Source organism: Sediminibacillus halophilus, assembly GCF_900103695.1.
In the GTDB taxonomy this organism is placed as follows: Bacteria; Bacillota; Bacilli; order Bacillales; family Amphibacillaceae; genus Sediminibacillus; species Sediminibacillus halophilus.
Window position 1 is genome coordinate 1 of the sequence record NZ_FNHF01000006.1, and the last position, 56409, is coordinate 56409.

Genomic DNA, 56409 nt, shown 5'->3' on the forward strand with positions numbered 1-56409 from the left:
GGCCCATCTGTAAGTGACAGCCAAAAGGCCGCCTTTCAACCTTCCTCCATGCGGAGGAAGGTATTACCCGGTATTAGCCCCGGTTTCCCGGAGTTATCCCGATCTTACAGGCAGGTTGCCCACGTGTTACTCACCCGTCCGCCGCTCGTTCCACAGGCTTCACCCCGAAGGGATCCGCCTGCTTCCCGCGCTCGACTTGCATGTATTAGGCACGCCGCCAGCGTTCGTCCTGAGCCAAGATCAAACTCTCCATAAAAGTTGAGCTTGCTTGCTCGTTCAAAAAACTAGCTTGTATATCTTGCTTGACATACTGGTTGTTTTGTTCAGTTTTCAAAGATCAAAATGGTGGGCCTGAGTGGACTTGAACCACCGACCTCACGCTTATCAGGCGTGCGCTCTAACCAACTGAGCTACAGGCCCCTTAATGGAGCGGGTGAAGGGAATCGAACCCTCATCATCAGCTTGGAAGGCTGAGGTTTTACCACTAAACTACACCCGCAAGGTGAGTGAATATATAAAATGGCGAAGCATGGTCGGGAAGACAGGATTTGAACCTGCGACCCCTTGGTCCCAAACCAAGTGCTCTACCAAGCTGAGCTACTTCCCGATAATGGCGCGCCCGAGAGGAGTCGAACCCCTAACCTCTTGATCCGTAGTCAAACGCTCTATCCAATTGAGCTACGGGCGCTCGTTGAAGCGACATCTTTTAATATACCATATCGATCAATCGATGTCAATAGTTTAATTGGTGCGGTCGAGAGGACTTGAACCTCCACGGGGTCGCCCCCACTAGGCCCTCAACCTAGCGCGTCTGCCATTCCGCCACGACCGCTCAAGCAAAAATAAAATGCCGTGCAGACCCCACAGCAGTAGACAAAACACAATGCGGGTGGAGGGACTTGAACCCCCACGTCGAAGACACTAGATCCTAAATCTAGCGCGTCTGCCAATTCCGCCACACCCGCGCAATATAATAATTAGAAAGGAATTGGCGCTGGGTTCAACTTACAGAATAAATCCAGAAACGCAACTTCCTTGGTTTTTGATGAGCCATGGAGGATTCCGACGCCGAAGGCTAGTCCTTGCATCCCATTGTTGAGAATAAAAGCAAGGGAACCGCGGGTGAGAATCCGACCCATAACTTCCTTGATGAGCCATGGAGGATTCGAACCTCCGACCCTCTGATTAAAAGTCAGATGCTCTACCAACTGAGCTAATGGCTCATGATTAATGATAATAATACTACCTAATCATGTTACTTATAAAAGAAAATGGCTGGGCTAGCTGGATTCGAACCAGCGAATCACGGGATCAAAACCCGATGCCTTACCGCTTGGCTATAGCCCAACAAGTGGCGGTCCGGACGGGACTCGAACCCGCGACCTCCTGCGTGACAGGCAGGCATTCTAACCAACTGAACTACCGGACCTTACCGATTATATTATAGCGAAAATGAAAGTGACCCGTACGGGATTCGAACCCGTGTTACCGCCGTGAAAGGGCGGTGTCTTAACCACTTGACCAACGGGCCAATATACAATGGCGGAGAAGGAGGGATTTGAACCCTCGCGCCGCTTACGCGACCTACACCCTTAGCAGGGGCGCCTCTTCAGCCACTTGAGTACTTCTCCACTGGCTCCACCGGTAGGATTCGAACCTACGACCGATCGGTTAACAGCCGATTGCTCTACCACTGAGCTACGGTGGAATAAAAAGTATTTATATCGCTTCGAACAACAGCGACGTTAAGTATAATACATTAATTTACCCGGTTTGTCAAATGATTTTTAAAACTTTCTTCGAGTAAGTAATCGACAAAATAAAAAAGAAAAAACGGTGAAAAGCTTTGTTTTTTCAAGGGCCTATTTAATTTAACACGGAAGACATGATTCGTCAATGGTTTATTGCGTTTTTTCGAATGCCAAATTATTTGACGCCATCAACACGATACTTTGACAAGCTTCCCCCTGCATCTCCCGCATCGATACTTTTTGGTATCCACTCTCCTTGCCCTTTCATATACATGCCCACAATCCTTACATTGATACCGATGTCTGGTTTGCTTTCTAGCAGAAGGAAGAGCCTGACAAAAACGAGGAGATCCAGTCTTGCGCAACAACTCTTTAAAGTCGCTGTCCCGATGCTTATACCCTTTCCCTTCAATATGCAAATGATAATGACAGAGCTCATGTTTGATGATACCGATAAATTCCTCTTGCCCCAGCTCTGTTAGGAACTTCGGATTCAGTTCTATTGTTCTCCTGGAAGGAATGTACCTTCCCCCTGTTGTGCGCAAACGATTATTGAAAGTTACTTCGTCGATAAAAGGCTTATCAAAGTACTTTTTCGACAGTTCGTCTACCAATTCTTCTAACTTCTCCTGACTTATTGTTTCCTCCAATGCCGTCACACCTTTTACATGTTTTGCATACCCTACAATAACTTGATTTCTGCCTGATTTCCATAACTATTTGTCCAGGAGGATGGTTCAGATGCCCAATTGGTTTAAAAAGCAAATGACAAAAGCCTTCCTTTCCAAAGATTTATATCAAATCAAAGTATTGAATCAATGTTGGTTTTTTTACCGGGATAAAAACTCCTATTGAATAAACCGACGATGGGAAATGCTTCTACTTAACCACAAACAAAAGGGCTGCAGGAACAGCCCTCTTGTTTTTATTACTCCTGTACCATTGTCAAAGCAATCCGCTGCTTGTCTACGTCGACACTGTCTATCCAGACGGTGACTACATCTCCGACGGCAGCAACATTTGTCGGGTGTTTCACGAATTGCTTGGACATTTTTGAAATATGAACCAAACCATCTTGCTTAACACCGATATCCACGAATACTCCGAAGTCCACGACATTTCTAACCGTTCCTTGTAGTTCCATTCCTGGCTGTAAATCTTCCATAGCCAACACATTCTTTTTCAAAAGCGGTTGCGGAAAGTCGTCTCGCGGATCACGCTCAGGGCTCGCCAATGCTTTCATGATGTCCTCTAAAGTCGGTACACCAATATCAAGCTTTTCAGCAGTTTCCCCTAGCTCTACTTCGGATAGCGCTTGTTTCAATGCGTCAGAACCTAAATCATCAGTGGTAAAACCAAGCGTGGTCAGCAACTGATTGGCCGCCGAATAACTTTCAGGGTGGATTGCCGTCCGGTCTAATGGTTCATCACCGTCGGGCACCCGGAGAAAGCCAATGCACTGTTCGTATGTTTTATTGCCTAAACGCGGGATTTTTTTTAACTGCCTTCTGCTGGTGAATTTGCCATTTTCGTTTCGTTGTTTAATCACATTTCCGGCAACTGTTTTACTTAATCCCGATACATACTGCAGCAGGGAAGCTGACGCCGTGTTGACATTAACACCGACCTGATTCACGGCCGTTTCTACCACGAAAGTCAAGGACCCGTTCAAGCTTTTTTGGCTCACATCATGCTGATATTGACCGACTCCGATAGACTTCGGATCGATTTTCACCAACTCCGCCAGCGGATCTTGTACCCTTCTTGCAATCGAAACAGCGCTTCGTTCTTCTACCTGCAGTTCCGGGAATTCCTCGCGGGCCAGTTTTGAAGCAGAATAAACACTGGCGCCCGCTTCATTTACTATGATATAGGCGATTTCCAGCTTATGATCATTAATGAAATCTGCAATAAATTGCTCGGTCTCTCTCGAAGCAGTACCGTTTCCTATTGCGATAAGCTCGATTGGGTATTGCTTTAACAGCGACAAAAGGACTTTTTCCGCTCCCTTTTTATCCTTTTTAGGTGCAGTTGGATAGATGACTTGAATCGCATGGACCTTGCCTGTCTCATCGATAACCGCCAGCTTACAGCCTGTACGGAATGCCGGATCAACCCCTAGCACTACTCTCCCTTTGAGCGGCGGCTGGAGCAGAAGGTTTTTTAAATTTGTCGAAAAGATATCGATCGCTTGTTGCTCCGCTTTTTCCGAAAGGCCGTTCCGGATTTCCCGTTCAATCGAAGGCTGGATCAAGCGTTTGTAACTATCCTCGATAACCTCTTTCCAGAATTGCTTTATGCCAGCTGTATCGTTTCGTTTTACAAGCTTTTTATTCAGGTATTCAGTTATTTGTTCTACCGGGGGACGCACAGATACTTTGATAACCTCTTCCTTTTCCCCACGGTTAAGTGCGAGCACACGATGGGCGACAATCGATCTGATCGGCTCCTCATAATCATAGTACATTTCAAAAACGCTTTTTTCATCTTTCTCTTGGTTCTTGGCATCACCACGAATCGTTCCTGCCTTGAATGTTTTATCCCTTATGTACTCTCTGTATTGGGCATCATCGGCAATCCACTCAGCAATTATATCGTTGACTCCAGCTATTACTTCTTCCGTAGAGGTCAATTCATGCTCATCCGATAAATAAGCCGATGCTGCTTTTTCCATGTCCTCCACCTGGTGGCTCCATACTTGTTCCGCCAATGGTTCCAATCCTTTTTCTTTGGCAATGGTTGCCTTCGTTCTTCTTTTTTGTTTATAAGGACGGTAAAGGTCTTCCACCCGCTGCAGTTGCGTTGCATTCCGTATACTTGTTTCCAGATCGGGAGTCAATTTTCCCTGCTCATCGATTAAGCGAATAACTTCCTGCTTACGTTCTGCCAGATTTTGCGCATACGTCCATTTATCTTCGATCGATTTGATTTGCACTTCATCTAATCCACCCGTTTGCTCTTTGCGGTACCTGGCGATAAACGGAACCGTATTCCCTTCTTCCAATAAGGAAATCACTTGCTTGATAGGTGCTGCTGAAACCTTTGTTTCTCCTGCCACCCATTTTATTAACTGGTCACGCTCGTTTGCTTCAATCAATATCAACTTCCTCCTTACACTTCTTGTCTCCATTGTACCAAATCAGTCTCCCTGTTACACAGAGATAATAAACGTAGAGGAAAGACCATGCTTCTCCGTAGAAAGAATTTGCCGCGATAACATAGCCGTCATTGCCCAATCCGTCACTCCTGCAAATTAACCACGTCGACCTAACTTCCCGGAAAATTTTCTTTTCGCACCAAGTCATGACTATCAAAAAAGACCAGCCCGCTTCTCTCCTAGAGCGGACCGGTCAAGTGCTGTCTAAAAAAACGAATACTCCCATCAGCCAAGATAAGAGTATGCTTTCGACAAACTATTCACTTTTGGCAAACTTCATGGCAATCAAAGTAGTGTCATCATCTTTGTTTTGCCCAACCATCGCGGCATACGTTTCAGTAATTCTTTCGACATCTTTGCCTAAAAAATACTTGGAAGATAAATCCATGGAGTTGACCCCATCTGAAAACATAATAAAAATCATACCTGGTATCATTGTCCCGTCAAATACCTTAAAAGGGCGTTTGTAGCCGCCCAAGTAACCGGCGTTTGGAATGCTGCGTTTTTTCTCTTGCTTGTCGGTTATCGTCATAATACCGATATTTCCAATGGAGCTAAACGAATAAGCATTCGAAATGAAGTTGACTTTCAATACGCCTAATACAACGCCGCGCTTCCCAACCAGTCTTTCATTGCAAACTTTTATTATTTCATCGACGCTCGAGAAAATATTTTCCTCAATAACGTCCATAACAGCCTGTGAAGACTCTTTAGCGTATTCCCCACTGCCCAAACCATCAGCTAAAGCACAGATAAACTCGTCTTCTGTTTCTTTATAGTAATAGCTGTCACCACAATAATAGTTGCCTTTTTTCGCTGTCTGATAGACGGAAACCTGCATTCGCTGCTTGTCTAATTCACTCACTAGAAAACCTCCGAGCTTTCTGACTGCAATGCTTCTCTTAGTTTTCTTAAAGCGCGCCTTTGTAAACGGGATACATGCATCTGCGAAATGCCTAGCATCTCGCCGGTATCTTTTTGGCTCATGTTTTCAAAGTAGGTGTACTTCAGAATCTCTTGTTCTCTTTCTGTTAGAATCGGCAGAATTTTTTCAAGCAGCATACGCTGATCCACATTCTCATAGCCTGTATCCTGGTTCCCGATTAAGTCTAATATAGAAACCGTGCTGCCATCGGAATCTGCCTCGATTTTCCGGTCAACGGATAGAGCTTTATAACTTTTACCCATTTCCATCGTTTCCAGGACATCTTCTTCACTGACCTCCAGGTAAGCAGCTATTTCGGTTACAGAAGGAGATTGCTGATTATCCGATGTTAATTCTTCAATTGCCTTCTTGATTTTCGGGCCTAATTCCTTGATCCGACGCGGAACATGGACGCTCCATGTTTTATCCCGGATAAATCGTTTGATTTCACCAATGATGGTCGGTATTGCAAATGATTCAAAGGATTTACCAAATTCAGGGTCATACCTGCGAATCGCCGCCAATAACCCCAGCATCCCGACTTGCACTAAATCCTCATGTATCGAACTGTTTTTGGAATATTTGCGGGCTATTGACTCCACAAGATCCTGATAGGCCAATACAATTTTTTCTTGAACCGTTTCGTCTGTGGGATTTTCCTGCAGATGCTTTATCCATTGGTAAACCTCATCCTCACGTCTATTGTGTGGTTGAGATTTGGTCGTCATCTAATCCCACCTTATTTTCCTGGATATATTTTGTCATCAATACGATAACCCCATGGTCGCTGGTTATCTCTACCTTATCCATCAAAGCATCGATCAAGAATAGGCCGAAGCCGCCTTCCCGCAGGTTCTCAATCGGTTCCGATTGTTCATAAGGGCCGATTTCAGCCTTTACTTTACCCAGGTCAAAGCTGCCGCCATGATCTGCTACCATTACCTCCAATCGATCATCGTAAACTCCGAAACCAACGGTGACTTCTCCCTCTTCTGCCTCCTGGTATGCGTGTGTGACCGCATTGGTCATAGCCTCCGATATCGCCACTTTCAGGTCTTCAATATCCTCATAATTGAATCCCATTCGATTTGCAACACCGGACGTGCTTAATCTCAAGACCCCTACATATTCTGATTTAGCCGGAACTTTAATTTCAATGAAGTCAAAAGGTTCCATATTAAGATCCACCCCGTACTGTAGAATCAATATTTATAATATCGGTTAAACCGGTTATTTCAAATAATCGCATTACTCGGCTCTGCAACTGAACAAGTTTCAATTCGCTGTTGTTTTCTTTTGTCGATTTTAATGCGCTGACAAAAACACCGAGTCCTGTACTATCCATGTAATTGACATTTTCCAAATTCACTTCCACTACTTTACCCGACTCTTTAGTCAAGGGCAGCAGCTGTTCCTTCAACTGGGGAGCAGTATATGCATCAATCTCTCCAGCAAGTGTCACAACAGCTGTTGAGTCTTTATCTGAGACATTAATATCTAAGTTCATGGTTATCCTCCTACTTCCGTAATATTCACTCAATATAGGATATTACCCCGACAAGATTCCCATCAAACTTCCTTACGTAAAATAATCAAAGTAAAATCATCCCGCAAATGAAAATCCTGGAGGCGTTCAAAGTGCTTATACACTTGCTCAACCAATTTCTGGGCAGGAAGGTGCATATTGGCCTTGATTACATCAAGCACTTCCTCCGGTTCGATAAAGCGGTCTCCCTGCCGGCACTCCGTCACTCCGTCGGTTAGCATGATAATCATGTCTCCCGGGTTTACCTTCCGTTCATACTGACGATACTTCGTATCCCGAGTCACGCCTAGCACGACTCCCCTTGCTTCTATTTCCTCGAATTTATCTTCTGCCGCATTATAATAAAAGCCAGGTTCATGCCCTGCCGAAGAATAGTAAAACTTTTCATCGCCTGGGTCGTACAGGCCATAAAACATGGTGATGAACATGCTCGGATCCACGTTGCGCTCGACCACCCTGTTCAGGCTTTCCAATATGTTACTGGGATCCATCCGATTCTCCGGAATACTATCCATGGAGTACTTGATCATCGACATGGCTAGCGCCGCAGGGATCCCTTTTCCGATAACATCTGCAATCGCAATCCCTAATTTGTTGTCATCGTTTTGCACGAAGTGGTGATAATCTCCGTTCATTTGGTTGGCAGGGATACTGATCGCTCCGATTTCCAGCCCTTCCACCTCAGGCTTTACCGTTGTGAGAAGTGTTTGCTGCATACTGGCTGCGACGGAAATTTCCGATTTTAGTGCCAGCTGCTGTTCCCGAAGCGACTGGAATTCCTGGTAGGCCAGTCCGTAAGATATCATTGCCTCCAGCAGGAAATTCATCGAGGATTCGATCCCTTCAGGCAGTTCAGGATACAAATCCTGCAACGCCTGGATATGAACGTTGATTATTTCTTCCGGGGAAATGTTTTGTTGCATCGACAGTTTACTGAATTGTTCAGCCTGGTACAGGGCGGTCTCGTCTTGTGTTCGGATATACTGTTTTAGTAAGTCTCGATAATTGCTTAAATCCAAGTTCAACGTATTCATCGCTTACCCCCCCCCTCAACGAACCCATTTTACTGCTTTTATCTTTGTCCCCTTTTCTTGCTCGGAAATAATATCAAATTCATCCATTAATCTTTTCACACCCGGCAATCCCGCGCCAAGGCCTCCTGAAGTAGAATAGCCATCTTCCATCACTTTGCTGATTTCAGCTATTCCGGGGCCATCATCCATTGCTAAAATGACTAACCCTTTACGGTCAATTTCTTCAATGGTTTCAAAGCAGATTTTTCCTGTTCCAGCGTATAAATATATATTTCTGGCGAGCTCGGATATAGCAGTGGCAATCCGTGCCTGATCCACTGTTCCAAACCCGATTTTTCTGGCGAAGTCCCGTCCGATTTGGCGGGCGCCAACTATATCCCACTCTTTATTGATATTAACGCAGGATTGGAAATCCATGTTCACTCCTCCAATTCCTGACGCAATTTAATCAAGCCTTGCTCTAAGTCTAAGGCTGTAGGAACATCTTGCAGATGGATGCCCAAGTCAATCAGCGTCATAGCTACCGCTGGCTGAATGCCAGTCAACACGACTTTTGCCCCCATTAAATCCGACATCGTCACTACGTCTCCTAGTACCTTAGCAATAAAGGAGTCGATTATATCAACAGATGTTAAATCGATTACTACGCCGGTCGCTCCGCTTTGATGTATTTTACTCAAAAGATCTTCCTGAAACTGAATGGCGCTCTGGTCATCCAGGTCAATTTGGATAGATATCAATAAATAATTATGAAGCTTTAAAATCGGTATTCTCATGACCCTGTTCACTCCCCATCCAGAGAATCTACTAATTGTTCAATATCATTTTCATGACTTTCTGACGTATTTACGATCTTTCTATTGGTCAATTCCAGTGCCGACTGGAATCCTTTCCTCAACGAACTCTTCGTCGGGAACTTACTCAAATCAATTCCTAAGTTGACAATCGTTTGTGCAATTTCCGGCCGGATTCCAACCAGAATGCAGGTTGAACCAATCAGGCGCACCGCCTCAGCCGCCTGAATGATATGATGAGCTACCATCGTATCGACAACCGGGACACCAGTAATATCAATCAACACAACTTCCGCATTGTGTTTGATAACACCGTCAAGCAGATTCTCCATTATCAGCTTTGCTCTTTCGGTATCAATCGTGCCAATCAGCGGCATAACGGTAATATTTTCCATCACCGGAATCAATGGTGCCGACAACTCCTGTAAGGCTACCCGTTGGAGAGATACTATGTGCTCCCAGCTGCCAGAATACTCATTGACCAATTTGTTGATAATCGGATCGACCCAATTATCAACCGCCTGCAGAACCTCAGAAAAATATTCTGTCCCTACTTGATTTTGTTCGCTCAAAATATAATTAATGGTTACCCTGCGGAATGATTGCAACCCGTCGGTCAAATAACTGAGCGGCCATCCCAGGTTGACAAGCCTTTCCGAGAAGTCTTCTAAAGCCGTGGTGATACCCTGCTTTTCCACACTTGCAAAAATCACATTGACAAATTCCCTATTAGTACTTTCGAACAATTCCTCGGATATTGTCGATGTATAATCGTTTTGCCTGCCTTTCGATATCTCCTCCAGCCACATTTGCACGATTGTATCACTATTTTCTATTACAAGATCTTTCAGCTTTCTATCCATTAAACTACCCCCTGCCAAATCTCCCTAAAATAGATATACTTATTGTCACATGTTTATGGCTGACGCGCAAATTTTTTGATGTGACATGACACCATTCCTACTTGGCTGCAACACGGTAATACGGCTATTTATTCTGCTCATCAAACCATTATTTACCTTCCCAACCGGAATCCTGTAAGAAGCATGCATTATCTGCCGTCCCGGCTTGTTTAAACGTGTACCTTCCCCATATCAGAACAGACATAAAAAACATCCATGCACCGGCCTCCCGGGACATGGATGTTTGGATGTTCAGTTTATACGTTAATAACTTTTAAAAGTCGGTTAAACCCAGGCTTATTTCCAAGGCTTTATTAATGTTTTCCATCATGTGTTTGTCTAAATGGGTGATTTTATCAGTTAGACGCTGTTTGTCTATTGTTCGAATTTGCTCGAGCAAAATGACAGAGTCGCGCTCAAATCCATACTTCTTCGCATCGATTTCAACATGCGTCGGCAGCTTTGCCTTTTGTATCTGCGCGGTAATGGCTGCAACGATAACCGTAGGGCTAAAACGGTTGCCGATATCGTTTTGCAAAACCAATACTGGACGAACGCCCCCCTGCTCGGAACCCACTACAGGGGAAAGATCGGCGAAATAAACTTCGCCTCTTTTTACAATCAACCCCTTACACCCCACTCACTAAACGTTCTAGGGTGTTTTCGGCCTCCTCTTCAGCTTGAAAAGCCTCTGAAGCAATGTTGAGATTGATTTTGGCCATTTCCATATAACCTCTTTGCATAGATTCACGAATATGACGTTTTTTCTTTTCACGCAAATACGATTTTGTTGCCTGACAAATAAAGTCGCTCAGATCACTGTTTTCGGTTTCCATTAACCCATCCACCTCGCTAAGCAGGTTTTTTGGCAGTCTCACAATTATCTCTTGTAAGCTCTCTGACACAACCATACACCTCCACCATATCTACAAGCCCAGTCTTTTTTAATCCAACCTAATCATATCATTGTATAAACTGCATTGCAAAGGCATTCTGGAACTTTTCATTAAAAAATAAATTCCCTCTGCCAATTGCTGGATGAAGCAAGCAAAAGTCAAGTTCCCAGTCCTCGTAAACGACCATGCCTAAAGCGGGTTCAAGTCAGCAGCGGGTTGCTGATTTTCGTCACTTTCCCCTGTTCCAGATAGACGCGTGGCACTCTGGGATTGATTGTACACGGAATTTCATAATTGATCGTTTCCAAATACTCAGCTACCTCGTCCATGGTCACTTCTTCTGCTCCCTGGCGGCCTATCACGGTCACTTTTGTCCCCACTTGGTATGGCCCATCCAGGCGAATCATGAACTGATCCATGCAGATACGGCCGACTATCGGAAACCTTTCTCCATTAACAAGCACTTCCTTGCCCTGCAGTTTCCGGAGGATTCCGTCTGCATAACCGAGCGGAACCGTGCCGATCCACTCCTCCTTCTCGGTTGTATAAGTGGCTCCATAACTGATTGATTCTCCTGCTGGCAATTTTTTCACCTGTGTCAATCTGCTATGAAGAGAAAACGCGGGTTTTAGTTCAACAGGCTTTTCCTGTTTCACTTGGGAAGATGGATACAATCCATACATGCTGATCCCATATCTGACAAAGTGAGCCATTCGTTCCGGAAACCTCATGCTTGCGGCACTATTTCCGGTGTGCAGGAGTACAGGCTTGTCCCAGCTGGTTTCGAAGGCAGTAAGCAATTCGTCAAAACGAGTCTGCTGGCGTTCAAAATACTCAGTGTCAGCTTCATCGGCCGTAGCGAAATGAGTGAAAATCCCTTCTAGTTCCAGCCTGTCGTCCGTCAACTCTTCCAAAATGGCATTCAGCTCTTTCACGCGCCTGATGCCGATCCGCCCCATTCCTGTATCCCATTTCAAATGCAGCTTGAGTGTTCCGGACAGATCCAACTGCTTGACCTGCTTTACCCACTCCACTTGATAAAACGTAATGGCAATGTCATGCTTGATTGCCACCGGAACATCTTCCGGTCGAATTCTGTTCATTACCAGAATTGGAGCAGTTATTCCATTACTTCTAAGCTTAACCGCTTCATCCAGTAATGATACAGCTAATCTGTCTGCACCAGACTTTAAGGCCCTTTCAGCGACTTCTACATCGCCATGGCCGTAGGCATTCGCTTTAACAACAGCGAAAATTTTTGTTTTTGACGAGAGGCGTCGGCGTATTTGCTGGATGTTGAATGCGATGCTGTCTAAATCGACTTCCACCCAGGAGTCCCGGTAAAAGTTTTGCAAGGTGACCTCTCCTATCATTTTTCTTTTATCGTATCAGAAATTGATTAAACAAGCATAGCGAAAACAGTGAGTGGTGCGAGGATAATTAATTTATACCATAAATCTCTTTCGCCATATTTATTGCCCTCTGAAGGAATACAAAAGGCGATACAACTACAGGAGTCCCCTTCTATCCTCTATAAGATCATCGATGAAGATTACACGGAGAGTTACATCGCGGTTGACATCGTTTGTTTCTCCATCAAACTTTCGGATCAAAACCCATTCACAAAAAAATAAAGCAGACCCTGGTAATGGAGCCTGCTAGCGAATTTTATTTTATTTCCTGTCCTGTAACAGAGCTTGCGACTTCGATCATTTCCTGTTTGGTAAGGTCCTCACTGGCTAAATAATACGTATTGCCATTGGCCTGCCATTGCAAGGACGCCTCACTCAAAGCTCCCATCGTGAAACCTAAGTTGACGATTTCTCCGTTGACCTGCTCCGGAGCCATCGCACTGGCTGGATATGCCTCCGCTCTTTCCTGAACGAGTGTAAAGTTTTTCTCTCCGGCAAAGGATAGAATCACCCGCTTACCGTTGTCCGTCTCTACCTCTTTCTTTTCCACCAATTCAGCGCCAGCACGTTCTAATGGATAAAAGACTTCCAGTTCGCTATTTTCATTTTCTTCAGCAGATACTGGAATACCCAATGTTCCGCTGGTCATATTTTTCTCGATTTCAAAAGCATCGCCGGCAAATTCCGGATCAAGTTCGAAGGATGAGAACTGAACTTCCACTACCGGGTTTTTATCCTTATCCAACACTTTCACCATTACCGGTGTGTATGCCTTTTTGTCAAAATAGATTTCTTGATAAGGAAGGTTGTTGTTATTTTGATAATTCGTCTTTGTTTCAAACACATAATAATTCTCCGTCGTTTTGAAAGAAGCCTCTGAATCCTCTAAAATATCTTTCACCAACGACTGATATAAATAAGGCTGGCTGCTGTTGTTCGGCCATTCACTCTTGAACTTGAAGCTTTTATTCAGAGCGGGGGTCAGCACAAACACTCCATCTTCATTCTTCAGAATGATTTGGCTGCCCTTTTCATCCTTCTCATTTTTCAACAGCACCCGGTAGAAATCTTTCTTTTTGTGGGAAATTTCAATGTCGAATGCCTGGCTTTCTTCGCCTGTCTGGAGGCTCATGGTTGCCTTCGCCTTGTAGCCGCTCATTTTCTCTAAATTCCCCGACAACTTATCCGCAACGTCTTCTTTCGACTTTTCTCCACAGGCAGCCAAGACCAGGATCAATAATAACAGCATGACCCCTAATCCGAGTTTTTTTCTCATGGTCACAACTCCTTTGTCTCATTTCAAAGGACAAAGGGAACGCATAAGTGTCCGATTCAAGAAAGTGTACGAAACACAGTGGCGAGTCCATCAATAACGTCACTGGCTGTTAAATCATGCATGGAATGATTGCTGGTGACCTGCTGGTCTGCGGACATGCCATGGATGTAACATCCAAGGGACAGTGCCTCCTGGATGTTTTGCTGCTGCATGACTTGAGCCAGCAATATACCAGATAAAGCATCGCCGCTCCCTCCCTTGGCGAGTCCGGCATTACCTGAGGTGTTGACCCATTGATTCCCCTCCGGATCAGTAACAATGGTAAATGAACCCTTCAGTACTAGATAAACACCGTACTCGATGGCAAAGTGCCGGGATATCGCAAACGGACGCCGGATGATGTCCTTCACCTCAAAATCCGTCAGCATTGCCATCTCACCAGGATGTGGTGTAAGAATCAAAGGATGACGACGCTGTGTCAGAATGCGCATATCCTGTTTCAAGTGGTGCAGACCGTCAGCATCTACGAGCACCGGGATATTCGCCTCGGAAACTAATTTTCTAGTAAAATCTGCGGTTGCTTGTTCCCGACCCATCCCCATACCGATCGCCAATGCATCGTAACCGGAAACATCGACATCCTGAAGGACAATTCGCCCTCGATCGTCTGCGTTTAAAGAAAGATAGGTCGCTTCTGCACAATGGGCAGCGATGGACGGAATAGCTTGGGGGACTGTCCCCGTTGTTACAAGACCGGACCCGCCTCGTAATGCTGCCTTTGTTGTTAGCGTTATCGAACCGGGCATTTCCTGGGAACCGCCGATCAACAACGCTTTGCCATGGCTGCCTTTATGCGAAAAACGGCCTCGTTCCCCCAGATGGGCCCGCGTTTCTTCCATCCCCCACACGTACCTGCTGGAATTAGCACATGCCTGGGAAGGCAAGCCGATATCGACTACCTCCCAGCTGCCATAGTAAGAAGCGGTCTGCTGGGCGAATAAGCTTTGTTTGGGCTCAGCCACAATCAGGGTGCGATCGGCTTTTATACCGACAAATCCATCGTGCCCCTCATCTGCGGGTACACCGCTTGGAATATCCACCGATATAACCGGCAAGCCAGCTTGATTGACCGTCTCTACCGCCTGATCATACGGCGGACGAAGCTTGCCTGTTACGCCGATTCCAAGCATTGCATCGATGACCACATCGCTTTCCTGCAAGGCAGCAGCCAGACTTGCGGCGCTTTCCCACTGTTCGATTTTTCCGCCGATGTTCTGATAAAGCTGCTTATGATAAGCAGCATCACCGGAAATTTTATCATCAGGGGCAAGCTGAAATACTCGGACCGTATACCCCCAGCCCAATAGCGTCCTGGCGATTACAAAGCCATCTCCGCCGTTGCTGCCACTTCCGCACATCACCAAAATGTGCATGGCTTTGTTCACTCGTTCTGCCGCTTTATCAGCTACCGCCCTGCCGGCGTTCTCCATCAGCAGTTTCCCTTCGATCCCTATCGTTTCCATTGCATAACGATCAGCTTCGTACATTTCTTTTGCGGTGACAATATGCACAATGTTCCCTCCTACCCGCACTAAAATATTATGAGACAACCTATGGGAATATGCAGACTAGCCTGACAACCTGTAGAAAAAGTCCATAATTGCTGTTGATTTCCACCTTATCGTTCCAGTTTCCAAGCCAAGGAACATCCCGAAAAAGCCTATGCTTCGATGATCACTTGCGCTACCGCATACTCTCGGCTATGGGAAATCGATAAGAACAGATTTCGATTATGCTCACTTTTCACTTTCAGCTGCGGTGCCCCTTGTTCATCAGGCATGATCTCGATTGCCTGAAAACTTAATTTTCCGAGGCCTGTTCCGAGTGCCTTGGCGTAAGCTTCTTTTGCAGCGAATCTTCCTGCTAAATACTCGACCTGCCTGCCCGGAGCTTCCAGTTTCCGCAGAACAGCGAGCTCATTTTCTGTTAGCACCCGCTCGGCCAACCGCGAATTTCTTAAAAAGCTGTCCCGGATTCTATCCAACTCAACTATATCGATTCCAATCCCGACAATCATTAAACCCCAACCTTTTCATTCATCTACCATCAGTATAACTTTTGCTTGTTGGTTTCTCTAGAGGAAATCCTGTCCCAGCATCATTACGCCTGAGCCTGGCTGAAGGCAAGCATTTGCTGCAAGATTGTTCCCTTTGTTCGAACGATATACATAAACTGCTATCAGAACTTCTAACTTTACAACCATCATTAGTGGGGGATTCAATCCTGCATTGCGGAAATACACTAAATAACCAGCTTCCTTTTCAAACGAGCATAACTGGATTTACTGCTATGGTCATTTCCCTGCATTTACTTGTGCTTGCAAAGACTTTTACAAGCAGACTGCCTAAAAGAGAGTGTGACGGTAAAAGTCCAAAGGAAAAATTCGGGGAGGACAGCAGGAGAAATCCGTGTTGTTTGTGAATAACTATAATAGTAAAGTATTATACATATGTAGAATCATTAACCAATCAAAGGGGCAGACAAATGTTCATCAGAAATGAAAGCTTTCGAGACTTTATCCGTTTCTATCCAGTGGTCACAGCACTCGTTGCCATACAGCTTGTCGTCTGGCTTCTTGTTATCTTGGGGCCGGGAAGACCGTTGTTCCAAATGGGTGCCGGAGTCAACTTATTCATTGAAAATGGCGAATACTGGCGGTTGATCACGCCAATATTCCTTCATGATCCAAACGGCGTCATGCACGTACTATTCAATTCCTTTTCACTCGTGCTTTTCGGCCCCGCTCTTGAGCAAATGACCGGAAAACTGCGTTTTTTATTGATTTATTTATTGACTGGGTTTGCCGGCAATTTATTCACCTTTATCGTTGACCCTTCTGCCTACTATGTTCACGTTGGAGCTTCGGGAGCAATCTATGGATTGTTCGGAATGTATATGTATATGGTATTTTTCCGTAAACATTTAATCGACCGGGCCAACGCACAAATCGTCACAACCATTTTGATTATCGGGCTGATTATGACATTCCTGCGCCCGGGAATTAACATTCTCGGTCATCTGTTTGGTTTCATCGGAGGACTGGCGCTTGCGCCGATTTTCTTGAACAATGTCAAGCCGTTCGCTATGTGGCGGAATAATCGCAGCCGCAGCCAGGAGGGAAATATACACTTCGATCCGAACCGCTGGAACAAAAGAAGGATTCCATGGAAAAAGTATCTTGTTCCTGCATTGTGGGTTTTTATCGGCTTGTTGGTTGTTTTGGGTGTGTTAGGTAGGTTCTTTTAGCAGTAGTCCAAGGATCGATCGGTTCGTTGATTCGGTATCCCGAACTTCTTATCCCTTCTCATCCTGTCGATTACCAAGAAAAGCAAATAAAGCAGCTGAGACAAAAAGCATGGTAACCAAAGCAAAACGGAACGACATCGAGGCAAAGCATTCGAATGTCGTTCCGTTTTTTTAAATGATCAAGTAAGGTTAGTTCCCTGGATAAACTTCCTTTTTTGCTTTTTTCCGATTGCTAGTTGGAATGAAAGGAATACCAGTTCCGAATAGCTTCCGCATCCTTATTCTCCATATCCTTCACAAGAAAGCTCTTGCCTACACCACTATGAGAGGCAATTGAAAAATATACTGTCTGCAATGATTTTCTCCGCTGAAACCAGTGATCGGATGCTGACAAAGATTGTATCCGTTTCCTGTCTACCACAATTGTTTCTCGATTCAACATCCTGGAACGGAACGACAGCTGCTTTTCATTGATGATAAAACCGGCATCCCTGAATCTCAAGTAGCCTAAAACGGCCGCCGCTGCTATGATTATCAAAGCCATCCAGCTGTAAAACGGGAAAAAGTACAGTATTGGAGCAGCAATCACTACAACCGGGATGATACTGCGCAGGATAAACCGGCGGGCTGAACGCGTCGGAAGGTGCCCCCACTTATCCTCAATCTGGAAACCCGGTAAATACTCTTGTACAAATGATTTGATCTCTGTTCTTTTTAGCAACGGGAACAGCGCAATCGAAAAATCGTCATTTTTGTCCAGTGCACCTCCAGCAACCTCTGCATAAACCGCTGCATAGCCGAGCGGCTGCCGGAATATGTTTTCCTGGATTCGAATTCCCTGAATCCGGTTCAGTGGTACGGTCACCTGTTTTTTCTCCAGTAGGCCGCGCGTGATGAACAATTCCTCTTTGTACTTGCGGATGGTGAAGAAGCTGTAGCGCAGCAGCGTTCCAGCTATCGCCATCAGCCATACCCCCACACAAACCAGCAAAACAAAAAAGAGCAGGATCACAATGCTTAAGTGAATAGCCCAGTTATAAACATTCATAAAAAATCCATCAGGGATGATTTGATTGATTTGGGATCCGACTACAGCAAACAAGGATAAGAAAACACCTATCCCTCCGGATGTCGTGGCCGCAAGCAGCAGACGCTTCAATCCAATTGTCCGTTGTGCAATAGCCTTTGGCTCCTCAATCCCTGATGATTCCCCGGTTTCATCAGCTACCTCTGCTTTGTCTCTTTTCAAAGCTTCTCTCAGCACTTCCCCTTCTTTCCGGGACACTGCCTTCAAGCCAGCTTCCGCTGAATTATCACTTCCGGCCGTTTGGACTTCCACTTTTACGAGCCCGAATATCCGGTGGATGACACCGGCGGTAAGATCAATCGATTGAATCCGATTTTTGGAGATGTACCGCTTTTTCCGGATAAAAATGCCGGATTCGATCCGCAGTTCTTCTCCTTCGATTCGATACGTGAATCGGTACCAGGATAAGAAACTCGATCCAATCATCACGAGCAACAGCCCCAGAATAACCAGCACCCACACCCAAGAGGCTGCATCAATATTGCGAATCAGGGCAAATGAACCAATCACGGCCGGGATAAGGACATCTTTGATCATGGCAATAAAGTTAAATATCGTGGCAGCAGGGTGCATCCGTCTTGCTTCAGACATCATCTTCATCCACCCTGGCCAACTGGGAGATTTTGTCCCTTAAATCAGAGGCTTCTTCTTCGAGCAGCGCGGGTATTTCATGGGTAGTGGCTGCTGTTGATATGGTCACCGTCGCCAATTTGAACCGTTTCAGCAGCGGACCCTGCTTGGTATCGACATGTTGTACCCGGATCATCGGAACAAGCGTCCGTTTTATGATAAAGATGCCATGTTGGATATCAATTTCCTGCTCAAAAACTTGATACCTCCATCTGCGCCATTTTATGGCAGGAATTAAGAAGCCCGTAACATATGTATCCACAGCCATTACTGCCCAAGCAATCAGAACAACCCAGACCGGAATAGAAAACTTCCCCGCTAAAAAAGTAAGCACAATTAAAACGATCCATAAAATGACGGTAGGGATAAGTGCCGTGATTCTCCAAACCTTCACCGCTTCTTTTGCAATAAAATTCTCAGGTGGTTGCCGCACCATTTTCACCAGCCTTCCCGGCCCCAACTCTCGGGGTGCCGTATTTTCTTCCTATTAGCATCGTACCATACAATGCCTCCTATTAAATACGGTACAGAAAGCGTTTAAGTTTCATCTTACACTTAATAAAGACTTCCTTGTGGGGTGAAGGAGATGTTCAACACGCATCGAATTACACGAACCCAATAGAGGTAAGGTACAAAGACATTAGCGGGAACAGTGTGAGCTTGGATGATCCACAAAGCGGTATTCTTTACCAAGTTAGCTAAATCAGCCCCCGCGGAAACCGAAGTGCCTGGCCGGAGTGGAATATGGCACTATCTTGAAGAGAAGGTTATACCAGTTAGTTGCGAAGTAAAGTTAATTCGCAACTTACAGCCAAAAAGAAAAACCGAACGAGTTCGAATACTTAAGGTTCGAATCGTCGTTCGGTTTTTGCTTTAGTCACTATGCTTTTGTCCAAGCCACTTTCAACTTAATTATAGTTTTGACCGCGGTTACTGTTTGAACTACGCTTGTTCTGGAACTTACGGTTTCGAGAAGGCTTGCCGGATGGTTTGCCTTTACGGGAATAGTTCCGTTTATCGTTACCGCGATATTTTTTCTTGTTTTTATCTTTGTGAGCCTGTTTTACACTGACAGGTGCAATCGAAGTCAGTTTGACCGGTGCATTGCGTCGTTCCTTCGTCAACAGCTTCAAGGCAGCCGAAACGATTGTTACCGAATCATACTGATTCAACAATTCATTGGCCGTTTCCCGATAAGACTGCAAATCCTGTTTTTCAATCGTAGACTGCATCTTTTCGACCGTGATTTGCTGCTGGCCGCGTAGTGCTTCGTCCATGGACGGAGCCTGCAGCCGTTTGATTTTGCCTTTGGTGACTTTTTCGATCAGGTGCAAATGCGGTATTTCTCTCGGTGTGATGAAAGAAACAGCTTCCCCGCCTTTACCGGCTCTTCCGGTACGCCCAATGCGGTGCACATAGCTTTCCGGATCCTGTGGTACATCAAAGTTATACACATGGGTAACACCTGATATATCCAATCCTCTTGCAGCCACATCAGTAGCCACAAGAATCTCGATGCGCCCGTTTTTAAATTTGTTGAGAACGGACATCCGCTTGCCCTGTGTCAGGTCCCCATGAATGCCTTCCGCACGAAAACCTCGTGCTTGCAGACCTTCCGTTACTTCGTCGACTCGTTTTTTCGTTCTTCCGAAGATGATTGCCAGATCTGGTACATGTACATCCAACAAATTGGTCAATGTATCAAACTTCTGTTTTTCATGGACTTCCACGAAAAACTGATCGATATTTTCGACCGTCATCTCTTTGGCTTTCACTCGCACTTCTTCCGGTTTCTTCATCAAAGTGGTAGCGATATCCCGGATTTCTTTTGGCATCGTGGCCGAGAACAACAATGTTTGACGCTGTTCCGGAATAGCCTTCAGAATATCACGAATATCATCAATAAAGCCCATGTTAAGCATTTCGTCTGCTTCATCAAGCACAGCCGTATGGACGTTGGTGATATTGATGGTCTTTCTGCGGATATGGTCCAGCAAACGTCCTGGTGTTGCCACTACAATATGCGGACCATCCTTTAATGCTCTGATTTGACGTTCCATATGCTGTCCACCGTAGACAGGCAATGTTCTTACTCCTTTGAAACGTCCCAGTCTGTTGATTTCTTCCCCGACTTGGATAGCAAGTTCCCTTGTCGGCGCTACTACTAATCCTTGGATTCGCTTCATATCCTGATCGATTTTCTCAATCATCGGAATCCCGAAAGCAGCTGTTTTTCCAGTACCTGTCTGAGCCTGCCCAATAACGTCATTTCCTTGCTTTGCCAATGGAATGGTTTCTGCTTGAATCGGTGTTGCCTCTTCAAACCCCATTTTTTCCAAAGCCTTCATAATTGGGTTGGATATGTCTAATGATTTAAAAGTTGTCACTATTTTTTCTACTCCTTTTAACAAAATTCTCATATGCACGTATTCAGCATGATTTGAGAACTTGTCCTTCAAGCCGATCCTCTTGGCTTCTAAACCGCTCTTAGAAACAAAAATACATCTATTTAAACAATTCGTTTGTGTCGAATCGACTTCTGTCTTCAAGTTCCACATTCCTGCCGTGTGATGAAAAACCGGGCGATACAATCCCTGTTTTCGTTCTTTCTTGAAAATACGCTCTGCTGCAAATGAAAAAGCCTTCCTTCACCTTCTCGAAAGAGGCTTTTATGGCAAGCATTCAATGGATTAATAAATCTTATCACACTCTATGTCTTAATTCTACCTGTATTAAAAATGATTTTCAAATAAATGAGTGTTAGAATGTTAAAAAACATTGAGGATAAGGAGAAACGCCATGACCAAACCATCGGTACATCCATCGATCGCCATCAGTATTGGAGTGATTGCTGTTTCGACTGCAGCCGTGCTTGTTAAGCTGGCCGAAACCGCCCCCGCCTCCATCATTGCAAACTATCGGCTGTTGCTGGCTGTCTTCATCATGTCTCCTTATGTACTTCTCAGGCATCGCAGGGACTTGGCGACTATTTCCAGAAAAGATTGGCTGCTGGCAGCACTTGCAGGGATATTTCTCGCCTTTCATTTTATTTTTTGGTTTGAGTCGTTAAATTATACATCGGTCGCCAGCTCGGTCGTTTTGGTCACGTTACAGCCCATTTTTGCATTTCTCGGTACTTTCCTGTTTTTTCAGGAAAGGTTTTCGCCGGGAGCGCTGATAAGTATGGCTATTGCTGTGACAGGAAGCGTCATCATCAGTTGGGGTGACTTTCAAGTAAGCGGGATGGCTTTGTTCGGTGACTTTCTCGCTCTGGTTGGCGCTGTCATGGTGACTGGGTACTTACTGTTGGGACAGAATACCCGCAAAAGGATTGCCTTGATGCCTTACACCTTTGTCGTGTACGGAATAAGCGCCATCACCTTGATCATCTATAATTTGATTTTACAACACCCATTTACCGGATACCCCGCCAACGATTGGCTTGTCTTTATAGCCTTGGCCATCATCCCGACTTTTTTTGGCCATACCCTGTTTAATTGGGCTATCAAATGGGTAAGTACAGCAGTAATTTCGATGAGCATTATTTTCGAACCCGTCGGTGCTTCGGTGTTAGCCTACCTCATCCTGGACGAGCAAATTACCTGGTCGCAGTGGCTCGGAGGAACGATTATCCTCTTCGGTTTGTTTCTGTTTATCGTCAGTACCTCTGGCAGGAAATCCAGACTTACATTGTCCCGCACAAGCAAACGGGGATAAACATCGTCCTTATGGCTCGAGCCGAATGAACATAGGTATATCTATACAGAATGCACACATTCAGCGTGAGAAATACACGGAGACACTTTGAAAAAACAGTCGATACCCTTATAGGACGGGATGCTGCCGAAAACATTCCTTGGGACTGCAGTCGTCCAACCGAAAACATCTGTGCAGCGGGAGTGATGGCCGCGGCAATAAACCTCCAATTGATTTACTCATACGGCTTAATAAGCCATCCGTGAAAAGCACATTGTATTCCCACAATGGAGATATAGCACTGATTCGATAGGAATAATACCAATCACCCGATATGGAAATGTGGCTATCGTAATAGGTATTATACACCTATATTGCATGCTATAATAAAAACAACTAATTCTGACTAATGTATTTAAAGGAGATGCCATGAGAATTCAATTAATGACAGACGGAAGTGCAGACCTATCTAAGCAAATGGAAGAGGAATTGCAAGTGAAGGTGGTTCCGCTTTACCTGAATTTTGGAGAAAAGCAATATCGGACCGGGATAGACCTCGACATACCTGCCTTCAATGAAATGATGAGGACAGCAGAGGAGCTTCCGCGTTCTGCTGCACCGAATCCAAATGATTTTTACAATGCTTACAAAGAAGTCGATCCGGATACACCGATTATTATGCTTTCCCTGACGAAAGGCGTAAGTAGCACGTACGAGAATGCCGAAGTGGGGAAGGAAATGCTTCTCCAGGAAGAGCCTGAGCGAAAAATTGAAGTAATCAATACAAAAACTGCATCGTCCGGCCTTATTTTGTTGCTGCATGAAGCAGCCAAGAAGATGGATGAAGGTTATTCCTACGAACAGCTCGTGCAACACTTGCATATCAAAGTGGAGCAGACTACTACCCTTTTCGTTCTGAAAACAATCGATAACCTCATAAAGGGCGGAAGATTGGACCGTGTGAAAGGAACGATTGCCAAAACACTGAACATTAAATTGCTGATGAAAGCAAGCGAGGAAGAAGGAATCATCGAAGTCAGTGAAAAAGTGCGCGGTGATAAAAAATCGGTCCGCCGGTTTATCGAACAAATCGGGGAGTACACCCGAAACTTCGAAGACAAGCTTATAGCCATGACCCATTGCAATGCGGAAGAGCGAGCCAAGAAAGTATTGGAGGATGTGAAGAAAAAGTATCCATTCAAAGATACCATTCTAACGGAAATGGGACCGCTCATCTCGACTTATGCCGGAGAAGGCGGGCTGGTCATTGCCTTTTTCAAAGATTGAAGTTTTAAATAAACGTTTGATCAACCAATTGTCCTCTCCCATGACATCGCACATAATAAGAAAAATGCCTGGAACACAATCTCTGTTCCAGGCATTTTTTACAGTTTGCAATAGAAACATATAAGATCCTAACCGTTTGTCAATTTTTTTGATAAACCGGCTGAGGAGCAAACAGACTCAATGTTCCTGCAGTAATTGGAAGCAGCAGCATGACCAGCAAAATTTCCTGATAGCCGCCAAACAAGTCATAAAACAAGCCAAACGGCAGTGGACCGAAGGCAGATGAAATAACCATACATGTTTGGGCCAGTCCTTTTATGCTGCCAAGATGTTCTCGGCCGAAGTAATTTGGCCAGACAATGTTGAGGGTGATTCGTTCAAACCCATTGACTACTCCCCACACCACTCCAAAAGCTATCGCCATGGCGGCAGATTCAGTAAACAACAATACAATCAGCGATATAATATGGCCGAGAAACGTGACTGCCAAGATATAGTGGACGGAAATCCGGTCAACCAGGTATCCGACGATAAAGCTGACCGGGAAACCGAATATCGCCATTAACGATAACACTAGCGCGGCTGTTTCCGCGGACAACCCTTTGCCGTCCGCAATGGAAACAATATGAAAAGTTATACCGGTATTTACCAACGCTGGCACACTGACAGCAAACAGGATAAACCAGAAAGCCCGGGTCCTCATCGCTTCTTTCAGCGTCCAGCTGACCTCATTTTCATCGACATTCGGATTGATCGGTTGTTTTCCATTAAATCCTTGTTTGGCTCGAAATCGTTTAAATAAATAGGCAGACGGACCGGCAACAATTAGGAGTACACCCAAAAAAATCACCGCGATCTGCCAGCTATAGCTGACACCTATCCAGATGCTGACAATCAGAGAAAGGGCTGCGAGGATAACCCAGAACAACTTCGTCCTCGCAGCATCTTTCAAGCTCCATCTGTTTTGCCCATTTCCCTGCTTCACCTGTCCATCTGGTTGTTCACCAATGTCCTTTGGCTGATTTCGCACGAAAAGGATCGCTAATGGAACAAAAACAATAAGCAGCATGATACCCCAAAACGTCCATGTCCACCTCCAGCCAATCTCGTCGACCAACCAGGTGTTGATTGGGGGAAACAAAGCAGGACCTGCGAAACCGCCGATGGTCATCAGGCTCAGCGCCCTTCCCCTTTTTGCCCGGAACCACTGCGGAACAAGAGTGTTAGGGAGAAGAGTCATCGAACCTTGTCCGAATAAACGGAGCATGAAAATACCGAGAAACATCATAACCGCCCCAGTCAGAAGAGCATTCCAAAAGCAGGCAATGGCCAGCATGCTCGCCACCACAGCCATAATCACCCGTTGCCCGAAACGGTCGACCAGCCTCCCGACCAAGAACAGTGAAAACCCGGCAGCCAACGTGGCCGTTGAATAAATTCCTGATACAAAAGAACGTGAATAATCGAAATCTGCAATATAGTAATCAATGAAAATAGAAATAGAATACGTTTGGCCAGGCCCGGAAAAAAACACACTTAACCCGGCGATAAACACAATGATCCACCCATAAAAGAAGGGTGGATGAACCAACACGTGATTATTGGATAATGACTTCACCTTTATCTAAAACCCCTTTTTTGCTAGTTAAAAATGAATACACATTCCGGATCAATTCTTCTTTTTCTTCCCCCAGGCATATATGATGTTTCGATTGATCATACAAGATGAGTTCTGTTTCCGCTGCTATCTCTTTGTCCAAATAATGTAAGGTCTTATATGGAACCATGCTATCCTGACGTCCTTGGGCAATCAGCACCGGGCATTCGATCCTCCGGAGATACGGACGGGTGAACCGGACGCATTTTTGAAATTCCCGCATGGAAGTGAAGGGTACGGACCCAAATTTCTCTTTATAGTTGCTGTAAAGTGGATCTTGTTTAAGCTGGCCCTTGACCCCTTTTAACATAAAGCGTACCATTTCAATGCCCATTTGTTTAAAATTTAAGTATTTTCCTGCGGGTGACAGCAATGCCAGTTTGGTCGCCTGGTATTTGGCTGCCAGATAACTTGCAATCATCCCGCCCATTGAAAAGCCAATGACATAGACACTGTCACATTTATTAACTAACTCTTCCATTTCTTCCTCTGCAGCCGATACCCATTGCTCGAAAGGAACGCCTTTCAATGCCAGCGTATTTCCATGGCCGGGGAGACAGGGCACTACCACCTGCCAGTCGGTATTTTCCTTTAGACGCTCTGCCAATGGTTCTACTTCATAAGGACCGCCCGTATATCCGTGAATACATAAACAGCCGATCATGTTGCATCTCCTTTGCTATATCAATTTTATGCGAACTGCCCCCTATAAATCAAAACATTGCACCAGGGACTACTTATTTATACCCCTCTTCCTGCCTGCTAATCCAAAAAGGAAATCCGATGAGGCGAAAAGCGAGCTGCTGTACTCATCTTTTATTGCTGAAAAACCTTTCCCCCTCCGAATCTGTCTTCAGGATAAAAAACCCCTTGCCGGAACAATGGCAAAGGGACTTCACTTTATTCCTTTTATAAAAGAACCGAAACCTTTAAACAACGGTGCAACCTGCTGGAATGTAGTTGCCATCTGCCCAACCGTATTCAGCATTTTGTCGATGTCCATCTGACCATTTTTGTCTTGGAAATAGTGGATGAACCCGCCTCCAGGCGCTTGGCCGAACGGTCCTCCGGGTGAAGAAGGATTTTGCTGAGGCCATGGAGAAGGGTGCGGTGGTTTCATAAATTGATTGTAAGGCGGACCGGCTGGAGGAATCCCGGCATTTTGGGTTGGCTTCATAAACGGATGCAGCTGGCTTGGTTGACCAGGCTGCTGATAGGCTCCGTATGGCTGGTAACCATAGTCTGGATATGGCGCTCTCCACTGATTCATATGAACACCCCTTCTTGCCTTTTACAATACCCTATGCTTCTATCATGAAAAAGGTTAAGCAAAAGAGCGAACCCTCCGTTAAAATCGGGTTACCCCCTGTCCACTTTAAAGGGTTAAGCCGCACAAAAACAGCAGGAACATCACGTTCCTACTGTTTTTTAAAAAAGGGCTGTTTTTCTTGGAATACACTTCGGCCACCTTTCACCATCAAAGCATCCCGCAGTCTCTGCTTCTGAAACCCTAAAATCTTATAGTCATTTATAAATACGGCTGGTGTTCCGTAAATGTCATGACTCTGCATCTCCTGAGTATAAGCTTTGTGCCTGGAAATATTTTTCTCTGTATATTCGATTCCCCAGCGGTCAAGCTGTGCTGTCAGTTCGTGGCATTGTGAACAATTGTCACTGACATAAACGACGACATTCTGCTCTGTCATGGATGTACCTCCTGGGCTATTATTTCTAGTCACTTGGCCTTTTACCGTTACCTACTAAAACTTATCTATACCCATATACCCGCCGATACTGTGCTAAAACCTAAATATTTAATTTTCGTGACAAATATTACGAATCAATGACAGGGCCATGCATGGCTTCAACCACTTATCATGCTAAAAGAGGAAAAAATTCTGCGATACGCCTAACTATTCCATGCCCCGCTAAGCCAACATTCATGAGTGCTGCCAATATCTTCCCCTGTAAAAAAAGCAGTCAAACATCATTTTAGCTAAGAACTTTATGCCCATTCTCATTTAAATATATAATTCATTCCAACCATGCTGCATAGCAGGCTTCTATTTTTTCTTCGATCTGTTGTTTCTCCTTTTTAAATTGACCATCCGATAGGTCCGCACGCTGGGTTAGCGCCGCAAGCTTTTCCTCCAGCTCCAAAATCAATCCTTCATAATCAACCGTCTTCCTGCTGATAGGCGTATTTTGATTAGATGGTGTGGTTTCCTTCCTGGCTGTTGATTCTTTCCATTGCTTCCATTTATAGTTTGTCTCTTGATAAGTCCCCGGCATCCGGTCCAGTTTGCCATCAACTAAATAGGCCGTTTCCGGGAAACATTTATTCAAAAAGTAGCGGTCGTGAGATATACAAAGCACTGTCCCCTTGAACTTAGCCAGAGCTTCCTCCAGCACTTCCTGCGATTCCATATCCAAATGATTGGTTGGTTCATCTAAAAACAAAACATTAACCCCTCTGTGCATAAAAACAGCAAGCTTCAGCCGCATTCTTTCCCCGCCGCTCAGCTGTCCCAGCCTCTTGAAGACAGAAAATCCATAGAACATGAAGTTAGCCAGCAAGCCGCGGGCTTGACCCTCGGAAACCGAAACTTCTTCCCGGAACTTGTCAATCAGGCGTTTTTCCTCCTCTGCTTCTTCGATTGGCTGCTGGGAAAGATAGCCGATTTGCAGCTGTGTTCCAGCTGCGATCCTACCTCTGTCAGGAGTTAACTCCCCAAGAAGAATTTTCATTAAAGTAGACTTCCCGCTTCCATTGTCGCCGACGATTGCCAAGCGATCCTGGTACCGTAAATGCAAATCCAGATCCCTCAAAATAGTTCTCCCTGAAAACTGTTTGAATATCGCTTCCGCTTTGATGACGTCTTTTCCGGATCGATGGTCAGCTTGCAACGTCAATTTCATTTTATCCGGGTCGATTTCGGGCCGTTCGATTATTTCCATTCGCTCCAAAGCTCTTTCCATGTTCCTTGCCCGTTTATGCAATCCTTCATTTGGCGGATTTGCCTGGTTGGCCCACTGCTTCAGGCGCTTAATCGTTTCCTTCATCTTTTTGATTTTTCGCTGTTGTTCCTGGAAGGCGGCAAACTCACTAAGCAATTTCGCCTCCTTTTGTCGGACGTATTGCGAATAATTCCCTTTGTAATAATCGGCTTCTCCATTTTCCAGCTCAATGATTTTCTCTATACTATGATCTAAAAAATTCCGATCATGCGAAACTACACATACCGCTCCCTGATAATTGGCAATGTACTGCTCCAGCCACTCGATTGCAGCCAAATCCAAATGATTGGTTGGCTCATCCAACAAAAGCAAATCGGGGTTTTGCAACAGTATTCTTGCCAGCCCTGCTTTGGTTTTTTCTCCGCCACTCAGCGAGGAGAAGGGCAGATTGATCAAGTGGCCGATACCTAAACCATTGGCGACCTTTTCCAGTTGGGCATCCATCTCATAACCGCCGGCTGCGGTAAATGCTTCCTGGACTTTTCCGTATTCCGTCAGTACCTGTTCTAGATTCCCGCCCTCCTGCATTTTTGTTTCTAGGTTCTCCATCTTTTGCTTGATTGCAAGAAGCTCCTCCAGCCCGGACAAGAGAAAGCTCTTCACCGTCCCGGACAAATACTGCGGTACTTGTTTCAGATAGCCGATTTTTGTTCCTTTTTTAATGAACAAGTCTCCTTCTTCAAACGATTCTTGTTTGACAATCAGTTTGAATATCGTTGTTTTACCAGAACCGTTTCTTCCCACCAATCCTACTTTTTCTCCTGGCTTTATTTCCACGTTTAGTTTTTCAAAGAGGATACTGCCTCCGATTATTTTCTTTATATCCTTTAATGTGACTAACATATTCATGCTCCTCTATTAAGTGATCATAAAAAAGACCGGGGGTATCTTTCACCCCCGGCCAATACGTTCCGAAAATTCTATATCCTGCTCCGCTCCGCATCGAAAACAGTCTCCAGCTGTTAACAGCCACCAGATGTACATTCCAGTCTAAGGCCCCGCCGATTGTAAAAACCGACGGACCTTTCTGAAAAGCAGCTAAGCCCTGTTTCTCTTATCCTATTGCAGAGGGTGGAAATCCTCCGCTATACTCTTTTTACAGGATAAAAAAATCCACACGTAATGTGTGGATCTCGCTGCGGCAAGCTTGTTTAGTTGGGTGTAAGATCCTACACAGATTCATTATTCAGTTGCTAAAAAAGGACATACGTATCCCGTTAGCAGCTAAATCATGAATAATCGCACGGTACATATACAGGTTGCTTTTATACGACGCGTGCGTTTCTGTGTATGGCATCTTTTCCCCTCCTTTTCCGGCAAATTTTCCTTGCTCTTTCTATTGTACTAAATTTTCTAACTCTTATCCAGCTTTAATTGTTCGGCATACAGCCCTAATTTTTTCAAGAGCTCGATGGCTTCCTGCTTTTCCTGCTTGGATAATCCGCCAGTAATCTTTTCAATTTGCGCCCAATGATCAGGGAAGATATGGTGCAAAAGCTCTCTTCCTCTGTCCGTGATGGCAGCATAAGTTATCCGCCTGTCTTCTATGGATGGCTTCCTTTCCAGGTAGCCCTTCTTTTCCAGTTTGTCGACAACATACGTAATGCTGCCGCTGGCCAACAGGATTTTATCTCCGATTTTTTGAAGGGTGTGGTCCCCCTGATGATAGAGAAGTTCCAATACACCAAATTCTGTCGGATTTAATCCTTTCTTTCGTATATCGACCTCGACCTGGTCGGCAATGGAACGGTATGCTTTCGACAGTACAACGAATAGTTTTAAAGACGGGTCTTGCTTTTTTTCTGTATATGATTGATTTACATCCATTCCGCTCATCCTTTTATCTCAAATTAAAAATAGTATAGTAGAAGCTCGAATTTCATGTCAACTTGGTCCTCCGTATTAAACAAGGCCTTCCATTTATGTCATAATAAAAGAAGAATGAAAAGAAAGCGGTGGACACATTGGTCTTAGATATAGGAGAACGAGTAATACCTGAATATATGAAGCCTACAAACAAGCTGTTGCTGGAGCATATCGCAAGGTATCAATTTGCTCTGCCTTATATAAGCGGAAGAGTGCTTGATCTTTCCTGCGGAGCCGGATATGGAACCCATATGATCGCCAAAGAAAAGAAAAATCTGATTGAAGAAGTAGTCGGGATCGATATTGATCCGGAAATTATCGAATATGCCAAAGGCGCCTACTATCACCCGCAGTCTTCCTTTCAACTGGCAGATGCTACAGATGAAACGCTTGTAAATAAACTAGGGCATTTTGATACGATTGTCAGCTTCGAAACATTGGAACACATTGCTGAAGAAGAAAAATTGTTGAATAACTACTATCGATTACTGAAGCCGGGTGGCACGCTGTTGGTCTCCACACCCTTCGGCAAAGGACGCGGGGTACCATGCGGATCTCCCTTTCACGTCCACCAGCTAAAGCCGGAGGAATTTCAGGCATTGTTTAACCAATATCAGAAAACAACCTTTTTTTATCAAAAGGGGGTGCTGATCGTTCCGGCGGAAGAGACGAAGGACTATCCGCTCGGGATTGCTGTCTGTAAAAAGGCGGACTGATCTCAGCCGGATTTGCAAGGAAATGGATGGAAAGTGACGACTTATCCATCCATCGGCCTTCCAAAGCCCACTCAATTGAATTTTTCTTTATAGATTTCCCTTAGCTCCTCTGAATTGTCTTTCCATTCCACTGTCTCCCCATGGACTAATTGACTAAGTACATCTAAACACCGATGCCACCCTGCTGCGATATACATCGCCATTTCCGCCTCGTCAAAAGTATGAACAAAGACCATCTTACTCCCACTGCGTGCTGTCTCTTCTTGAAATGATAGTTCGATCACATCTTCCATTTCACGAAAAGCAAAAGAACGAGGGTAATCCAGTTCTGTTATTAACGCCTCATATTCCGCCCCTTCTCCATCGTCAAAATGAATTTTCCCACCCAGGCGAAGATCCATCCTCCCAGTTGCAAAAGGGTACCATTGAACAAAATTAGCTGGTTCTGTCACAGCATCGAAAACGTTTTTAGGTTTGTTTGCAAAATGGCGCTTAAACGTCAGCGTATATCTTCCATTCCTTTCATCCAGTTTTCCATATGAATCCATTTCTTTCACCTCGCTTTTTACCTGGATATTTTACAGACGATTCTCGCTCAAGGACCAAGCTAGCAATAGATAAACCCAGACCGACGTGGAAGCTGTGAAAAAGAAAAGGAGCCTGACAATGAAAGAGGAGATGCCAAAGAATTCCGCTATTCCTCCGCAGACACCATATAGGACTTTATCATTCGCAGCTTTTGCCAACTTTTTCGTCATCTACGCCTCCCCATATCTTACTTTTCCATCTCAAATTCTTCTTCACATGCACCTTTTCAGGTGTTCAGCCAATTATTCCCCGTTTCCTTCCAATTCAAGTTTATACTACCACAATATGAAAAAGGATGGGGTTCCCCTTCTTTAATCTTTCGCCCTCTTCGCAGAAAAGTACAGTCTGGAATGATTCTCTCGTCGTAGCGGTCCACCACATAGAGGATAAGATATAACCTCGAAAGGGCCGTTGCTGGAAGTATCAGCAATGCATCAAATTTTTAGATAGTAAAAAAAGAAAAAACGTACGAGTTCGAATGCGTTAAGATTCGAATCATCGTACGTTTTTTTGCTTAGGCCGGGTTATTTTTTCCCAGCCGCGTTTTGGTTTATTATTTAACCACTAAGGTAGATTTCATACTGGAATGTCCTTCACCGCATGGAACACTGCAATAAATTTCGTACTCTCCCGGTTCCTCCGGAGTGAAGCTGGCAGTGCCGTCCCCTTCAATATTCACATCGAATTTATCGATGGCCAGTCCGTGGGTTCCTTCCTCACTGGTCAGGTTGATGGTTACCTCTTCACCACTTTGTACAGTGTATTCTTCCTGGTCGAACTTAAAGTTTGTTGCAGATACGTTAAGCGTATTATCGGAGGAGCCTTCTTCCGCCATTCCTCCATCACCTGTGGTTGTTTCTTCTGTTGTATTTTCATCGCTCTCCTGCTTTGTTTCACCCGACTCATCGTCACTACTGCTTCCACAAGCGGCAAGCAAGAGTACAAGCATTCCCAATATTGCAACCATTAATAATTTTTTCCTCATGATGTATCCTCCTTCAAAGTATGTTCTAATGGTCTATTTCTCATAAAAGAGGATGTTAAACATAATCCTTCAAAGATTAAATATCATATTAACGTGTGCGGGCAACACTCGAATAGATGCCGGGACGTTGTCGACAATTTCACCATCCATATCGATTTGTCGTTCTTCCTGTCCCTTTACTTCGATTTCCGCCTGGCTTACTTGCAGATGGGAAAGCTCTGTCAACGCTTCTGTGTCCACATCCTCCTGGTTCATCATCATCAGCTCCCGAAACATGGCAAGACTCGAGTTTTTGACAATAAGGACATCGAGTTTTCCGTCCTGCGGAGTGATTGTCCAGACTGGAATTTCCTGTGTTCCGATATACTTCCCGTTTAAAACGACAATCAACACTGCCTCGCCTTCTATCTCCTCTCCATCCGCCTTGATCCGATAACCAAAAGAATCTGCCTGATTAATGGTCCGCAATGCGCTTAAAAAGTAACTCAATACGCCTAAACGACGTTTTTGTTCCTTGTCAATGTTTATGGAGGTTTCGGTGACAAGCCCGATTCCCCAAAAATTGAGAAAATAGCGGGAATCAGATTGACCGATATCAACAGCTCTGGTTTGTCCATTCACAATTGCTTCTGCAGCTTGTCGCATGTTTTGCGGCATCCCGAGCATTCTGCTGAAATCATTGCAGGTACCGCCAGGTAAAACCGCCACTGCAGGCCGCTTTTCTAAACCGGCGATGGCATTGATGCATTCATGGATCGTCCCATCTCCTCCTAAAATAATGATGACATCTACTTCAGATGCATACTCTTTACACGTTTCATGAAGCTCTTCCAAGCTTGTCGTTTGAATGACATGCAGGCTGCTGATTGCTTTTGCCAGAACCGGCAGAACCTGCTGCAGATTCTGTCCGGCTTCTTCTTTTTTGTTTCCATTGTATAAAAATAACCCTGATTCAAAACGGTTCACGTTTGACACTCGCTTTCTTTACTCTTTTCTCGAGCACTTTATAAATAGCGACTAGAATTGCCCTTAAAAATACCCTTCCATATTGATTATTGCTTTTTACTCCACACAGTTGGTGTAAAATCATCTTAACTGGGTTCTTCTTTGAAAAAATGTGTATTTCCGAAGCGAGGACTTCCACTCTTCCTTAGGATCAAAGTTCGTTGTTCGTTCGTTTTGTCTAAAACAACAACCTTTTCAATGACAGTCTTTTATATAGTAATAGATTCCTTATTATGCATAAATCAAAACAAACGTATGCGACCATCGACTGTTTATCAGGACTTTCGACGTATTTTGTGATTCTGTTAGAATTTTTTGGAAAGGTAAGATAAAATAAAAGAATAATAGTCGAAACAATAGAGACATAGGGGATGACTTCATGATTTATCGTAGCAATTTGATCAGGCTGCTTTTACATACCGAGGACCATCTCTTTCGCATAAGAGAGGCAGAAAAAATCACCAACGCAATAAAATTAATATTCTTGTTGACCGGTTTGTCTATCGTCATTTTTGGATGGAGCGCATGGCTGGGAATCGGATCTGATCCGTTGTCTTCCCAGGCACTTACCAGTCCGCCAACAGATTATGAACTGGAAAAAGTGTGGTTTTTCTTTGGTCGGCTGCTGTACGGCTTGCTGTTTGCTCTCTTTATTTTGTTCATCCCGTCGCTGATCTTTCATGCAGCATATCAAATCAGTTACACCAAACTGCTGATTGTCCAACTCGTGGTTTTGCTAGCTATGCTTTTCGAAAGAGTGATTTGGATTCCGTTATTTGTTTACGCTGGATTGGAATGGCAGGTCTCACCGCTTTCGTTCGGAATTCTTGCTTCTTACATAACCGATGCTCCGTTTTTCATCTATTTTTTCGGTGCTGCGTCCCTTTTCCAGCTATGGATCATCTTTTTTCAAGTCCGATGCATAGCTAGTCTTGGATCTGTCCGACTTCGCTGGGTGTGGACAGGTGTACTGCTGCTTCACTTGGCTTATTGGGTTTGCGCGGCGATATTCTCCATGGATGGGATGTACTTGGTCGATTTGATTACGGAAAGGGGGAACTAGGATGTGGCGGAAAAAGATGACAAAAAGGATCGTGGTTCCTGCCGTTCTTTTGTTTATCGGCCTCAATATTTTACTGGTCATTTTCGACGCCGATCAGACAATCGAGAAAAAATCCTATGTGAAACAGTGGACACAGGTTTTCACGCATGATTTGTATAATACTTCCTCTACTGAAGGGATTCTGACACCTGCAGAAGAGACCCCGGTTTACTTCGATGATGACCAAGGACAATTCCTGCAATTTCTCGTCGATAAAGGGGAACATGTACAAACAGGAGACGGATTATTCGAGTACAAGGTAAAAGACTATCAGGAAACGGAAGCACGATTACAGCAGCAAACGGAACAACTTGATGAGGAGATCGCTGCAATCGAAAATGCGATTGTCCAAATCAATGCCTATCAATTTTCCGAATCAGAAACCATCCCTTCCTCTTTACCAAGCTCGCTTTCCCCGTATGGAGCAGACGCCGCCAATAATACGGATTCGGTAGCGGAACCGGAGACAAGCACAGAATCTGACTCCTCTTCCATAGAGGAAGCCAAGTATCTAAAAGAACAATACTTAGCAGAAAAGCAAATCGAGCTGGCCGAAAAACAAGCGGCGCTGAACAACACTCAAGCACAGCTTGCAGAACTGGCCGCCGGAGGGGACACGGTGACGGTCGAGAGCCCTGTGGCAGGCATTGTGACGGAGTTAAATCAGTCTTTGGCAAATCCATTGACTGTCGTTTCGAGTGAAGAGCTGATAATTGAAGGAACATTGCCGGAAGGAAAGCGAAAAATGATCGAACAAGGCATGGAAGTAAAGATTTCCATTCCGGATGCTGCTATCCAGTTGAATGGAACCATCCAGGCCCTTGCTGATGTTCCCGAACAAAAAAAGGAAAAAGGAAAAAGCGACTACCGTTTTCAAATACAGTTCAACGAAGAGTCCCACCAAAACAATGAGGGTGGCAGTGGCATAACAGAAGAGCCAACGGATGAAACAATTGGGCAAACAACCGAAGAAGCAGCTACCGTTTCCGAACCGGAAGAACCCCTGTTAGCGGGCTACCATGCCGATTTAGAAATTATAACCGAACAAGAGCTTGACTCAGCTGCTGTGTTCACCCGTCAGCTGGCAAAGGACAAATTAATCCCTTCCCTTTGGGTGTTGAACGAGAACGGAAGATTGGAACTGCGTCCGATTGAACTTGGCCTCAACATGGATGTTTACCAGGGCATAGCCTCAGGAGCTTCGGCAGGAGATTGGATCGTGGATAGCGAAAAAGGATACCAACAGGCCGGAACGCAATTTGTAACACCAATTAAAGAAAATCTCGTTCCCTGGCGGCAAATTTTCTATGGAAACAAAGGCACATTCAAGCCGGCATCTTTTTTGACCGGAATTGTTTCACGCTAAAAGGAGAACAGGAGGTAATCTCAAATGCTTGCATTAGACCATCTAATTGTCGGCTGTGCCAATGCAAAACAAAAAAGCGAGGAATCTTCGCTTATCGTCGTGCAAGGGGGAACGCACGAGCAATGGGGAACCTATAATTATCTCGGCTACCTGAAAAATGCGTGTTATGTCGAATGGCTCTCCCCCTTCGATTACAACAAAGCAAGAGAGGCAGAAAATCCGCTGATCCATGATTTGCTTGAACATCTATCGGTCCCTTCTGCTGGTAACGCGATGCAGTTTGCTTTGCGAACAGAAAACATGGATTCCTATATCGAGCATTTTCGTCGGCAGTCTATTCCTTTCACCGGCCCGTATCCAGGCAGTAGAGTCAGAAAGGACGGGACGAAATTGGAATGGCGAATGCTGTTTCCGATAGGTGAAACGGAGTTTAAGCTTCCATTCTTAATCGAATGGGACGGTACAGGGAATACAGCTCCAAATGCAGAAACCGTCAACCCTCTGTCCATTCAGACAGTCCAATTCGGAGTCAAAGACGTGGAGCATGCCCGGCAGAAAATGGAGTGGATTTACGGTTTGGATAAAACAGATGACGGATCTTGGGGACTGACTAACGCCAAACTGGAACTGACAACGGGAAATGGACTCTCCTTCTCGATAGGGTGAGTCCACTTCTCGCTTTTTCACAGTATTTTATCATAATAACGTAAGGAATCGTTTTTTTCTTCCACGTACTTCTCTTGGAGATAGTGATATCCATTTGCTTCGAATAGATGCCGGGCGGAAGCATTTTTAGAAAACGTGTCAGTCTTTATGTAATCAAGGCCCTTTTGTTTCGCGACCTTTTCGGCGTGCTGGTATAAGCCAGTGGCAATCCCCAACCCACGGTACTGAGGATCGACTGCCACCCGTTTCACGGTGAGCGCCTTTGCCGGGCTTCGCCAGTCGACGGATGGGTACTCGTCATGTTCCTTTTCGCTGAGACAAGCTGCCCCGACAATTCGTCCATCCTGTTCAGCTACGTACAAATCACCGGCCACGATGTCACCTTGATAATGGCTTGGTAAAGGATAGGTGTGATCCCATTGATAATTTCCCTGTCGATTCATTACCTCAACGGAAGCCTTAACGATTTCCATAATCCGCTCTAAATCCTTCTTTTCTGCTTTTCTGATCATTCATTTCCCTCCTGCTGTCTAGTAAAAAAACCCTACCGTAAGACGGTAAGGTTTCTCTTGGATTAACCCAGTTGCTGACCGAGAAACTCCTGTACTTCTTCAGGCGTTTTCGTATAAGCGCTGTGTTGATGGGCAAGCTTTTCCCCATTCTGAAAGATCAACAGGCTTGGAATTCCCATTACCTCATGCTCTTCCGCCAATCCCTTCACTTCATCACTATTTACTTGATACCATTTATATTGATTATACTCATCAAGAATATCGCCAATAAACATATCCATCCGCTTACAGTCCGGGCACCAATCCGCATAAAATTTAACGATGACAGGTTCCGCAGAATTGATTACCTCTTGGAACTGTTCGTGCGTTTTAATTTCTTCCATTGTTCTACACCCCTTTCTTTGCAATAAAACTACCACCGGTACCGCTGATATTCAAGTTTTACGCTTGATAGAAACCACCCATCGAGTAAACTTCTATCAGACTACGAGCTGATTAAAAATGCTCGTCTACTCATATTCCACCTTGCCAAGCAATACCGCTGCAGCCAGACCGGCAGCAAATGTGACGATACTGAGGATTACTATCGGCAGTTCCTGCGGCCACCCGGGAAAAATAACCACCACAGAACCAATGACAAGCCCTATTACCAGTGCATAGGTTGCTGATGGATACCTTGCCAGAAAGTAATGAATAATTTTACTCATCACGATGATTCCGATAAGGATACCGGCACCTACCACAAAAATAATATCCAGCTTAAAATTAGATATAGCGTTGATGATGGTCGTATAGGCTCCGATAATCAGCAAAATCAAAGACCCGCTGATCCCCGGCAGAATCATTGCACTGCTGGCAATAAAACCGGCAAAAAACAAGTACACGTATGTACCGATGTCAAGGTTAACGATCTTGTCCGGTTCGTCGGCAGGGAAAAAAGCAATGGAAGCTACCAGAATGGTGCCAAGCAGCAGTAGGATGACATGATTCACTTTAAAATTTTGCTTCGCCTCTGCTTTATGAAATAGAAAAGGCAAGACACCGATAATCAGCCCGAGAAAGAAAAACTGTGTCGGGCCCGGATAATGGTCGAACAGCCATTCAATCAGGTTGGCCAGCGCAAAGACTGCTCCGACGATTCCCACACCCAAAGGGACCAGGAAGCCGAGATGCTGTTTCCATTCCTTGCTGAAAAAACCGTTCACCGAAGCGATCAGTCGATCATAGATCCCCAGGATTACTGCTATCGTTCCGCCGCTGACGCCGGGTACTACATCACTGGCCCCCATCAGCAAGCCTCGATAAATATTTTTCCATTCCATACAATAATGGTCTCCTTTAAATTAACGACTTGGTACAGAGAATATCATACCAAAAAAGTGTCCACATTTATATGAATTTTCCGCCCGTATCTCCTAGTTAACACTTCTCCTTCACTCCATAAGAATATAATGGTTTATTCGAGGGAAACAGAAAGAGAGGATAGGAGGTGGTTTTGCTATGCCGACTGTTCATTTGATGGCAGGCATCCCAGGCAGCGGAAAAAGTTTTTTTGCAAAAAAACTGGCCGCGTCGGAACAAGCTGTTTACATATCCAGTGATGAGATACGAGAGAATTGGTACGGAGATGCCAGTGTCCAAGGGGACAACAGCAGACTATTTGAAGATATCCGCAGGAGGATTCGCAATTATCTGGCCGGTGGAATGGATGTCGTCTTCGATGCCACCAATCTATCCAGAAGGAAACGGATCCATTTTACCCGTAACGACGTACGCGGCTTCCCAGTAGTCGCCCACGTCCTCTGCACTCCTTTTTCTGCTTGTCTGGCCAGAAACCAACAGCGGGAGCGCAAGGTGGACGAACAGATTTTGGAGCGGATGTATAAACAATTCGAACTGCCTTTTTCCGAAGAAGGTTTCTGCCGGGTGGCATACTATGCTCCCGATTTATCGTTTGATCCTGTTCTTAAACAAGACATCAAGCGTATTATGGGTGAAGCTTTTTCCTATCAGGATTTTTTTCAAGTTCTCAATCACTTGCCCGGCTTTCCGGAAATTTATGAACTCTCTCACGATTCCAAATTGCATCATTTATCGGTCAGCAGGCATAGTTACTTCATCCATCAAGAAGTAGTGGAACAATATCACGGACCGGACAAGGAAAAATTGCTCTGGCTTAGTATGTTGCATGACATTGGCAAAGGATTCTGCAAATCGTTCCTCAATTTCAAGGGAGCGAAACAGAAATACGCCCGCTTTGACGGGCACGAAAACGTCAGCGCCTATTTGGCCGTTCAGCTATTGAAAAACCTGGAATATTCTCATGAGTTTATTCACTCAACAGCAAAGCTGATCAGCCTGCATATGCTGGAAGCCGAAACATCGAAAAAAAGACGTAAAAACGCCAATAAACTTTTGCATCCAGAAGAAAAACAAGTCCTGGACCACTTCGCCATTCTCACCCGTCAATTACGATAGTGCATCGAGGGACAGTCCCCCACCGATTTAGCGCGACGCAGTGTTACTTCGATGGGGGACTGTCCCTCGATTTTCTTGCTTGGAAAAACAGTGATAATCCTCCTATTGTGTAAATACACTTAATTGATACTTCTTTATAGGGGGATGATTGTTATGGGTGATTTTATTGATAGTGCCATGTTTGAACATCGGTTCTGGCTACAAGTTTTGGGAGATCACGCCCGCTTTATCCGTGATTCTCTGTATCCATCGGAGAAAAAGGATGTCGAGTTGGCCAAACAATTCGTCAACCGATTTGACACGCTGCTAGAGGAAACGGATACGATTACTCATTCAAATGTGATTGCCTTTACCAAACGGGCAGAGTCCACTGTGGATGAGATGAAAGCATTCAAGCTGTCAATCATTGAACGTCATTTAACCGGAAAAATTGGCATCCATTTGACTCCTACGTTTATCAATCATATGGTCAACGAGTTGGAGGAATACCAGCTCGTCATCCGTTATTTAAAACAGGGTGAATCACCACCGATTTTCCATGAATTGCATCACCATTTAGTCTGGATCCTGGATGCATCTGGCCATGCCGGCGCCATTAACGACGAACTTGATGGAGTAGAAAAGCGGCTCAAGAAAAAGAGCAAGGATTTCAGCAAGCATTTCGATCAGTTCTATATAAAAGCCGTCGAGCTTACTGGCTATCTTCGAACCAACCTGGAATCATTCCCTGCCTTGAATCGGTTTAACAGCGACGTACAAATCGAAATCAACCTGTTCAAGACGTTTTTGCACGAACTGGAGGAAATGGAGTTGTCGGAAACGGTACTCGGAACATTCTCCGGTTTAATGGCAGATCATATGTACCGGGAAGAATGTTACTACCTGATGAAACTGGCAGAATCCACCCAGTCGGCCCCTCCCGAATGTGATCCGACCTCGCCGAGACTACAGGATCCCCATTGATTATGAAATAACCATCGCGACCCTCTTTCTCCTGCAAACAGTTTTCCAACCGGTTTGGCCTTACACGGATAGTGGAACAAGTTTGCTGAAGGAGTGATACGATGACTAGGGATAGGATTTCTACTTTTTTGTTTTCGGATGACGGAAAGATCCCGAATAACTCGATCCTTCCGTTAGTGGTGTATCCGGAAGTGTTATTGGACCGGGTAGTCGATTGTGAAATGATCTTTAACGGGAATAACTGGCTTAACAGTTGGACTGGCGGAGTGTTCGATTACCATCATTTCCACAGCAATACCCACGAAGTACTTGGCATCATCAGCGGCAAGGCATTGATTGCGTTTGGCGGGGAACAGGGGAAGGAAATTCCTGTTGCAGCCGGCGATGTAGTCGTAATCCCTGCAGGGGTCGGACACAAAAAAGTCGAATCAAGCTCCGATTTCAGCGTGGTAGGTGCATACCCTGATGGGGCTCGGCATGATTTACTGACCGGCAAACCAGAGGAAAGGGAACAAGCACTTGAGAATATTGCAGAAGTTCCTGTCCCCGAACTGGATCCCGTGTTTGGGGAAGACGGACCTCTATTGGAATTATGGACGAAAGTTTAGCAGAAAAAGGCTGTCCGCAATTCCACAGGACAGCCTTTTTGTTCTACATTTCTTCCGGAGCCGTTATCCCAAGCAAACGCAAGCCTTCTTCTAAGACAACGGACACCGCAAAGGTAAGTCCCAAACGTTGCCCTTTCCACTTCCCTTCCTCCAGGATACGTGTGCCAGCGTAGTATTTGTTGAAAGCCTGGGCAAGGTCGATGACGTATTTTGCTATTTGTGATGGATCATCCTGTTCTGCCGCACGGTGGACCACCGTTGGAAAAACGTCCAATAGTTTCACAACTGGCCATGCCTCCAGATCACACCCGATCACCTCGTCTGCAGCCGGTTGATACTCTCCTTTACGCAATAGAGAGCAAGCTCGCGCAAAGGTGTACTGCACGTAAGGACCAGTTTCTCCTTCCACTCGAAGCATATCTTCCAAAGAGAACTCAATGTCATTATGACGATGGTTTTTTAAATCATGAAAAATAACTGCTCCGACTCCGACCGTCTCAGCAACCGATTGTTTATCAGCAAGCCCGGGGTTTTTTTCCTCTATATTGTTTTTCGCCAATTCAATCGCTTCCTGTAAGATATCCTCTAAAAGGACAACTTTGCCTTTTCGTGTCGACATCTTCTTTCCTTCTTTGAGGATCATTCCAAACGAAACATGGCGGATATCCTCCCACCAAGAATAATCCATTTTACGCAAGACAGCTTTGAGTTGCTGAAAATGCAAACTTTGCTCGTTTCCGACCACATAGACAGACTTGGAAAATTGATAGGTTTCCCTGCGATAAACAGCCGCTGCTAAATCTCTTGTGGCATAAAGGGTTGCCCCATCCGATTTTTTAATCAGGCATGGAGGCAGGTTATCTTCACTTAACTCCACCACCATCGCTCCTTCTGATTCCGTCAGCAGCTGCTTCTCTGTCAATACATCGATAATATGCTGCATTTTGTCATTGTAAAACGCCTCCCCCTCATCAGAGTCGAAGGATATGCCGAGCAGCTTGTAAATCTTGTCGAATTCTCGCAACGACTCTTCCCGGAACCATTTCCACAATGCTTCTGCATCTTCATCGCCTTCTTCCAGTTGTTTAAACCAAAAGCGTCCCTCTTCCTCCAGTTCTGGAGATTGTTCTGCCTCTTCGTGAAAACGGATGTAAAGAGCCAACAGCTCCTTTATGGTGTTTTTCTTTACCTTTTCTTCGCTCCCCCATTTCTTATAGGCGGCAATCAGCTTGCCAAACTGTGTTCCCCAATCCCCCAGATGATTAATTCGCACTGTCTTATAGCCGCATTTTTCCGCGATAAGGGCCAACGAGTTGCCGATGACAGTAGAGCGCAGATGGCCAAGTGAAAACGGTTTGGCGATATTCGGTGACGACATATCGATCGCAACCACCTCTCCCTGGCCACCTTGGCTGTTTCCATAATTTTGCTCCTCTTGAATGATCTTTTGCAAAATGGCATTGGCTGTTTGTTGCTTATTAAGAAATACATTCAAGTAGGCCCCTACCGCTTCCACTTTTTCATAGTCATTTGTTTCTAATTCATTTGCTGCTTTTTGGGCAATCAATGCCGGATTTCTGCGCATCTTTCCGGCCAGTGGATAACAAGGAAACGCCAAATCACCATGCTCTGGTTGTTTCGGTACTTCTATCAAGTGAAAGATACTGTTCCGATCAAGGTACTCCCCGAATTGTTTTTCCAAATCCGCTGCAAATTGTTCCTTAGTCTTCATTTTTTCTCCTTTCCCAATCAGTCTCCCGCTAAAATAAAAAACTCCCGCCTCCTGTAAAAAAGAGACGAGAGTCTGTTCCCGCGGTGCCACCCTAATTGTTCAAATTGAACCTGCTTTGATGAGATATCGGCCACTAACCGGCGGTTCCTACTGTCCGTTCAAAACCGCTGTCCAGAAAGTCCGGTTCCACACTTCTTCCGCATCGGGCTTCCACCATCCCCAATTCGCTAAAGCTTCCAAAGGAGTACTCTCTTCCTGATCGACAATTTGAATATTATCTCCATTATAGAGAATCAGCAAAATTATGCAAGTTCTTTTTTCCTTTTATGTTTTACCTCCCAAGCATCCGGGGTACAGGAATAAGGAAATCCCAAATCCAATGAAAGGATGAAACAAAATGGCGAAAAAAACGCAATATCAGCCTATTAGAGGAGAAGGGGTACAATTATCGGATGCACAGGAAGTGCGTTATGCAAAAGAATTCAAGCAGGCTGACATAGCCGGTGGCTATCGACGGGAAAGAGTAAAAGAAGCTAAAAGTGAAAATCCTGACTTGTTGAAATAATCCATCGTTTTGTATAGAGGGCTGTCCCAAAGGTCGCATGCGGCACTTGGACAGCCCTTTCTTTGTAGAAGGCTGCCACAAACTGCTGGATTTCTGGAGGAGCGGAACACCCTCTCGGAAAAAGGATACAATTTCAGGCGACAGATGGACTTGTTCAAAGCGTCCATGCCTTCTATCGTAGTAAACATCGCTTCTTTTCCTGCTGCGAAAACCGAGAAATATTTTTGACCATTTTTCTTGTTTTTTTATCAAAAGGAAAACAAAATGTGGTATCATAATAAGAGATAACATGCATGAAATTGGCCGCAGCTGCAACTGCGGCCCTGGATAGCCGTTCCTTCAGGGGATCGGCCTGGCGAATAGACCTCTCCCTTTTACCGGCAGGGAGGTCTATTTTTTATTGGTCAATTTAATTACCAATGTGAACAACGCAATGAGAAAGGTTCCAAACGAAAACATGACCATGAACACCTCAAACGTTTCCACTGGCATCACCCCCGATCTTCCCTGACATGGGAGCTAGCCGACCCACCCTCCTAGAACAGCCTATCCTATCGCTTAGTATAACACAAAAACGAACATATGTTCCCTGCCAATAAAAAAACCCTACTTTTTTCTTAAATTATTTGTAGACCTTTCCCTTTTTTGCCCGTCTACATAGTGAATAGCATTCAGGGGGGAAAAACGTGATAACTGTAAAAAACTTATATCATCACTTTGAACTAGGCAAAAAAGGGAACAAAACAACCCTTTCCGTATTACAAGATATTTCTTTTCAAGTGAAGGAAAAAGAAATTGTAGCCATCAAAGGTCGGAGCGGTTCCGGAAAATCAACCCTTCTTCATTTAATCAGTGGCTTCATTCACCCTGTGAAAGGGGAAATTTGGATTGATGGCACCAAAGTAACCGATTTGAATGAGACTGATTTTGCCGCTTTCCGGTTGCAGCATCTAGGGTTCATCTTTCAAAACTTTCAGCTTATTCCTAGTATGACTGCTTATCAAAATGTAGAGCTTCCATTGATTCTGTCCGGAGCGACTCAGGAAAAGCGAAAAGCAGTCGTCCAGGAAACTTTACGAAAAGTAGGATTAGAAAACCACGGTGAACATTATCCCAGCGAACTATCCGGAGGACAGCAGCAACGCGTGAGCATAGCCAGGGCGCTTGTGTTGAACCCGCCGCTTATCTTGGCCGATGAACCAACCGGGAGCCTGGACAGTGAAACAGAAGAAAATCTGTTGGAATTAATTCAACAGCTAAACGAAGAGATGGGAATCACCTTTCTGATTATCACCCATGATGATCAAGTTGCCCGGATTGGTAATCGAACAATCGAAATTGCCGACGGGGCATTGGTGGAAGGAGGCGTTATCCATGAAATTTAAGGATCAATTTCAATTTGTCCGGCAAAACATGAAGAAAAACAAAGTCCGGGTGTTCATGACAATGCTGGCTACGGCAATTGGGTGTGCATTTCTTATCGTCCTTGCTTCTGTGGGCTTTGGCCTTCATGATTCCTTGATACAGGACACCATGCAAAATCGTGCTGTGACAGAAATCCAGGTACATGGTAAAGAAACTGATGGTTCTTATCAAGCTTTGAAAGACGAAGATATTGATTATTTTGAATCGATCAGTGGTGTCAGAGCTGTAACAAGAAAGAAACAACTACAACAGTCACCCGTTTTCTCGATTAATGACTACCAAGTCCAGACGATGGCGATGACCACTGATTTCCCATCGGAAATGAAAGCCGGACTTGAGTTGTCAAAGGGAAAACTTCCTGAAAAAGACAACGAAATCGTCGTCGGCCATGATTTCGCTTCCAGACTGGCAAAAAGCAATATAAGTGATGAAGAGCTTTATAATGATCAAGATCAGGTAAAAGAAAAATACCAGTACGATGGGGACCTTATTGGCAAAGAAATCGAGATGAAAGTGGTTCAAATAGAGGACAATGAGGAAAAGTCACATACGATTCCTTTGACGATTTCAGGAATTACCGAAGCCCCTAACAGAGAATGGTTTCAAGATCAGAATGTATATATATCTGAATCGGTATTGAAAGAGGTAGAACAATTTACCGGGACGAATCGGGGAATGATTACCACACCTGGTCAAGAAGATATGTCCTCCGGTCAGCAACAAGAGGATTCCTATGATCAAGTGACCATTTATGCTGAAAATATGGAAGTGGTACAAGAAATTTCCGATGAATTGAAAAACAAGAACTATGCTTCCTATTCCGTCGTTAGTGAAATCCAACAAATCAACATGATATTTACCATCATCAAAACGGGACTCATCATCGTCGGCACTATCGCTGTGCTGATTGCGTCCATCGGTATCTACAACACCATGACAATGGCTGTAACCGAACGGGCTCCCGACATCGGAATCATGAAAGCAATCGGAGCAAAACCGAAAACGATTAAACGGATATTCTTATTGGAAAGTGGCATGATCGGATTGGCCGGAGCTATTATCGGGACAGCTATCGCTTTTATTGTTAGTATGGCAGTGAACATTGCGCTTCCTTTGATTCTCGAAAGTGTATTTAAGGAGGAACTGCCACCAGAACTGCGCTTTTCCATGATTCCATGGTCGCTTGTCCTAATTGCTGCAGGTATCTGCTTGTTGGTCACGGTTTTATCCGGTTTACGTCCAGCCAGACGCGCGACTCAAATCGATGTATTAAAAGCAATGCGTCGCGAAGTATAAGCAACAGCAAAGTGAATACATGGCGAAAAGGAGACAGACCTATTTACCAACAGGTTCGTCTCCTTTTTTTTAGGATATCAGAAAATATAAGTTCTTGAGGTGCTGTCCAGCTCCTATCCCCTCGAGGCCCTTAGCCCAATCTCTATGCGGCAAAGGGAGCTACGCCGCGGCTCAAGCTTGTCGGCGGCCCATGCTGGTGTTGCCGCAGGATGTGGCGGATTTAGCCTGTACTCCTACATACAGGCATTTCTGCTTTTCTACTTATCCAAGCGCTACGTCTAATATCATCATAACTGCGAAACCGACCATCAAACTCATCGTAGCCAGCTGCACATGCCCTTTCTCCTGCGATCCAGGTATGACTTCTTTTGCGACTACAAATATCATCGCCCCAGCGGCAAAGCTTAACGCATAAGGCAGAAGCGGCTGGATAATCACGACGGCCAAAGCTCCTACAACAGCCGCCATCGGTTCCACCATTCCGGAAAATTGCCCGTAGTAAAAACTTTTCCATTTCGACATCCCATCTCTTCGAAGCGGTAGGGAAACAGCTGTGCCCTCCGGAATATTTTGAATTCCGATACCAATTGCCAACGCAATCGCTCCCGATAAAGACGCGGTGGTGAATTCTGACGACAAGGCACCGAATGCCACCCCGATTGCCAAACCCTCAGGGATATTGTGCAACGTAATGGAGAAGACGAGCATTGCGGTTCGCCGCTTTGCCTTTTTATCCTTAATATCCTTGAAATATAAACGTTCGTCGATATGCGGCATCACGCGATCTACCAGCATCAGAAATAATCCTCCAAGTAAAAAACCCGTCACAGCCGGAACCACTGGTGGAAATCCCTGCTCTTCTGCCATTGAAATGGCCGGAGCCAGCAAGGACCAAAAACTTGCTGCAATCATGACACCGCCTGCGAAAGCGAGCATGCTGTCAAACAGCTTTTGATTTGCCTTCTTGGTAAAAAAAACAAACGAAGCACCTAAAGCCGTACTTGCCCAGGTAAATATCGTAATGACTAGTGCTTGTAACACAGGACTCAACTCAGAAAACCATTCCGCCACAAAGACATCTCCTTTTACAAATCTATTCCAAACCAGCAAGCGTTTTTGACTTGCGCATATTTGTTTACCTAAGGAAAAACTATCCCTTCATCAGTGTATGACTCTCTACCTAAAGTGTCAATCAATTTCCGTTTTTTATTTTCCAACGACTATGAGAGATATCCACTAAGGTTCTTATCTTCATCTTCTTCTCCAAAACGATCGAGAAAAAAACCCTGCCCGGCAGGCCGGCAGGCAGGATTTTTTTGTTTATATTTTGTTAAGGCCATGTTTTTCTTTCAACGTTTCCGGGGCCATCTTAACCATTTGCTGAAGAATGAAACCTGCAACCGCTACATCGTCGAATATCCCGAAAACCAGAAGAAAGTCGGGGATGATGTCAAACGGAAACAAAATATACCCGATAATAAGCACAATTGATATTGTTTTGGTTGCCAAACTTACTTGTTTAGATAGGAAAAAATCCTTTAAAAAGGGCAATGACTTTCTAAAGTTAACCAAGAACTTCAATCTGCGTACAAATCTCAACATATATGCCTTCCCTTTCTTCTCTGTTCAGCTTTTTTTGATCAATCATCTGCCATGAACAGCAGCCGGTCATCTTGCTCCACCGGTGTCCCGCGTCCATCGGTATTATTGGTGATAAAGTACACACCATCATTGGTTGCTAATACGTCCCGGATGCGGCCATATCCTTCGACGACCGCTTCCTGGCTGTTTGATTCCGGGTCAAACCTGCGAAGCGCCTCGCCCCGCAGACTGGCAAACAAAAAAACTCCATCTTTGTAATCCATTCCCGATGGCGCCCATGTATCTTCCCCGGAATGAATCAGCGGTGTTTCCATTTCCCGCTGTTGTTGGTCACCTTCTATTTGCGGCCAGCCATAATTGTTGCCCGGTTGGATTAAATTAATTTCATCGTGGGCCTGGTCACCGTGTTCCGTTGCATATAAATTACCCTGATCATCCCATGCCAAACCTTGAGGATTGCGATGGCCCCAGCTATAGATGGCCGACTGTGAATCTGGGTTGTCTGTTGGAATGCTGCCATCCTGGTTCAAGCGCAAAATACTTCCCGATAAGCTATCCGGGTTCTGAGCGGCACTTTGTTTCGTGGCATCCCCTACAGTCACATACAATTTATCATCCGGTCCTATCTCTATCCTTCCTCCATGATGTACCTGTCCTCCAGGGATGTTATCGAGCAAGACCCCGGTTTCCTTCCACCTGTCTGCTATTTCTTTCACCCTGGCTACCCGCTGGTAGACATTTTGACCACTGGTATAAGAATAGTAAATGAAGGCTTCCTTATTCTCTGAAAATGAATCCGGGAACGCGAGTCCGAGCAATCCGGCCTCTGGCACCTCTGCCAAAGTTTCATCCAATTGGACTGATTTTCTTGCTAACTCCTCATCATCTAAAGAAATTTCCACGATAGTACCCGTCCGCTCACTTATATAAAGGGTGTTTTCCCATTTTACTATTTCCCATGGTTCTTCCAGTCCGGAGGCGACTGTCTCGACATCATTTTTACCGGATAACGTGCCTTCCGGTTGAATGTCATCGGATTGGTTACTTTCTGGCTTGCTGGAATCGGAACATCCTGAAACAATTAGCAGGAATAATACACCTGCCAAAGCTGTTTTCTTCATATTTCCCCTCCATTATTCCTTAATTACCTACTGTCATTCTGTTTCGACTATTCTTACCGATAACCCTTCCGTAAAAAAATAATAGGAAAAACAGCTTAAGTGCTGAGCAAGCCCGAAGTGCGTGTCTTTGTCACGAGGGAATTGGCTTAAAGAGTGGAATACACAATCTGTACGGTAATAAAAAAAACAGCGGCCTCTGGCCGCTGTTTTTCGAATTTCAGTTTATACCGTTTTTTTCTTTTTCGCTGCTTTTTCCCGTTCATTTTTGTTGAGGATCTTTTTGCGAAGGCGGATCGACTCCGGTGTAACTTCACAATATTCATCATCGTTCAAATACTCGATTGCTTCCTCAAGGGTCAGCGTCCGCGTTTTACGGATGGTTGCCGTTTGATCTTTCGTTGCAGAACGAACGTTAGTCAAATGTTTTTCTTTCGTTATATTAACTGTCAGGTCGTTGTCACGGTTATGCTCCCCGACAATCATCCCTGCATATACATCTGTTCCTGGTTCGACGAAAATCGTACCGCGATCTTCCAGTCCCATGATGCCGTACGTGGAAGCTTTGCCATTTTCCAGTGCCACAAGAACACCCTGGCGCCTTCCGCCTACTGGTCCTGGCAAGAGAGGTTCATAAGAATCGAACGTATGGTTAATGATTCCGTAGCCTCTTGTTTGTGTCATAAACTCGGTTGCATAACCGATCAAACCGCGGGAAGGAACCTTAAATTCCATACGGACTTGTCCGTTCCCGTGATTGGCCATGTCGATCATTTCCCCTTTGCGGGAACCGAGCGATTCCATAACAGCTCCTTGGTGTTCCTCCGGCACGTCCACTTGGACACGTTCAACCGGTTCACACTGCACACCGTCAATTTCCCGGATGATGACCTGCGGTTTCGAAAGCTGAAGCTCATAACCCTCACGCCGCATATTCTCGATAAGAATCGACAAGTGCAATTCACCGCGTCCTGATACAGTCCAGGCATCTGGTGATTCCGTTTGTTCTACGCGCAAACTGACGTCTGTTTCCAATTGGGTCAGTAAGCGTTCTTCAATTCTTCTGGACGTAATATACTTTCCTTCCTTGCCGGCAAAAGGACTGTTATTAATCACAAATGTCATTTGCAAGGTTGGTTCGTCAATTCTCGGAATCGGCAAGGCTTCCTGCTGATCCTGCGGACAGACGGTCTCGCCAACGTTGATGTCTTCCATTCCTGCCAAAGCAATGATGTCTCCCGCTTTCGCTTCTTCGATTTCAATCCGTTTCAGACCAATAAAACCGAACAGTTTGGATACGCGGAAAGACTTGACAGAACCGTCTTTCTTCATCAGCGCCACCTGCTGCCCAACCTTGATGGATCCTCGGAATATCCGACCAACGCCGATTCTTCCTAAATAATCATTATAATCCAGCAAGGTAACCTGGAATTGCAATCCTTCATCCGAATTATCGATTGGCGCCGGAATATGGTCCATAATGGTAGAGAAAACCGGCTCCATTGTTTCTTCCTGTTCTTCCGGTTCATTGCCGGAAGTACCGTTCAGCGCAGAAGCATATACCACTGGGAACTCCAATTGGTCGTCATCTGCACCAAGCTCGATGAACAAATCAAGTACTTCATCGATAACTTCTGCCGGGCGGGCATTCGGCCGGTCAATCTTGTTAAGCACAACAACTGGAGTAAGTTTTTGCTCCAGCGCTTTTTTCAACACAAAACGGGTCTGCGGCATACAGCCTTCGTAAGCATCGACCACAAGCAAAACACCGTCAACCATTTTCATAATCCGTTCTACTTCACCGCCGAAGTCAGCGTGTCCTGGAGTGTCCAAAATATTAATACGAGTGTCTTTATAATTAATAGCCGTGTTTTTCGCTAAAATTGTTATTCCGCGCTCTTTTTCCAAATCGTTTGAATCCATCGCACGTTCATCGACCTGTTCATTCTCACGAAAGGTTCCAGAATACTTCAACAGCTGGTCCACTAACGTCGTTTTCCCATGGTCAACGTGGGCAATGATTGCAATGTTGCGAAGATCTTCTCTTAATTGCATAATGAATATACTCTCCTCTTTTGTATCGAATTCTACATTCCGACTACAACCAATCTATTGTAACACAAACATAAAGAAGATGGTATACCATTCCCGTTCAGCGAAACATCTAAAAGCATTTTCCCGTTCCTTTCTTATAAATGAATGGAAAATAGTGCACCACCGCTCTCAGAGGTGCCAACGGTTATCCGTCCGCCTGATCGTTCAATGATCGCCCGGGAAATCGCCAAGCCCAGACCTGTTTCACCACCCTCTCCTTTAACAAATCGGTGGAATAGATGTGGCATTAGGTCTGTCGGTACGCCTGCTCCATCATCCGCTACTCTGATAATCACCCCATCAGCTTTTTCGACACTGACTGTTACAACAGAATCAGCATGCCGGATGGCGTTGGCCACAATATTCATCATTGCCTGTAACAGCTTTTCTTTATCAGCTGTCAGGGTCACATCATCGATACCAGATGTGTCCAGTTTTACGTTCTTTTCATTGGCCAGTGGCAAAGCCCTCTCCATCGTTAGTTTGATTAAATCAGCTGCTTTTATGTTTTCTTCCCGATAAATATTTTCTTCGCTATCTAGTTTTGCCAATAAAATCATTTCGTTGATGATTTTTTTCAACCTGCCGATTTCGGCCACCATCACTTCGAATCCCCTCTCGGATTCCTCTCGTTCAAATACTCCGTCCCTTATCCCCTCGGCATAACCTTGGATTGTCATCAACGGTGTCTTCAGTTCGTGGCTGGCATTTTGGAAAAATTGGCGTTGCGATTGGATATAGCGTTCCAGTTCCTGAGCCATTTCCATGACACTTTCTTCCACTTCTTTGATTTCGCCACTGGCATTTACCGATTGAATCTCGTTGAATTGCCGTTTTTCAATTTTTTTGACCTGTTCCTTCAATCTTGTCAATGGTGTCACCAGACGATTGGTCATGTAATAACTCAATAATACTGCCACAAGAATTCCTACAGCAAATACGATGAGCAAAATACCGATAAAGTTCCGCTGAACTGCCTGTAAGTCATTGAGCGGCGTCACTAAAATCAATTCCCAGGCAGGAAAGCGTGGGGAAAAGCTCATTCTGGACACCACATAACGCTCATTTCCCGCTTTCCATAACGGCTGTTCGTTTTGCGATAAATCGTAGTTATTCACCCAATTTTCCGCAACATCACGGGGCAGGTTGGTAATGATTGTGTCTTCCGAGCCTCCGCTACGGTAATAAAAGATCCCCTGCAGCTTCAAATCCTCCAACAGTCCAGATAACTGCTGCATATTGAGGCTGGGAGATTCGTTGATCATACCGGTGATGATTCTTCCGTTTTTCTCCAGTTGGGTTTGTTCGTTGTGAATCAGTAAATTCAGAATCAAAGAATAAATGGTGAACGCGGCAACAGACATGATGACTACCAGTAAAGTGGTAAACGCAATGTTGAGTTGGGACTGTAGCTTCATTTTGATTCCTCTTTTTCTATTTTCAGACGGTAACCATAACCCCACACCGTCTCAACCGGAAGTCCGTCTATCTTTTTCCGCAGCCGTTTGATCAAGTCATCGACAGCACGATCACTGCCGAAGTAATCTTCTCCCCATACCTTTGTAAGCAATTCTTCCCTTGAAAAGGCACGGTTTTGGTTGGTGATAAAGATATTTAGAATCTCAAACTCTTTAGCGGTAATTTCCACTTCCTCGCCTTCCCACAAGACCAGTCTTTCATTTGGATAAAGTACAAGGCTGCCCGCCTGAAGCTTCTTCTTCTCATCCTTTTTTTCCGGACGGGTTCTGTCCACTCGTTTGAATAACCGCTTGACCCGGGCTACCATCTCTCTTGGACTGAATGGCTTGGTTAAATAGTCATCACCGCCCAATTCCAACCCGAGGATTTTATCCAGTTCCTCATCCTTCGCCGAAATGATGATGATCGGCACCTCGCTTTCTTGCCGGATGGTTTTGCATAACTCATACCCGTCTATTCCCGGCAACATAATATCGAGGATCCACATATCAGGTGGATCATTTTTCCATATTGTCAACGCTTCTTCTCCGCTTTCCACTACCGTAACCTGGTAACCATCTTTTCTTAGATAAGCCGAGACGATATTGCGAATGTTCACGTCATCCTCCACTACAACAATGCTGTGTTTCATCAAAACGCCTCCCTACTTGTTATATTGTCGCATATCTCCACCGATTGTCGATTCCCTTTTAAGAATTCCACACTTTTTACACAATTTTACCAAAGGACTGCCGAACCCGCTGATTACAATAAGAAATGTAGACGCGATAGCAAACATATTTCCCTAATAAATAGCACAAAGAAAGGTGTGAGTTTACATGCATGAAAATGAACATCAACACGAGCATGATCACGAACACGGCCAAGAGAATGAAAAGCAGGTATATATGGAAAATGAACAAGATGCAAACACACAGCCGGCTTCTCAACCAAAAAAAACGGGCAACGTTTCCAGTTCAAATAAAAAGGGTTATTTTATCAGTGGTATTACTGGTGGATTGATTGTCGCCATCATTGGTCTGTTATTAATCTATACCAATATTCTACCATTACAATCCCTGAATTCTGAATCTCAAAGCGCGGACACGCAAACAGGCTCCGAGTCCGCCGACAGTGATAACATCACTCTGACGGCAAACACGTCGGACGACCCGGAAGTAGAGAGCGCACTTGAAAAATCTGCATCGGCTGTTGTCGGCGTATCCAACTTACAGAAAACAACAGCAAATTTCTGGGAGCAACCAGATGATACACAAGAAGCCGGAACAGGCTCCGGTGTCATCTATAAAAAAGAAAATGGCAAAGCCTATGTCGTTACGAATAATCACGTCATAGAAGGCGCGAGCGAAGTAGAAGTTTATTTACAAGATGGTACGACGGTCAGCGCCAAAATTCTCGGTGCTGATGAATTGAGCGACCTGGCCGTGTTGGAGATTGACGGCAGCAAGGTCGATACTGTCGCAACACTAGGTTCTTCCAATGACTTGAATGTCGGTGAAACAGCAATTGCCATCGGTAACCCGCTTGGCATGGAATTTGCCGGATCGGTCACCAAAGGAATCATCAGCGGACTGGAACGTTCGGTAGAAATAGATTCCAATAAAGATGGGGTAGCAGATTGGACCACAGAAGTCATCCAAACCGACGCTGCGATAAATCCAGGTAACAGCGGTGGCGCACTAGTCGATGGAAATGGGGAGTTGATTGGTATCAACTCAATGAAAATTGCCGAAAGTGCTGTAGAAGGAATCGGGTTTGCCATTCCAATCGATACAGCAAAGCCAATTATCGAAAAGCTTGAAACAGAAGGTTCCGTCTCCCGTCCGTTTGTCGGAATAAGTGCCATGGACCTGGCCACTGTTCCTGAGCAACATAAACAGGAAACATTGCAACTGCCTGAAGATGTAGAAGAAGGAATCGTTGTTGCGCAGGTGCAATCCGGCTCTCCGGCAGAACAAGCGGGATTGAAAAAGTATGATGTCATCACCCAAATCAATGATCAAACGATCGGGTCGATGCTTGACTTAAAAAAATACCTTTATGATGAAACGGAAGTCGGCGACCAAGTGGAAGTCACCTATTACCGAGATGGTGAAAAGCAGAACACCTCGCTGACCCTGAGTGAACAGGACGAGCAAACAAGCTAAGCAGCAAACAAACCTCGGCGGACAACTCCCCCGAACGCCGGGGTTTTATATAGATAGTCCAGTCTGCAAAAAATGCAGACTGGCAATTAATAATGATCCTCCTCTTTTTATGACAAAAGCGGCATCTGCTTCTAACGCAGATGCCGCTTACTATTTTCCGGATTTTCCATTCGATCAAGAATCATCGTTAAGATGCCCAGACACACACCAATGAGTACAAACAGCAGGACAAACTGCAAAATCACCAGCGCAAAAATATTATCAACATTTCCCGCCAGCCACTGGCCTCCATAGTAAAAACAAACGAATGCAACGGCGGCTGCCATCACAAACAAGATAGAAATCACCCCGGTCACAAGCGGGTGTAAACGACGAATCGTTTTTCTATGTTTGACGGCCAGGTAAACCAGACTGAGAATAAACAGCAACAATAAAAACAAAGTGCTCACAGTAACATCCCTCCGCAACCAAATCCTTATTTTAAATTTCCCTTCGCTCCTCGGCATCAAACACGGATAATTTGATACAATGGAAAAAACGCGGGGCGCCTTGTTTACCCCTGCTAAAAAGAACGCCATCGGGCTTTAACAGAGAAAAATATGCAGGCAGCTATTATCCATCTGAAAAACAGGGGGAAAGACTATGGAAATACATCAAATCACTGACAAAAAAATGGTTCCAATGAACTTATTGTTATTGGCGGATCCCAACCAACAGATTGTGGAGAATTATCTGGGTGACGGATACTGTTACGGGGCCTATCAGCGGGGCAACCTGATCGGTGTCTATGTATTGATTAAAAAATCATCGGGTATAGCTGAGATTGCCAATATCGCGGTTCAGCCAGATCGCCAAAACGAGGGAATCGGTCGTAAACTGATCGAGCACGCCATTGGCGAAGCCAAAAACCTAGGGTTCGAGCATATCGAGATCGGCACGGGTAATTCAAGCATCGGGCAGCTTGCTTTATATCAAAAGTGTGGTTTTCACATGCAAACGATTATCAAGGACTTTTTTACGGACAATTACGATGAACCCATTGAGGAAAATGGCATAACCTGCAGGGATATGATTCGCCTATCGAAACAGTTAACCTGAACAGGATAAAACACAAGGGGGAGTTACCGTGACGGTAAAGTATACAATCGGCGAGAAGGTTAAGTGTGAGGAACTGGCAGAAGTGTTTGCCTCATCCGGCATAAAGCGGCCTTATGAGGATCTGGAACGGATGAAAAAAATGATTGAATCAGCAGACTTACTGGTTACAGCACGGGATAACGGTAAGCTGATTGGCATAGCCAGAGCATTGACTGACTATTGCTACTGCTGTTACTTGTCGGATTTAGCAGTCGACAAACAATACCAGCAACAAGGAATTGGAAGTCAATTGATTTCCTATGTCCAAACGGAAATCGGTGAAGAAACAGCATTGATTTTGCTTTCCGCGCCTTCCGCAATGGAATACTATCCAAAAGCAGGTTTTCAAAAAGCGGACAACGCTTTTCTCATACCGCGAAAAAAATAAGGATTTATTACAGGGAAAAGTTAGGATATAACATAAATCCACTTGCAAAAACCGAACGAGTTCGAATATTTTAGGATTTCGAATCATCGTTCGGTTTTTGTTTTGGCTATTATGCTTTTGTCCCACCTATTCTTTGATTTTGGCACTGGCAATTAGCGGGACTTCTTTTGCCTGCGTAAGGTAAAAGAAGGCTTGCA

Annotated in this window: 59 protein-coding genes, 12 tRNA genes and 1 rRNA gene; 17 read left to right on the top strand and 55 right to left on the bottom strand. The window is 44.9% G+C overall.

Going from position 1 to position 56409, the window contains the following annotated elements; all coding sequences use genetic code 11:
• The 14 genes from BLR82_RS16595 to BLR82_RS16660 form a co-directional block, all read right to left on the bottom strand.
• A 16S ribosomal RNA gene (locus BLR82_RS16595) occupies positions 1 to 256 on the bottom strand; the annotation flags it as partial.
• 87 nt (positions 257 to 343) lie between these two features.
• Positions 344 to 420: transfer RNA gene (locus BLR82_RS16600), tRNA-Ile, on the bottom strand.
• A gap of 5 nt (positions 421 to 425) precedes the next feature.
• A tRNA-Gly gene (locus BLR82_RS16605) sits at positions 426 to 499 on the bottom strand.
• A gap of 31 nt (positions 500 to 530) precedes the next feature.
• Positions 531 to 607, bottom strand: a tRNA-Pro gene (locus tag BLR82_RS16610).
• 4 nt (positions 608 to 611) lie between these two features.
• Positions 612 to 688: transfer RNA gene (locus BLR82_RS16615), tRNA-Arg, on the bottom strand.
• Positions 689 to 746: 58 nt separating this feature from the next.
• Positions 747 to 832 (bottom strand) — tRNA-Leu (locus BLR82_RS16620).
• A 52-nt stretch (positions 833 to 884) separates the two neighbouring features.
• A tRNA-Leu gene (locus BLR82_RS16625) sits at positions 885 to 965 on the bottom strand.
• Positions 966 to 1150: 185 nt separating this feature from the next.
• A tRNA-Lys gene (locus tag BLR82_RS16630) sits at positions 1151 to 1223 on the bottom strand.
• A 49-nt stretch (positions 1224 to 1272) separates the two neighbouring features.
• Positions 1273 to 1347: transfer RNA gene (locus BLR82_RS16635), tRNA-Gln, on the bottom strand.
• A 5-nt stretch (positions 1348 to 1352) separates the two neighbouring features.
• Positions 1353 to 1429 (bottom strand) — tRNA-Asp (locus BLR82_RS16640).
• A gap of 30 nt (positions 1430 to 1459) precedes the next feature.
• A tRNA-Glu gene (locus tag BLR82_RS16645) sits at positions 1460 to 1531 on the bottom strand.
• 9 nt (positions 1532 to 1540) lie between these two features.
• Positions 1541 to 1631: transfer RNA gene (locus tag BLR82_RS16650), tRNA-Ser, on the bottom strand.
• Between the two features lie 2 nt (positions 1632 to 1633).
• Positions 1634 to 1708 (bottom strand) — tRNA-Asn (locus tag BLR82_RS16655).
• Positions 1709 to 1939: 231 nt separating this feature from the next.
• Entirely contained in the window at positions 1940 to 2401 is a 462-nt protein-coding gene (locus BLR82_RS16660; RefSeq protein ID WP_245693852.1) for a SprT family protein, read from the bottom strand.
• 91 nt (positions 2402 to 2492) lie between these two features.
• Between BLR82_RS16660 and cmpA the strand changes: the two genes are divergently transcribed.
• Positions 2493 to 2606 (top strand): cortex morphogenetic protein CmpA, encoded by a 114-nt coding sequence (gene cmpA, locus BLR82_RS20850; protein WP_139186996.1) that lies wholly within the window; start codon positions 2493 to 2495, stop codon positions 2604 to 2606.
• Positions 2607 to 2679: 73 nt separating this feature from the next.
• Here the strand turns inward: cmpA and BLR82_RS16665 are convergent, their stop codons facing one another.
• The 15 genes from BLR82_RS16665 to acpS all read right to left on the bottom strand — a co-directional run bounded on the left by BLR82_RS16665 (position 2680) and on the right by acpS (position 15770).
• Positions 2680 to 4881, bottom strand: coding sequence for a Tex family protein (locus BLR82_RS16665; protein WP_074600589.1), 2202 nt, complete (start codon positions 4879 to 4881; stop codon positions 2680 to 2682).
• A gap of 283 nt (positions 4882 to 5164) precedes the next feature.
• Positions 5165 to 5773, bottom strand: coding sequence for a PP2C family serine/threonine-protein phosphatase (locus tag BLR82_RS16670; protein ID WP_342721718.1), 609 nt, complete (start codon positions 5771 to 5773; stop codon positions 5165 to 5167).
• Positions 5773 to 6561, bottom strand: coding sequence for an RNA polymerase sigma factor SigB (gene sigB, locus BLR82_RS16675; protein WP_074600590.1), 789 nt, complete (start codon positions 6559 to 6561; stop codon positions 5773 to 5775). The genes BLR82_RS16670 and sigB overlap by 1 nt, the downstream gene beginning before the upstream one ends.
• Complete coding sequence (rsbW, locus tag BLR82_RS16680; RefSeq protein WP_074600591.1) at positions 6533 to 7009, bottom strand: anti-sigma B factor RsbW; 477 nt, start codon at positions 7007 to 7009, stop codon at positions 6533 to 6535. The genes sigB and rsbW overlap by 29 nt, the downstream gene beginning before the upstream one ends.
• A gap of 1 nt (position 7010) precedes the next feature.
• Positions 7011 to 7340 (bottom strand): STAS domain-containing protein, encoded by a 330-nt coding sequence (locus tag BLR82_RS16685; protein WP_074600592.1) that lies wholly within the window; start codon positions 7338 to 7340, stop codon positions 7011 to 7013.
• A gap of 62 nt (positions 7341 to 7402) precedes the next feature.
• Positions 7403 to 8413 (bottom strand): PP2C family protein-serine/threonine phosphatase, encoded by a 1011-nt coding sequence (locus BLR82_RS16690; protein ID WP_074600593.1) that lies wholly within the window; start codon positions 8411 to 8413, stop codon positions 7403 to 7405.
• 15 nt (positions 8414 to 8428) lie between these two features.
• Positions 8429 to 8830, bottom strand: a complete 402-nt coding sequence (locus tag BLR82_RS16695; protein ID WP_074600594.1) for an anti-sigma regulatory factor — start codon at positions 8828 to 8830, stop codon at positions 8429 to 8431.
• Positions 8831 to 8832: 2 nt separating this feature from the next.
• Entirely contained in the window at positions 8833 to 9189 is a 357-nt protein-coding gene (locus tag BLR82_RS16700; protein WP_026571352.1) for an STAS domain-containing protein, read from the bottom strand.
• An 8-nt stretch (positions 9190 to 9197) separates the two neighbouring features.
• Positions 9198 to 10070, bottom strand: a complete 873-nt coding sequence (locus BLR82_RS16705; RefSeq protein WP_074600595.1) for an RsbT co-antagonist protein RsbRA — start codon at positions 10068 to 10070, stop codon at positions 9198 to 9200.
• Between the two features lie 313 nt (positions 10071 to 10383).
• A complete protein-coding gene (locus tag BLR82_RS16710) occupies positions 10384 to 10734 on the bottom strand; it encodes a type II toxin-antitoxin system PemK/MazF family toxin (protein WP_074600801.1) in 351 nt (116 codons plus the stop codon).
• A 4-nt stretch (positions 10735 to 10738) separates the two neighbouring features.
• Positions 10739 to 11020 (bottom strand): CopG family ribbon-helix-helix protein, encoded by a 282-nt coding sequence (locus tag BLR82_RS16715; protein WP_026571355.1) that lies wholly within the window; start codon positions 11018 to 11020, stop codon positions 10739 to 10741.
• Between the two features lie 185 nt (positions 11021 to 11205).
• A complete protein-coding gene (alr, locus tag BLR82_RS16720; RefSeq protein ID WP_245693856.1) occupies positions 11206 to 12360 on the bottom strand; it encodes an alanine racemase in 1155 nt (384 codons plus the stop codon).
• A 313-nt stretch (positions 12361 to 12673) separates the two neighbouring features.
• Positions 12674 to 13693 (bottom strand): LolA family protein, encoded by a 1020-nt coding sequence (locus BLR82_RS16725; RefSeq protein WP_074600597.1) that lies wholly within the window; start codon positions 13691 to 13693, stop codon positions 12674 to 12676.
• A gap of 56 nt (positions 13694 to 13749) precedes the next feature.
• Positions 13750 to 15264 (bottom strand): bifunctional ADP-dependent NAD(P)H-hydrate dehydratase/NAD(P)H-hydrate epimerase, encoded by a 1515-nt coding sequence (locus BLR82_RS16730; RefSeq protein ID WP_074600598.1) that lies wholly within the window; start codon positions 15262 to 15264, stop codon positions 13750 to 13752.
• Positions 15265 to 15413: 149 nt separating this feature from the next.
• A complete protein-coding gene (acpS, locus tag BLR82_RS16735) occupies positions 15414 to 15770 on the bottom strand; it encodes a holo-ACP synthase (protein ID WP_074600599.1) in 357 nt (118 codons plus the stop codon).
• A gap of 467 nt (positions 15771 to 16237) precedes the next feature.
• Here acpS and BLR82_RS16740 point away from each other — a divergent pair, with 467 nt between their 5' ends.
• A complete protein-coding gene (locus BLR82_RS16740) occupies positions 16238 to 16999 on the top strand; it encodes a rhomboid family intramembrane serine protease (protein WP_074600600.1) in 762 nt (253 codons plus the stop codon).
• 232 nt (positions 17000 to 17231) lie between these two features.
• Here BLR82_RS16740 and BLR82_RS16745 read toward each other — a convergent pair whose 3' ends face one another.
• From BLR82_RS16745 to cshA, 3 genes are all read right to left on the bottom strand, one after another.
• A complete protein-coding gene (locus BLR82_RS16745) occupies positions 17232 to 18677 on the bottom strand; it encodes a PH domain-containing protein (RefSeq protein ID WP_074600802.1) in 1446 nt (481 codons plus the stop codon).
• Entirely contained in the window at positions 18670 to 19149 is a 480-nt protein-coding gene (locus BLR82_RS16750; RefSeq protein ID WP_175486849.1) for a PH domain-containing protein, read from the bottom strand. Before BLR82_RS16750 ends, BLR82_RS16745 begins: the two co-directional genes overlap by 8 nt.
• A 475-nt stretch (positions 19150 to 19624) precedes the next feature.
• Positions 19625 to 21103, bottom strand: a complete 1479-nt coding sequence (gene cshA / locus BLR82_RS16755) for a degradosome RNA helicase CshA (protein ID WP_074600803.1) — start codon at positions 21101 to 21103, stop codon at positions 19625 to 19627.
• A gap of 412 nt (positions 21104 to 21515) precedes the next feature.
• Here cshA and BLR82_RS16760 point away from each other — a divergent pair, with 412 nt between their 5' ends.
• On the top strand, positions 21516 to 22433 hold the full coding sequence (locus tag BLR82_RS16760; RefSeq protein WP_074600602.1) for a DMT family transporter: 918 nt from the start codon (positions 21516 to 21518) through the stop codon (positions 22431 to 22433).
• A 408-nt stretch (positions 22434 to 22841) separates the two neighbouring features.
• Positions 22842 to 23699 (top strand): DegV family protein, encoded by an 858-nt coding sequence (locus BLR82_RS16765; protein WP_074600603.1) that lies wholly within the window; start codon positions 22842 to 22844, stop codon positions 23697 to 23699.
• Positions 23700 to 23838: 139 nt separating this feature from the next.
• Here the strand turns inward: BLR82_RS16765 and BLR82_RS16770 are convergent, their stop codons facing one another.
• The 7 genes from BLR82_RS16770 to BLR82_RS16795 form a co-directional block, all read right to left on the bottom strand.
• The gene (locus BLR82_RS16770; RefSeq protein ID WP_245693858.1) at positions 23839 to 25317 is read right to left on the bottom strand and encodes an MFS transporter; all 1479 of its coding nucleotides are present in this window, start codon (positions 25315 to 25317) and stop codon (positions 23839 to 23841) included.
• Positions 25298 to 26020: an alpha/beta hydrolase gene (locus BLR82_RS16775; RefSeq protein WP_074600605.1), complete on the bottom strand. Its 723-nt coding sequence runs from the start codon at positions 26018 to 26020 to the stop codon at positions 25298 to 25300. Before BLR82_RS16775 ends, BLR82_RS16770 begins: the two co-directional genes overlap by 20 nt.
• Positions 26021 to 26251: 231 nt before the next feature.
• Positions 26252 to 26626 carry a YppG family protein gene (locus tag BLR82_RS16780; protein ID WP_074600606.1) on the bottom strand — a complete coding sequence of 125 codons (375 nt, stop codon included), beginning with the start codon at positions 26624 to 26626 and terminating at the stop codon, positions 26252 to 26254.
• Positions 26627 to 26774: 148 nt separating this feature from the next.
• Positions 26775 to 27062 carry a glutaredoxin family protein gene (locus tag BLR82_RS16785; protein ID WP_074600607.1) on the bottom strand — a complete coding sequence of 96 codons (288 nt, stop codon included), beginning with the start codon at positions 27060 to 27062 and terminating at the stop codon, positions 26775 to 26777.
• Between the two features lie 328 nt (positions 27063 to 27390).
• Positions 27391 to 29217, bottom strand: a complete 1827-nt coding sequence (abc-f, locus tag BLR82_RS16790; RefSeq protein ID WP_074600608.1) for a ribosomal protection-like ABC-F family protein — start codon at positions 29215 to 29217, stop codon at positions 27391 to 27393.
• Between the two features lie 343 nt (positions 29218 to 29560).
• Positions 29561 to 29671: an RAxF-45 family protein gene (locus BLR82_RS21515; protein ID WP_281242228.1), complete on the bottom strand. Its 111-nt coding sequence runs from the start codon at positions 29669 to 29671 to the stop codon at positions 29561 to 29563.
• 56 nt (positions 29672 to 29727) lie between these two features.
• A complete protein-coding gene (locus tag BLR82_RS16795) occupies positions 29728 to 30201 on the bottom strand; it encodes a MarR family winged helix-turn-helix transcriptional regulator (RefSeq protein ID WP_074600609.1) in 474 nt (157 codons plus the stop codon).
• 137 nt (positions 30202 to 30338) lie between these two features.
• Between BLR82_RS16795 and BLR82_RS16800 the strand changes: the two genes are divergently transcribed.
• The gene (locus BLR82_RS16800; RefSeq protein ID WP_074600610.1) at positions 30339 to 30956 is read left to right on the top strand and encodes a class I SAM-dependent methyltransferase; all 618 of its coding nucleotides are present in this window, start codon (positions 30339 to 30341) and stop codon (positions 30954 to 30956) included.
• 71 nt (positions 30957 to 31027) lie between these two features.
• Here BLR82_RS16800 and BLR82_RS16805 read toward each other — a convergent pair whose 3' ends face one another.
• The 4 genes from BLR82_RS16805 to BLR82_RS16820 form a co-directional block, all read right to left on the bottom strand.
• Positions 31028 to 31504, bottom strand: a complete 477-nt coding sequence (locus BLR82_RS16805) for an SRPBCC domain-containing protein (protein WP_074600611.1) — start codon at positions 31502 to 31504, stop codon at positions 31028 to 31030.
• A 30-nt stretch (positions 31505 to 31534) separates the two neighbouring features.
• A complete protein-coding gene (locus BLR82_RS16810) occupies positions 31535 to 31714 on the bottom strand; it encodes a PspC domain-containing protein (RefSeq protein WP_074600612.1) in 180 nt (59 codons plus the stop codon).
• A gap of 383 nt (positions 31715 to 32097) precedes the next feature.
• Positions 32098 to 32529 (bottom strand): cupredoxin domain-containing protein, encoded by a 432-nt coding sequence (locus BLR82_RS16815; protein WP_074600613.1) that lies wholly within the window; start codon positions 32527 to 32529, stop codon positions 32098 to 32100.
• A gap of 69 nt (positions 32530 to 32598) precedes the next feature.
• A complete protein-coding gene (locus tag BLR82_RS16820; RefSeq protein WP_245693860.1) occupies positions 32599 to 33504 on the bottom strand; it encodes a YegS/Rv2252/BmrU family lipid kinase in 906 nt (301 codons plus the stop codon).
• A 409-nt stretch (positions 33505 to 33913) separates the two neighbouring features.
• Here BLR82_RS16820 and BLR82_RS16830 point away from each other — a divergent pair, with 409 nt between their 5' ends.
• Genes BLR82_RS16830 through BLR82_RS16840 form a run of 3 tightly spaced genes read left to right on the top strand, consistent with a single transcriptional unit; the run spans position 33914 to position 36668 of the window.
• A complete protein-coding gene (locus tag BLR82_RS16830) occupies positions 33914 to 34597 on the top strand; it encodes a hypothetical protein (protein ID WP_074600616.1) in 684 nt (227 codons plus the stop codon).
• 1 nt (position 34598) lies between these two features.
• The gene (locus tag BLR82_RS16835; protein ID WP_074600617.1) at positions 34599 to 36002 is read left to right on the top strand and encodes an efflux RND transporter periplasmic adaptor subunit; all 1404 of its coding nucleotides are present in this window, start codon (positions 34599 to 34601) and stop codon (positions 36000 to 36002) included.
• Positions 36003 to 36026: 24 nt separating this feature from the next.
• Positions 36027 to 36668, top strand: coding sequence for a VOC family protein (locus BLR82_RS16840; RefSeq protein ID WP_074600618.1), 642 nt, complete (start codon positions 36027 to 36029; stop codon positions 36666 to 36668).
• Between the two features lie 17 nt (positions 36669 to 36685).
• Here the strand turns inward: BLR82_RS16840 and BLR82_RS16845 are convergent, their stop codons facing one another.
• The 3 genes from BLR82_RS16845 to BLR82_RS16855 form a co-directional block, all read right to left on the bottom strand.
• Positions 36686 to 37180, bottom strand: coding sequence for a GNAT family N-acetyltransferase (locus tag BLR82_RS16845; protein ID WP_074600619.1), 495 nt, complete (start codon positions 37178 to 37180; stop codon positions 36686 to 36688).
• Between the two features lie 62 nt (positions 37181 to 37242).
• Positions 37243 to 37563, bottom strand: coding sequence for a thioredoxin family protein (locus BLR82_RS16850; protein WP_074600620.1), 321 nt, complete (start codon positions 37561 to 37563; stop codon positions 37243 to 37245).
• A gap of 126 nt (positions 37564 to 37689) precedes the next feature.
• On the bottom strand, positions 37690 to 38502 hold the full coding sequence (locus BLR82_RS16855; RefSeq protein ID WP_074600621.1) for a DUF368 domain-containing protein: 813 nt from the start codon (positions 38500 to 38502) through the stop codon (positions 37690 to 37692).
• 178 nt (positions 38503 to 38680) lie between these two features.
• Here BLR82_RS16855 and BLR82_RS16860 point away from each other — a divergent pair, with 178 nt between their 5' ends.
• From BLR82_RS16860 to BLR82_RS16870, 3 genes are all read left to right on the top strand, one after another.
• A complete protein-coding gene (locus BLR82_RS16860) occupies positions 38681 to 39658 on the top strand; it encodes an AAA family ATPase (protein ID WP_074600622.1) in 978 nt (325 codons plus the stop codon).
• A gap of 153 nt (positions 39659 to 39811) precedes the next feature.
• Positions 39812 to 40621, top strand: coding sequence for a DUF2935 domain-containing protein (locus BLR82_RS16865; RefSeq protein WP_074600623.1), 810 nt, complete (start codon positions 39812 to 39814; stop codon positions 40619 to 40621).
• Positions 40622 to 40722: 101 nt separating this feature from the next.
• Positions 40723 to 41229, top strand: a complete 507-nt coding sequence (locus BLR82_RS16870; RefSeq protein WP_074600624.1) for a cupin domain-containing protein — start codon at positions 40723 to 40725, stop codon at positions 41227 to 41229.
• A gap of 43 nt (positions 41230 to 41272) precedes the next feature.
• Here BLR82_RS16870 and argS read toward each other — a convergent pair whose 3' ends face one another.
• A complete protein-coding gene (gene argS / locus BLR82_RS16875; RefSeq protein ID WP_074600625.1) occupies positions 41273 to 42961 on the bottom strand; it encodes an arginine--tRNA ligase in 1689 nt (562 codons plus the stop codon).
• Positions 42962 to 43358: 397 nt separating this feature from the next.
• Here argS and BLR82_RS20855 point away from each other — a divergent pair, with 397 nt between their 5' ends.
• On the top strand, positions 43359 to 43526 hold the full coding sequence (locus BLR82_RS20855; RefSeq protein WP_074600626.1) for a YfhE family protein: 168 nt from the start codon (positions 43359 to 43361) through the stop codon (positions 43524 to 43526).
• A 390-nt stretch (positions 43527 to 43916) separates the two neighbouring features.
• Here BLR82_RS20855 and BLR82_RS20860 read toward each other — a convergent pair whose 3' ends face one another.
• The gene (locus tag BLR82_RS20860; protein ID WP_110943307.1) at positions 43917 to 44012 is read right to left on the bottom strand and encodes a putative holin-like toxin; all 96 of its coding nucleotides are present in this window, start codon (positions 44010 to 44012) and stop codon (positions 43917 to 43919) included.
• A gap of 200 nt (positions 44013 to 44212) precedes the next feature.
• On the opposite strand from BLR82_RS20860, the gene BLR82_RS16890 reads away from it, so the two are divergent.
• The gene (locus tag BLR82_RS16890) at positions 44213 to 44911 is read left to right on the top strand and encodes an ABC transporter ATP-binding protein (RefSeq protein ID WP_074600628.1); all 699 of its coding nucleotides are present in this window, start codon (positions 44213 to 44215) and stop codon (positions 44909 to 44911) included.
• A complete protein-coding gene (locus BLR82_RS16895; protein WP_074600629.1) occupies positions 44901 to 46247 on the top strand; it encodes an ABC transporter permease in 1347 nt (448 codons plus the stop codon). Before BLR82_RS16890 ends, BLR82_RS16895 begins: the two co-directional genes overlap by 11 nt.
• Before the next feature lie 261 nt (positions 46248 to 46508).
• On the opposite strand, the gene BLR82_RS16900 is transcribed toward BLR82_RS16895, so the two are convergent.
• The 6 genes from BLR82_RS16900 to BLR82_RS16925 form a co-directional block, all read right to left on the bottom strand.
• Positions 46509 to 47318: a ZIP family metal transporter gene (locus BLR82_RS16900; RefSeq protein ID WP_074600630.1), complete on the bottom strand. Its 810-nt coding sequence runs from the start codon at positions 47316 to 47318 to the stop codon at positions 46509 to 46511.
• 249 nt (positions 47319 to 47567) lie between these two features.
• Positions 47568 to 47849, bottom strand: a complete 282-nt coding sequence (locus tag BLR82_RS16905) for a YkvA family protein (protein WP_074600631.1) — start codon at positions 47847 to 47849, stop codon at positions 47568 to 47570.
• A gap of 38 nt (positions 47850 to 47887) precedes the next feature.
• Positions 47888 to 48970, bottom strand: coding sequence for a PQQ-dependent sugar dehydrogenase (locus BLR82_RS16910; RefSeq protein WP_074600632.1), 1083 nt, complete (start codon positions 48968 to 48970; stop codon positions 47888 to 47890).
• Between the two features lie 222 nt (positions 48971 to 49192).
• Positions 49193 to 51022: a translational GTPase TypA gene (typA, locus tag BLR82_RS16915; protein ID WP_074600633.1), complete on the bottom strand. Its 1830-nt coding sequence runs from the start codon at positions 51020 to 51022 to the stop codon at positions 49193 to 49195.
• Positions 51023 to 51156: 134 nt separating this feature from the next.
• Positions 51157 to 52479, bottom strand: a complete 1323-nt coding sequence (locus BLR82_RS16920; RefSeq protein ID WP_074600634.1) for a sensor histidine kinase — start codon at positions 52477 to 52479, stop codon at positions 51157 to 51159.
• Positions 52476 to 53171, bottom strand: a complete 696-nt coding sequence (locus tag BLR82_RS16925; protein ID WP_074600635.1) for a response regulator transcription factor — start codon at positions 53169 to 53171, stop codon at positions 52476 to 52478. Before BLR82_RS16925 ends, BLR82_RS16920 begins: the two co-directional genes overlap by 4 nt.
• 187 nt (positions 53172 to 53358) lie before the next feature.
• On the opposite strand from BLR82_RS16925, the gene BLR82_RS16930 reads away from it, so the two are divergent.
• Positions 53359 to 54687 (top strand): S1C family serine protease, encoded by a 1329-nt coding sequence (locus tag BLR82_RS16930; RefSeq protein ID WP_074600636.1) that lies wholly within the window; start codon positions 53359 to 53361, stop codon positions 54685 to 54687.
• 131 nt (positions 54688 to 54818) lie between these two features.
• On the opposite strand, the gene BLR82_RS16935 is transcribed toward BLR82_RS16930, so the two are convergent.
• Positions 54819 to 55136: a hypothetical protein gene (locus tag BLR82_RS16935; protein WP_074600637.1), complete on the bottom strand. Its 318-nt coding sequence runs from the start codon at positions 55134 to 55136 to the stop codon at positions 54819 to 54821.
• Between the two features lie 193 nt (positions 55137 to 55329).
• Between BLR82_RS16935 and BLR82_RS16940 the strand changes: the two genes are divergently transcribed.
• The gene (locus tag BLR82_RS16940) at positions 55330 to 55785 is read left to right on the top strand and encodes a GNAT family N-acetyltransferase (RefSeq protein ID WP_074600638.1); all 456 of its coding nucleotides are present in this window, start codon (positions 55330 to 55332) and stop codon (positions 55783 to 55785) included.
• Between the two features lie 28 nt (positions 55786 to 55813).
• Entirely contained in the window at positions 55814 to 56212 is a 399-nt protein-coding gene (locus BLR82_RS16945) for a GNAT family N-acetyltransferase (protein WP_074600639.1), read from the top strand.
• The last annotated feature ends 197 nt before the right edge of the window (positions 56213 to 56409 follow it).

Bases quoted from the DNA above. Each gene is read 5' to 3' on its own strand.
- argS (WP_074600625.1), bottom strand. From the start codon at position 42,961: ATGAAGACTAAGGAACAATTTGCAGCGGATTTGGAAAAACAATTCGGG.
- BLR82_RS16765 (WP_074600603.1), top strand. From the start codon at position 22,842: ATGAGAATTCAATTAATGACAGACGGAAGTGCAGACCTATCTAAGCAA.
- BLR82_RS16830 (WP_074600616.1), top strand. From the start codon at position 33,914: ATGATTTATCGTAGCAATTTGATCAGGCTGCTTTTACATACCGAGGAC.
- typA (WP_074600633.1), bottom strand. From the start codon at position 51,022: ATGCAATTAAGAGAAGATCTTCGCAACATTGCAATCATTGCCCACGTT.
- BLR82_RS16855 (WP_074600621.1), bottom strand. From the start codon at position 38,502: ATGGAATGGAAAAATATTTATCGAGGCTTGCTGATGGGGGCCAGTGAT.
- BLR82_RS16910 (WP_074600632.1), bottom strand. From the start codon at position 48,970: ATGAAGAAAACAGCTTTGGCAGGTGTATTATTCCTGCTAATTGTTTCA.
- abc-f (WP_074600608.1), bottom strand. From the start codon at position 29,217: ATGTTAGTCACATTAAAGGATATAAAGAAAATAATCGGAGGCAGTATC.
- BLR82_RS16760 (WP_074600602.1), top strand. From the start codon at position 21,516: ATGACCAAACCATCGGTACATCCATCGATCGCCATCAGTATTGGAGTG.
- BLR82_RS16850 (WP_074600620.1), bottom strand. From the start codon at position 37,563: ATGGAAGAAATTAAAACGCACGAACAGTTCCAAGAGGTAATCAATTCT.
- BLR82_RS16905 (WP_074600631.1), bottom strand. From the start codon at position 47,849: ATGTTGAGATTTGTACGCAGATTGAAGTTCTTGGTTAACTTTAGAAAG.
- BLR82_RS16785 (WP_074600607.1), bottom strand. From the start codon at position 27,062: ATGACAGAGCAGAATGTCGTCGTTTATGTCAGTGACAATTGTTCACAA.
- BLR82_RS16795 (WP_074600609.1), bottom strand. From the start codon at position 30,201: ATGGATGTAAATCAATCATATACAGAAAAAAAGCAAGACCCGTCTTTA.
- rsbW (WP_074600591.1), bottom strand. From the start codon at position 7,009: ATGGAACCTTTTGACTTCATTGAAATTAAAGTTCCGGCTAAATCAGAA.
- BLR82_RS16780 (WP_074600606.1), bottom strand. From the start codon at position 26,626: ATGAATCAGTGGAGAGCGCCATATCCAGACTATGGTTACCAGCCATAC.
- BLR82_RS16930 (WP_074600636.1), top strand. From the start codon at position 53,359: ATGCATGAAAATGAACATCAACACGAGCATGATCACGAACACGGCCAA.
- BLR82_RS21515 (WP_281242228.1), bottom strand. From the start codon at position 29,671: ATGCCATACACAGAAACGCACGCGTCGTATAAAAGCAACCTGTATATG.
- BLR82_RS16805 (WP_074600611.1), bottom strand. From the start codon at position 31,504: ATGGATTCATATGGAAAACTGGATGAAAGGAATGGAAGATATACGCTG.
- cmpA (WP_139186996.1), top strand. From the start codon at position 2,493: ATGCCCAATTGGTTTAAAAAGCAAATGACAAAAGCCTTCCTTTCCAAA.
- BLR82_RS16895 (WP_074600629.1), top strand. From the start codon at position 44,901: ATGAAATTTAAGGATCAATTTCAATTTGTCCGGCAAAACATGAAGAAA.
- BLR82_RS16810 (WP_074600612.1), bottom strand. From the start codon at position 31,714: ATGACGAAAAAGTTGGCAAAAGCTGCGAATGATAAAGTCCTATATGGT.
- BLR82_RS16940 (WP_074600638.1), top strand. From the start codon at position 55,330: ATGGAAATACATCAAATCACTGACAAAAAAATGGTTCCAATGAACTTA.
- BLR82_RS16925 (WP_074600635.1), bottom strand. From the start codon at position 53,171: ATGAAACACAGCATTGTTGTAGTGGAGGATGACGTGAACATTCGCAAT.
- BLR82_RS16920 (WP_074600634.1), bottom strand. From the start codon at position 52,479: ATGAAGCTACAGTCCCAACTCAACATTGCGTTTACCACTTTACTGGTA.
- BLR82_RS16685 (WP_074600592.1), bottom strand. From the start codon at position 7,340: ATGAACTTAGATATTAATGTCTCAGATAAAGACTCAACAGCTGTTGTG.
- BLR82_RS16715 (WP_026571355.1), bottom strand. From the start codon at position 11,020: ATGGTTGTGTCAGAGAGCTTACAAGAGATAATTGTGAGACTGCCAAAA.
- BLR82_RS16835 (WP_074600617.1), top strand. From the start codon at position 34,599: ATGTGGCGGAAAAAGATGACAAAAAGGATCGTGGTTCCTGCCGTTCTT.
- BLR82_RS20855 (WP_074600626.1), top strand. From the start codon at position 43,359: ATGGCGAAAAAAACGCAATATCAGCCTATTAGAGGAGAAGGGGTACAA.
- BLR82_RS16665 (WP_074600589.1), bottom strand. From the start codon at position 4,881: ATGGAGACAAGAAGTGTAAGGAGGAAGTTGATATTGATTGAAGCAAAC.
- BLR82_RS16860 (WP_074600622.1), top strand. From the start codon at position 38,681: ATGCCGACTGTTCATTTGATGGCAGGCATCCCAGGCAGCGGAAAAAGT.
- BLR82_RS16840 (WP_074600618.1), top strand. From the start codon at position 36,027: ATGCTTGCATTAGACCATCTAATTGTCGGCTGTGCCAATGCAAAACAA.
- BLR82_RS16775 (WP_074600605.1), bottom strand. From the start codon at position 26,020: ATGATCGGCTGTTTATGTATTCACGGATATACGGGCGGTCCTTATGAA.
- BLR82_RS16705 (WP_074600595.1), bottom strand. From the start codon at position 10,070: ATGGATAGAAAGCTGAAAGATCTTGTAATAGAAAATAGTGATACAATC.
- BLR82_RS16725 (WP_074600597.1), bottom strand. From the start codon at position 13,693: ATGAGAAAAAAACTCGGATTAGGGGTCATGCTGTTATTATTGATCCTG.
- BLR82_RS16690 (WP_074600593.1), bottom strand. From the start codon at position 8,413: ATGAATACGTTGAACTTGGATTTAAGCAATTATCGAGACTTACTAAAA.
- BLR82_RS16845 (WP_074600619.1), bottom strand. From the start codon at position 37,180: ATGATCAGAAAAGCAGAAAAGAAGGATTTAGAGCGGATTATGGAAATC.
- BLR82_RS16745 (WP_074600802.1), bottom strand. From the start codon at position 18,677: ATGTCTGAAGCAAGACGGATGCACCCTGCTGCCACGATATTTAACTTT.
- BLR82_RS16695 (WP_074600594.1), bottom strand. From the start codon at position 8,830: ATGGATTTCCAATCCTGCGTTAATATCAATAAAGAGTGGGATATAGTT.
- acpS (WP_074600599.1), bottom strand. From the start codon at position 15,770: ATGATTGTCGGGATTGGAATCGATATAGTTGAGTTGGATAGAATCCGG.
- BLR82_RS16740 (WP_074600600.1), top strand. From the start codon at position 16,238: ATGTTCATCAGAAATGAAAGCTTTCGAGACTTTATCCGTTTCTATCCA.
- BLR82_RS16815 (WP_074600613.1), bottom strand. From the start codon at position 32,529: ATGAGGAAAAAATTATTAATGGTTGCAATATTGGGAATGCTTGTACTC.
- BLR82_RS16700 (WP_026571352.1), bottom strand. From the start codon at position 9,189: ATGAGAATACCGATTTTAAAGCTTCATAATTATTTATTGATATCTATC.
- BLR82_RS16870 (WP_074600624.1), top strand. From the start codon at position 40,723: ATGACTAGGGATAGGATTTCTACTTTTTTGTTTTCGGATGACGGAAAG.
- sigB (WP_074600590.1), bottom strand. From the start codon at position 6,561: ATGACGACCAAATCTCAACCACACAATAGACGTGAGGATGAGGTTTAC.
- BLR82_RS16865 (WP_074600623.1), top strand. From the start codon at position 39,812: ATGGGTGATTTTATTGATAGTGCCATGTTTGAACATCGGTTCTGGCTA.